The organism is Bacteroides sp. 2_2_4, from assembly GCF_000157055.1.
GTDB classification, from domain to species: Bacteria; Bacteroidota; Bacteroidia; order Bacteroidales; family Bacteroidaceae; genus Bacteroides; species Bacteroides ovatus.
The window spans coordinates 381,018-437,055 of sequence record NZ_EQ973362.1 but is presented as its reverse complement, the minus strand read 5'-3'; the positions used below and the strand labels follow the sequence as shown (position 1 = coordinate 437,055).

36 protein-coding genes are annotated in these 56,038 nt (G+C 41.7%); 15 read left to right on the top strand and 21 right to left on the bottom strand.

Features of this window, described 5'->3' with window-relative positions; all coding sequences use genetic code 11:
• Positions 1-23: 23 nt before the first annotated feature.
• The 8 genes from BSCG_RS09520 to BSCG_RS09555 all read right to left on the bottom strand — a co-directional run bounded on the left by BSCG_RS09520 (position 24) and on the right by BSCG_RS09555 (position 14,863).
• On the bottom strand, positions 24-2,699 hold the full coding sequence (locus tag BSCG_RS09520) for a family 78 glycoside hydrolase catalytic domain (RefSeq protein ID WP_032849603.1): 2,676 nt from the start codon (positions 2,697-2,699) through the stop codon (positions 24-26).
• A gap of 9 nt (positions 2,700-2,708) precedes the next feature.
• Positions 2,709-4,115, bottom strand: a complete 1,407-nt coding sequence (locus BSCG_RS09525; RefSeq protein WP_050428048.1) for an SGNH/GDSL hydrolase family protein — start codon at positions 4,113-4,115, stop codon at positions 2,709-2,711.
• Positions 4,116-4,160: 45 nt separating this feature from the next.
• Positions 4,161-7,250 carry a discoidin domain-containing protein gene (locus BSCG_RS09530; protein ID WP_032849602.1) on the bottom strand — a complete coding sequence of 1,030 codons (3,090 nt, stop codon included), beginning with the start codon at positions 7,248-7,250 and terminating at the stop codon, positions 4,161-4,163.
• A 48-nt stretch (positions 7,251-7,298) separates the two neighbouring features.
• Positions 7,299-9,638, bottom strand: coding sequence for a GH92 family glycosyl hydrolase (locus BSCG_RS09535; protein WP_008776537.1), 2,340 nt, complete (start codon positions 9,636-9,638; stop codon positions 7,299-7,301).
• 18 nt (positions 9,639-9,656) lie between these two features.
• Entirely contained in the window at positions 9,657-12,221 is a 2,565-nt protein-coding gene (locus tag BSCG_RS09540) for a glycoside hydrolase family 38 C-terminal domain-containing protein (protein ID WP_008642113.1), read from the bottom strand.
• Between the two features lie 12 nt (positions 12,222-12,233).
• Positions 12,234-12,464, bottom strand: a complete 231-nt coding sequence (locus BSCG_RS09545; RefSeq protein WP_004305330.1) for a hypothetical protein — start codon at positions 12,462-12,464, stop codon at positions 12,234-12,236.
• A gap of 77 nt (positions 12,465-12,541) precedes the next feature.
• Positions 12,542-13,066 (bottom strand): RNA polymerase sigma-70 factor, encoded by a 525-nt coding sequence (locus BSCG_RS09550; RefSeq protein ID WP_008642111.1) that lies wholly within the window; start codon positions 13,064-13,066, stop codon positions 12,542-12,544.
• A gap of 192 nt (positions 13,067-13,258) precedes the next feature.
• Complete coding sequence (locus BSCG_RS09555; RefSeq protein ID WP_008020697.1) at positions 13,259-14,863, bottom strand: DUF6377 domain-containing protein; 1,605 nt, start codon at positions 14,861-14,863, stop codon at positions 13,259-13,261.
• Between the two features lie 260 nt (positions 14,864-15,123).
• On the opposite strand from BSCG_RS09555, the gene BSCG_RS09560 reads away from it, so the two are divergent.
• From BSCG_RS09560 to BSCG_RS09610, 11 genes are all read left to right on the top strand, one after another.
• Positions 15,124-15,501, top strand: a complete 378-nt coding sequence (locus BSCG_RS09560; RefSeq protein ID WP_004312115.1) for a hypothetical protein — start codon at positions 15,124-15,126, stop codon at positions 15,499-15,501.
• 118 nt (positions 15,502-15,619) lie between these two features.
• Complete coding sequence (locus BSCG_RS09565) at positions 15,620-15,970, top strand: NADH-quinone oxidoreductase subunit A (protein WP_004312114.1); 351 nt, start codon at positions 15,620-15,622, stop codon at positions 15,968-15,970.
• Complete coding sequence (locus tag BSCG_RS09570; protein ID WP_004312113.1) at positions 15,961-16,563, top strand: NADH-quinone oxidoreductase subunit B; 603 nt, start codon at positions 15,961-15,963, stop codon at positions 16,561-16,563. Before BSCG_RS09565 ends, BSCG_RS09570 begins: the two co-directional genes overlap by 10 nt.
• A gap of 82 nt (positions 16,564-16,645) precedes the next feature.
• Positions 16,646-18,238 (top strand): NADH-quinone oxidoreductase subunit D, encoded by a 1,593-nt coding sequence (locus tag BSCG_RS09575; RefSeq protein WP_008642110.1) that lies wholly within the window; start codon positions 16,646-16,648, stop codon positions 18,236-18,238.
• Between the two features lie 20 nt (positions 18,239-18,258).
• Positions 18,259-19,335 (top strand): NADH-quinone oxidoreductase subunit NuoH, encoded by a 1,077-nt coding sequence (gene nuoH, locus BSCG_RS09580; RefSeq protein WP_004315645.1) that lies wholly within the window; start codon positions 18,259-18,261, stop codon positions 19,333-19,335.
• Between the two features lie 12 nt (positions 19,336-19,347).
• Positions 19,348-19,836 carry a 4Fe-4S binding protein gene (locus BSCG_RS09585; protein WP_004305338.1) on the top strand — a complete coding sequence of 163 codons (489 nt, stop codon included), beginning with the start codon at positions 19,348-19,350 and terminating at the stop codon, positions 19,834-19,836.
• Positions 19,837-19,838: 2 nt separating this feature from the next.
• A complete protein-coding gene (locus tag BSCG_RS09590; protein WP_004312110.1) occupies positions 19,839-20,351 on the top strand; it encodes an NADH-quinone oxidoreductase subunit J in 513 nt (170 codons plus the stop codon).
• A gap of 37 nt (positions 20,352-20,388) precedes the next feature.
• Positions 20,389-20,697, top strand: a complete 309-nt coding sequence (nuoK, locus tag BSCG_RS09595) for an NADH-quinone oxidoreductase subunit NuoK (RefSeq protein ID WP_004312109.1) — start codon at positions 20,389-20,391, stop codon at positions 20,695-20,697.
• A gap of 191 nt (positions 20,698-20,888) precedes the next feature.
• Entirely contained in the window at positions 20,889-22,820 is a 1,932-nt protein-coding gene (gene nuoL, locus BSCG_RS09600; protein ID WP_004312108.1) for an NADH-quinone oxidoreductase subunit L, read from the top strand.
• A gap of 38 nt (positions 22,821-22,858) precedes the next feature.
• Positions 22,859-24,343 carry a NuoM family protein gene (locus tag BSCG_RS09605; RefSeq protein WP_004312107.1) on the top strand — a complete coding sequence of 495 codons (1,485 nt, stop codon included), beginning with the start codon at positions 22,859-22,861 and terminating at the stop codon, positions 24,341-24,343.
• Between the two features lie 37 nt (positions 24,344-24,380).
• Complete coding sequence (locus BSCG_RS09610) at positions 24,381-25,820, top strand: NADH-quinone oxidoreductase subunit N (protein WP_004312106.1); 1,440 nt, start codon at positions 24,381-24,383, stop codon at positions 25,818-25,820.
• 140 nt (positions 25,821-25,960) lie between these two features.
• Here BSCG_RS09610 and BSCG_RS09615 read toward each other — a convergent pair whose 3' ends face one another.
• From BSCG_RS09615 to BSCG_RS09645, 7 genes are all read right to left on the bottom strand, one after another.
• Entirely contained in the window at positions 25,961-28,771 is a 2,811-nt protein-coding gene (locus BSCG_RS09615) for an ATP-binding protein (protein ID WP_032849601.1), read from the bottom strand.
• 192 nt (positions 28,772-28,963) lie between these two features.
• On the bottom strand, positions 28,964-30,172 hold the full coding sequence (locus tag BSCG_RS09620) for a hypothetical protein (protein WP_008776532.1): 1,209 nt from the start codon (positions 30,170-30,172) through the stop codon (positions 28,964-28,966).
• Positions 30,173-30,215: 43 nt separating this feature from the next.
• Positions 30,216-32,930, bottom strand: a complete 2,715-nt coding sequence (locus tag BSCG_RS09625) for a TonB-dependent receptor (protein ID WP_008776531.1) — start codon at positions 32,928-32,930, stop codon at positions 30,216-30,218.
• Positions 32,931-33,303: 373 nt separating this feature from the next.
• Positions 33,304-34,200: an AraC family transcriptional regulator gene (locus tag BSCG_RS09630; protein ID WP_004301439.1), complete on the bottom strand. Its 897-nt coding sequence runs from the start codon at positions 34,198-34,200 to the stop codon at positions 33,304-33,306.
• Positions 34,201-34,234: 34 nt separating this feature from the next.
• Positions 34,235-35,575, bottom strand: coding sequence for a mechanosensitive ion channel family protein (locus BSCG_RS09635; RefSeq protein WP_008776530.1), 1,341 nt, complete (start codon positions 35,573-35,575; stop codon positions 34,235-34,237).
• A 37-nt stretch (positions 35,576-35,612) separates the two neighbouring features.
• Positions 35,613-36,641: a DUF4435 domain-containing protein gene (locus tag BSCG_RS09640; RefSeq protein WP_004312100.1), complete on the bottom strand. Its 1,029-nt coding sequence runs from the start codon at positions 36,639-36,641 to the stop codon at positions 35,613-35,615.
• Positions 36,642-36,663: 22 nt separating this feature from the next.
• Positions 36,664-37,527 carry an AAA family ATPase gene (locus BSCG_RS09645; RefSeq protein WP_004312099.1) on the bottom strand — a complete coding sequence of 288 codons (864 nt, stop codon included), beginning with the start codon at positions 37,525-37,527 and terminating at the stop codon, positions 36,664-36,666.
• Between the two features lie 122 nt (positions 37,528-37,649).
• Between BSCG_RS09645 and BSCG_RS09650 the strand changes: the two genes are divergently transcribed.
• Complete coding sequence (locus BSCG_RS09650) at positions 37,650-38,567, top strand: DMT family transporter (RefSeq protein WP_004312098.1); 918 nt, start codon at positions 37,650-37,652, stop codon at positions 38,565-38,567.
• 91 nt (positions 38,568-38,658) lie between these two features.
• Here the strand turns inward: BSCG_RS09650 and meaB are convergent, their stop codons facing one another.
• From meaB to BSCG_RS09680, 6 genes are all read right to left on the bottom strand, one after another.
• On the bottom strand, positions 38,659-39,750 hold the full coding sequence (gene meaB / locus BSCG_RS09655; protein ID WP_004305376.1) for a methylmalonyl Co-A mutase-associated GTPase MeaB: 1,092 nt from the start codon (positions 39,748-39,750) through the stop codon (positions 38,659-38,661).
• A gap of 11 nt (positions 39,751-39,761) precedes the next feature.
• The gene (locus tag BSCG_RS09660; RefSeq protein ID WP_004301426.1) at positions 39,762-40,829 is read right to left on the bottom strand and encodes a DUF1573 domain-containing protein; all 1,068 of its coding nucleotides are present in this window, start codon (positions 40,827-40,829) and stop codon (positions 39,762-39,764) included.
• A 236-nt stretch (positions 40,830-41,065) separates the two neighbouring features.
• Entirely contained in the window at positions 41,066-46,801 is a 5,736-nt protein-coding gene (locus BSCG_RS09665) for an alpha-2-macroglobulin family protein (protein WP_008776529.1), read from the bottom strand.
• Positions 46,802-47,367: 566 nt separating this feature from the next.
• Entirely contained in the window at positions 47,368-47,538 is a 171-nt protein-coding gene (locus BSCG_RS30030; RefSeq protein ID WP_004301421.1) for a hypothetical protein, read from the bottom strand.
• Positions 47,539-48,421: 883 nt separating this feature from the next.
• Entirely contained in the window at positions 48,422-49,879 is a 1,458-nt protein-coding gene (locus tag BSCG_RS09675; RefSeq protein WP_008776528.1) for an aminoacyl-histidine dipeptidase, read from the bottom strand.
• A gap of 121 nt (positions 49,880-50,000) precedes the next feature.
• A complete protein-coding gene (locus BSCG_RS09680) occupies positions 50,001-50,987 on the bottom strand; it encodes a lysylphosphatidylglycerol synthase transmembrane domain-containing protein (protein ID WP_008776527.1) in 987 nt (328 codons plus the stop codon).
• 116 nt (positions 50,988-51,103) lie between these two features.
• Here BSCG_RS09680 and rsmA point away from each other — a divergent pair, with 116 nt between their 5' ends.
• The 3 genes from rsmA (at position 51,104) to BSCG_RS09695 (ending at position 55,245) form a co-directional block, all read left to right on the top strand.
• A complete protein-coding gene (gene rsmA / locus BSCG_RS09685) occupies positions 51,104-51,904 on the top strand; it encodes a 16S rRNA (adenine(1518)-N(6)/adenine(1519)-N(6))-dimethyltransferase RsmA (RefSeq protein WP_008776526.1) in 801 nt (266 codons plus the stop codon).
• A 61-nt stretch (positions 51,905-51,965) separates the two neighbouring features.
• Entirely contained in the window at positions 51,966-53,306 is a 1,341-nt protein-coding gene (gene mgtE / locus BSCG_RS09690; RefSeq protein ID WP_004312092.1) for a magnesium transporter, read from the top strand.
• 85 nt (positions 53,307-53,391) lie between these two features.
• Entirely contained in the window at positions 53,392-55,245 is a 1,854-nt protein-coding gene (locus BSCG_RS09695; RefSeq protein WP_008776525.1) for a DUF349 domain-containing protein, read from the top strand.
• The last annotated feature ends 793 nt before the right edge of the window (positions 55,246-56,038 follow it).

The following is a 56,038-nucleotide window of genomic DNA, read 5'->3' as shown; positions in this document are numbered from 1 at the left end:
ATAAATACACTCTAGTAGGGTATCTATTTCAAATTAAATAGAAAATCATAATGCCCTGCTTCTACATCAACAGTCTGCTCCTTAACGCTCACTTTTTTCTTATTCTTTTTACATGAGACAGCATTATTAGGGATGCAAACTGTAGCCGTTGTTCCGGCAGGAACTGTCAATTGAAGATTCAACTGATTATCATCTTTCAACTTCCAATTAACAGCAATTGTGCCATAAGGTGATTCTTTCGTTACTTTTACCCAGGTCACACCGTTTGGAATTTGAGGATCGACATAGAAGTGACGATATCCAGGTTTAGCCTCGTCAAGACGTATTCCTCCTACAGCCTGATAAAACCAAGTACCAATTCCATTGTAACAATTGTGCACACGACTTCGTTCTCCGCTCCAATATTCCCAAGTCGCTGTCGCACCATGGTCAATCATATACAGATAACCGGGATAATCACGTTTCTTCATCATTTGATAGAAGAAATCCACTTGTTTATTCCGAACAGCCCATTCTGTCAAAATAGGCACTCCAACCAAACCAACAGCAATATGTCCTTTATATTTTTCTTCGGTCATGGCAACGACATTCTCTTTCACTTTATTGTACAAAGAATCAGGTACAACACCTACCAACATAGGATAGCACATATCCAACTGTGAACCGGTAGAATAGATCCCTTCATCCGCACGATAGAACGTCTGATGAATCAACTTGTTAAGTTTTTCTCTACGAATAGCAAACTCTTCCGCCTCTTCTCTTTTTCCTAATGTTATGGCTGTCTTATACATAGTGCTCAAGCATTCGCTGATAAAACAGTTACTTACCAAATCCACTGAAGCCTGATTACCTGCATCTACTCCCATAGGTGCCAGCCAATCACCCAAATACCAGTCACGGTATTTGGTATCGGGCCAACGTTTCAGCAAACCATCTACTGTATATTTATCAACATACTTAAACCACTCTTTCATTTGAGAATAATACTTCTCAATCAAGCGGGGATCATTATAGTTGACATACGTTCTCCAGGGAGCCTGTACAAAGAATCCGCACCAATACGGACCGCCGCCACCGGCACCCGGATTAGGACCAACATGCGGTAAACTTCCTCCTTCACGCATGGAGTCTCCCCATGTTTGCACCCAGTTTTCAAATGTTGGAGCTACATCGTACATCGTTTGCAAAGACATCGTTGAGGAGTTTCCATCACCACCATATCCTGCACGTTCCAAATGCGGACAGTCTACCATATATCCACTAAAAGTCAGACATTTCATCGTATACTGAATCATTTGGTGAATAGCATTCAAGTCGGCATCCGAACATTCAAAAGTTGCGGTCTGTTTATAATCTCCATAAATCTGCAGAGATTTCATAGCACCTGTTTCCGGTTTTTGAGGAAGATTGGAAATGCGCACATATCGAAAAGCGTGATGATTGAATTTATTTCTGAAGTATTCTCCTTGCTTACCACCAGATATATAAATATCACTTTCACCTTGCTTGTCAAATTCACCGTCTTTCGTCAAATTATCACTATATTCCATAATAACTTCATGACCTGCCGGCAATATAGGCATTTGCATCTCAAACCATCCGGTCTGAACCTTCCCCATATCTACCAGCCAGAGACTTTCACCCAGCTTCTTTACAGAAACAGCCTGCAAAATCTGATGTATCTTGTTTATCTCACACATTTGAGGGGAAGCGATATGATCGGGAACATTCACTTTCACAACAGGAGTCCATTTCATTTTGTCTAAAGCCTGTGTTGAAAGATCTCGCGGAAGAATCCTTCCATCCACCCTCTCACCTCCAAACTGCAAAGCACGCCAAGTACCTGTATCAGAATAGCCACTTTCACGTCCGTACCATGATCCGTCTGTCTTCGTTACGACTTCCCATTTACCATTTCTCAACACATCCAATTCTGCTTTTACCAGCGGACCTTCATAAGCTGCTCCGAAAGTCGTCGTTTTATACCAACCTTGTCCCAGCCAAATAAGCAGATCATTTTCTCCTTCTCTCAAATAAGGAGTAATATCATAAGTAACAATTAGTGAACGTTTAGATAAATGTGATACAGCAGGGGTCAGAACATCCTCCCCAACCTTTTTCCCATTAACATAAATTTCGTGATAGCCTAGCGTATTTACATGCAGGAAAGAAGTCTCGCCCTGAGTCAGTTTCACTTTTTTGCGAAGAATAGGAGCACAAATCTTACCACCTTCAACAGAAGCCCCTATATATTCTCCTTTCATCTGTGACTGATCCAAGATGCCAACTCCAAAACGGGCAACAGGACTCCATGATGAAGCTTGTTTTTTAGCATCCCAAACGCGTACCCGCCAATAACACAAAGAACGAGAAGTTAAAGCCTTTCCCTGATAAGGTACCATAACCGAAGTTTTGGATTTCAATTTTCCGGTATTCCATAAATCAGCTTTATCCTGCACCAACAGAATACTATCCGAAGCTACCTGTATTTCATAATAAGTTTGCCCGCCTTTCCAGCCGTCCCCCTTTAACTTCCAACTGAAGTGAGGAGTCACATTATCAATCCCCAAAGGATTAATAAGATTTTCACATTTCAACTCTGACAAATAAAAAGTAGATATTTTCTTACTTCCATACACTATCACAGACAGCCAACAGAAACAACAAACTAAACATAACAATCGTTTCATTCTATTCATCTTCTATTATTATTCAACTCTTGCCAGCCTCACTTTATGAGTGACAGGTTTATTGATTTTATAAATTGTTTCAACAATAGTCTTCATATAATTGCTCCAAACCTCCCGTATTTCGGGATTCATCGCTTTTATATACCAGTCGTAGCTCATCCTGAGAAACCCATCTTTAGGTAAATATTCTTTTAGTTTATCGATAGCTTTCTGATCATCAGCAAACAGTAATCCTTCTTTTTTCAGGAATGAATATTCGGTCCACAAGTATTCTCTGAAACGTTTCTCCACTTCAAATCGTTCTTCATTCAGATACATGATTTTCGCAGCTTGTTGATATTGGGGAGTATTCGGGTAATCTGCCAAATTCACTCCATTCGCCAACTTTTCGGATGAGAGATTGTCAATAAACTGATTGTCTATAGTTAACCGATACATTCCTTTCTCTAAGTTTGTTACCTGAAAACGTTCCTGATTAAACTCTTCCATAAATGGAACCAACTGCATTGCATCGCGTTGTGACCTTTTATTTCCCCAGCCACTTCTAGAAATAGAATCCAGCGGATAAGGAAGAGCATACGCCAGATAATCAAAAGTCAGATCAGCTCCGCTCTTTTTTAGTTTTGAAATCTTACAGTTCTTATGGGTTATTACGGATGAATGATATGCATCAATAGATACTGATGACACTTCATCCCCAGCCAATCCCTGTGCTTTCAGAAACAAATAGGCCATGACCATCTGTCCGTCATTATCCGGATGAATTCTATCTATCCTGCAGAATGTAAATGTAGAATCTGCCTCCTGCTCCTTTCTGCTTATCTCACGCATCGGTTGGTTAAAATCAACAAAACCCCAGCCATTCTTTTTAGTCGATGTACGTTGGGCATCTATGATTTTTAAAATGGCGTTATTCTTATTATGCAATATAAAATTATTAAACCGGGAAGTCTCATCATAAGGAGAACCACCAATCAAAACTTTCTTTATTTTATTTTTAGCCAGTAAGCGTTCTTCTATTTCCCGATAGCTTTCCAATGACTTTGCAATCCGTTGTTCCGACAGTTCTTTTGCATCGTCTTTCATGTAAATATCATAACCGGTATCATTCATACCGAAAGTTAGAGTCACATAAGTTGGTTTCCTGTTGAAAACATCATAGTCCAAACGATCCTTCATATCCCACGCACTCTCTCCACCAATTCCGGCATTCATGATAGTAATCGGTTTATCCGGGAAACGAGTCATGTAATACAACCAGATAAATGAATGATAATGTCCGCCGTGAGTAATGCTGTTTCCTACAAATACGACACGTTCCCCTTCTTCAAACCGGGGTATTGTTGTTTGTGCCTGTAAGTAATCGCAATTTATATAAACTAAAGATAACAACAAAAGTATCCTCATTTTTAGTCTATTAGCCATTTTCTTTATTCTTTTAATCAAACCATAAAGATAACCGTACAACAATCAATCTGCTATATCCAGCTTATTCTTCTCTGCTTTCCCATACTGTTTCACCAATATACTTACGCCTCCTTTCAACAGTTCGGGAGTTGCCTCCATAGTGATAACCTTTTCTTCGCCCGGCATCAACGTCACATAATTATCGGACATAATAATTGGAAGTATTCTTTTCTGCGTAGCCTTATTAACAAGCCTCACCCGATTAGCAAAAGCCACAGTCCCGGAATTGTTCTTTACAGCGATCTTCATCTTTCCGTCAGACATCGATTTATCCACCAATCGGCAAGACAAATCGGCCTCTGGGAGTGTATTCAGCAATGTATAATCAAGATCATTCACACCATTCCGCCAATAGAAGTTTTCAGAGATTAGATTACCTTTGACATCTGTCAGTTCCAACTTGATAAAATGAAGCGGAGTCAGTTCTTTTATCTCTTTTGGTTTCTCACCGTAGATTTCGAATTCGAACAATGAATATCCAAACTGTGTGGCACGGCTGATGCCTGCCAGTTTCACATAACGTGCTGTAACTGGTTCCAATTCAATCTGTTCAGTACCACCTCTTCCATCTTTGTTGGCATAAACGGTTTTCCATTCTTGCGCATCATTCGATACTTGCAGTTCGTATTTCTTAGCACAAGCTGCCTCCCATTTCAAAATAACCTTTTCTATCTTTTCTTTTTTACCAAGATCAATGTATATCCATTGAGGATCACTGTATGCACTTTCCCAACGACTTCCCGCTCCTCCGTCAGTAACCATTGAAGCACTTTTAGAGGCACCTGCTGAAGAAGAAGCTACAGCCTTCTTTCCATAAGCCAGATTGAAAGGATTAAAGTTCAAAGAAAATGCTTCTGCAATGTTGCTGGCTGCCACATCGACCTGTTTTGTCTGTCCGTATACAGGCACTTCTTTTCCATTCAGGTCATAAATTGTAGCTTTAGCTATTGCACCTTTCAAGTCCTCTGCTGTAGTATTTATTACTTTTATATTGTTATTGGAAGCATTCCATTGGATATGTAAAGGTTCACAAGCCTTTTTTGCTCCCCAATAAGCACCTGTAGGATCATAATAATAGTCATAAGTCTGCCATACAAACGAGGGATAAGCCGGATGGCTCATCCAGATCAGAAGTCCGGCTGCATCATTCCACATTTTATCGTTCCAAGCCTCATACATACCTTTCATCACTTCAAGATTCAGCATTTGCGCTTTCTCGCAGAATTCTTCCAGTCCGGATGATTCTCCGTACTGTGTGTTTACTGAATTCTTATAATTAACCGGGTTGGCATTAGACGCTTCCTTACCGAAGAAATGTTTGTTCCATACATTGTCATCATCATTCTTCAACTGCTCATCAGTAGGTAGAGGCCACCAGTCTTTTTGCGGGATAAACTCTTTGATGCTTTCAAATGTGGGGAAAGTGGCCGTTCCTATTTCTGTACGCATACCGTAACCGTGATCAATACCGTATGGATAAGCCGGTGTATTAAATGCCAGATTACTGCCTGAAGTTTCAAAATGGTGTCTTGGAGGTTGATTTCCCCACCAACCACTTCCGGACAATCCATCCTGATTGGAGCAAGACTTATACATACGGTCATTATTGTCCTCCTTCGCAATCATTTCACGCAGGTAATTATCCAAATCAGGTGCCGGATACGTTTCATTTGCTCCACACCAAATAGCAATAGAAGGATGGTTTCTAAGACGTCTGACTTTATCAAGGGCATTCGCTTTAAATGCTTCCGGTTGCGCCACGTCATTGTATGCTACATATAACCAAAAATCATTCCATACCATAATCCCATATTTATCACAATAATCATAAAACTCATCATCAGTAACACACCCTGTCCATAGACGGATCATATTGTAATTCATTTCCTTATGAAGTCTGATTTTCGTTTCATACTCTTTACCCTGACATCGAAGCAGATATTCGCTCATTCCCCAGTTTCCACCTTTCAGATAGATCTTCTGTCCGTTGATAAAGAATGTAAGAACAGGATATCCCACTACATTATCGACCATTTTATACTCATACTTCTTGATACCGAATGTCATTTCTTTTACATCCGACACTTTTCCATCTACAGAACAAGTCAGCTTACAAGTATAAAGATTGGGATCACCATAGCCATTCGGCCACCAAAGCCTCGGATGATCAACAACCAATTGCGCTATATCATCTTTGTTAATAGATAGTCTGGCTGTTGTTCCTCCTTCTACCCGAATGTCTTTAGAGAAAGAAATATTCCCCGGCTGAATCACTCCGGATACAACGACTTCTTTAGGGGAAGAAGAAGCATTTCTAATATCTGTTGAGACAGAAAGCTCTGCTTTCTGCAAGGTCGGTAACTCTGAACGTACCCAAGGATCTTCCATCACTACATCTCCTGTTACCACAAGATAAGCATTGCCTGTGATACCAGCCAGACGTCCCGGAACGTATGGCATCCAGTCCCAACCGGCACCAGCCAGATAACTGGGGCTACACGCAACTCCATACGGGTCTTTAGCCTTACGCGTCTTTTTCTGATCGGCATCGGTAATCAGAACAGCTATCACATTCTTACCGGATTTCTTTATCAAATTAGTTACATCAAACTTCGAACGTAACATGTGACCGCTTACATCTTTAGTAGATGCTTTTGTTCCTGATATCTTCTCACCATTAAAATAGAAATCGGCAAAGCGGTTCGTATTGTCGAAATGAAGCCATACCCGCTTCCCCTCCGAATAAGAAGACGGGAGTTCGAATTCCGTACGATACCAGAAAGGACGGTTATAAAACGTTTCGTCTACTTTATAAATATTATCGGCATAATTAGGATCTGGAACGATTCCTGCTTCAACATAAGCAGTAAAAACAGTTCCGGGAACCACACCTTTAACGTAATCGGACATTTTAAATTCCGGAGTAGAAATCTGCTCTCCGGTTATGTTCTCTAAATCTGCCTGGGGTTTCACTTCCCAGATAATCCGAGGATTAGAGCTGTTCAAAGACATCCATGTACTCTGCTCTGCACACCCTGTCTGGATTAGAGCACATATAACCGATATAATGATAAGCCCAAGTTTATTCATCATACTATCAAGATTTTAAAGTAACAATTTGTTTTAGAGTATGTTATTCAATCAAAGTCCCCACTCAACATTAGGTTTATCACCCATAAACAGCTCCAATGTACCTCCGGCTGCAATGTCCGCAAAATCAAGATAACATTTATTGTATTCCTGACCGTTCAACAAGGCCTTTTGTATATAGACGTTATTTATGCTGTTATTATGAGCTATCACCGTGAATTTCTTACCAGTATAATAGCTGGGATCAAGATTGAACTCTACTTTATCAAAAACCGGACTTGTAATCTCCATACGTGTATTTCCCGGACAGGAAGGATGAATACCGGAAGCAGCCAACACATACCACGCTGACATCTGACCTACATCTTCATTGCCAACAATTCCTTCAACTTTGTTTGCATAAGCCTTTTCACATGTATAGCGTGTCCATTTTTGAGTATACCAGGGAACTTCAAGCTGATTGAACAAAAAAGGAACGAAGTGCACAGGTTCATTCGCATGATTATAATATTCATTCCACAGCATATTAGAAGGAGTTTTATTAAAGAAATCTGTTAAATCCGCAATAACTTTCTCCTTACCACCCATCAAATTCACCATTCCCGTAACATCGTGAGGTACAAACCAACCTTGCTGATAAGAGTTTGCTTCTATACACCCATACCATTCTTTAAGACGTGCATTCTCCGGCCATTCTACCCATGTTCCATCTGCTTTACGGGGACGGAACCACCCCTTTTCTTTATCAAAAATATGATGATATGCCTGTCCCTTTTCATAGAAACATTTGGCATCATCTTCTTTCCCCATAGCTTTCGCTAATTGAGATATACACCAATCAGTATAAGCATACTCCAAAGTGGTTGAAATACTCAATGGTTCCGGAGCATACCCCAATGAATCATTACCAAAACGACGGGATGTGTTAATGGCATAACGATACGCTTTCTCTGCATCATACGTACGAATCCCTTTGATATAAGCATCCGCCAAAACAGACAAAGCAGGATTTCCCAACATACAGCCGGAATAGGAATTCAGCAATTCCCAACGTTCATAGTATTCGCGCCCACTCTGATCTGCCATAGTAATCAATGAGTTCAGTTCATCACTTACTAAACGCGGATTAATTATAGTCTGCAAAGGAAACTGACTACGAAATACATCCCATCCACTGAATATAGTACGTTTTGTAAAAGTGCTGTCAGCCGTATGTATTTTATAATCACCGCCTACATAACGTCCGTCTACATCTGTATAGATACGAGGATCAATCATCGTATGATACATGGCAGTATAGAATATCGTTTTTTCATCATCCGTACCACCGGATATCCGGACACGATTAAGTTCTTTATTCCACAATTCAGTAGCTTCCTGCTTTACTTGTCCAAAATTTTTAGAGGCTATTTCTTGTTCAAAGTTATTTGCAGCACCCTCCATATCAACAAAAGAGATACCAACTTTCATCTCTACAGTCTCTCCCTCCTTCGTTGGAAATTCAGTAAAAAAGCCCAGATGTTTACCCGTCAGTTCTTTCTTGTCTTTTATAACCGGAGCTTGTGATACACGAGTCAAATAAGGAATACTCACTACTTCATCACGTTTCCGAACCCAATGTTCGGGAATATCTGCACTCCAAAAGCCATAATTAGTCAAAGGTTTACTAAATTGTGCATAATAATAAACGGTATAATCGGCTTTTCCTTCACCATTACCCCATCCACCACCATCAGGTGTGCACTTCATCCATCCTTGAATGGTGTAATCATCTACAACTTTAATATACTGCGAAGTAGATGTTCCCCCTACTCTACGAGCTAAATCAATCTGAATACGCGATTGGTCACTAGAAGGATAAGTAAAATGTAAAATTCCACAGTGCGGTGTCGCACTACTTTCTACTTTGATATGATAATCAGTCAATTCTACCGAATAATATCCGGCCTTAGCCGTTTCAGTGGCTTTGTTATAAGCCGAACGATATCCTTTTATACTATCATTATTCTCTTTACCTGCCACTTTATATAATTCACCAGTTGTAGGCATCACAAGAAAATTGCCCAAATCACCAAACCATCCCACACCACTCATCTGGGTAAAAGCAAATCCTTCGATTGTCTTATGTTCATCACTGTATCCGGAACCGTTATCACCTCCCGTTATTGTATTAGGACTAACCTGTACCATACCATACGGAGTCGTAGCTCCGGGAAAAGTTTTACCTAATCCGTGATAAACACCGGCAGCCCCTACACTAGTACTGGCACCAATAAACGGGTTTACATAATCAGTCGGAACCAAATCTTCCGATGCGGTATGGGTTGATGAGCAACCCGTCATCCAACACAAAAAGCAAACAATTAAAAGATTAGCAGTCGCTTTATACATAACAATAATCTAATTATTTTAAGTCAAACTAAGAACGAAAGTCTTAATACCAAAACGAGGCATTGAAATCGTCATTTCCGATTTACCTGCACGTGTTTTTATCTTCTTTCTTTCGATACATTGTCCATTCAAATCAACTTCCTCCACTCCGGATAATGGCATGTCAATGGTAACCTTTTGTAATCTTTCGTCTCCTTCAGAATTGAACAGGCGCAATAGTACCTTTCCATCTTTCATTTGAAGAGCACTCACTTGATAACCAGTATTCTGTAAATCAATAAATGATTTCGATTCCGGTTTTGCCATTGGATAGCAAGAATACAGCAATGGTTCATTCCAACAATCGCTATCATCTGCGATTGATGCTTTGTCCCATTTGCCACGATGAGGTATAATTGCATACTTCATCCTCAAAGGGTGTGTTATTTTATAATCAGGTCCCCAAAGTCCTCCACCCGAATATTGAGCAGTCAGTCCTAGCGGATAGTCCTCTCCATAAGAATAAGAAGTAGTATGGTCTGATAATAAAGCCAAAGCATAGTCGCCTTCCTGTTCAGCCAAGTCAACCCAATGAAGTATAATATTATGTTTGATTTGATCCCAAGAACCAAAGAAAGTATCAGTCAGTTTGCTTTCGCATACGTCAAACGGTGCATTTTTATAGATACGGGGAGCATGTAAATCAGTCGGGAATAATACACTTAGTTTAAACCGATCGTCACAATAAGCTCGACGATTATCACGCCAACGTTCCTCTTTATATTCACCAATACCTACATTATTTTTCCAGTCAACCGTCAAATCAAAATCGATTCGTCTCGTACCTTTAGTGAGAGTGATTACCTGTGTAAACGGATGGGAAGCAATCTCACCCTCTATCTTAATTTTTTGCTCATATACATTATCCCTTACTACTGTCAGCTTGGCCGGAGTCTCTATAGAAGAACGAAATTTGCCTTCTTCATAAAAAAAGCCTCGTAACTCCCCTAAAGCATATTTCTCCGTTTTACCTGCAAAATCCTTATTCCCTTCTTTTTTAGCTATCAGGCTTTTTATGGTTCCTCCCTTTGATAAGTCAAAAACAATTTTATACATATCATTTTCAACCACGTATTCCTGTTTATTCACCTTATTACCTTCCAAAACGAATCTACTCTCCGAAGCCTCTTTCTTACCGGCTTCTTTCTTTTTTATACAATACGTGGAATAACCAAAGGGAGGAATCTCTGCCTCAAAAAATAATCTTATCTCTTTACCTTCATTTTCTACCAAATAACCTATATCTTTACCTTTCCAGTCATAGACACTTAAATCCGCATTTTCAGATTCCGTAGGCAGAAGAACACTTACGACTTCCTTTCTTCTCATTCCTAATGTATTAAAAACACGTATATATTGCTGTTGAGCATTATTTTGCGGAATAAACTTTTCATTAAAGCTCTGCATAGATGCCTCAATAATTCCATCTGCAAGATGATTGGTACTGTCTGTCCATCGCTTAATCTGATCAGCCCATGTTCCTTTCCTATTCAGTCCATTATAAGGCACAATCCACGAATCATGATGTTGTGCCAACATCAGTGTACGCCAAGCCTCATCCATATCTGCCTGTCGACAAATATATTTATTTTCCAGATAAGCCATTACAGACATTTTCTCTGCCATGACAATTCTATTTTCTGAAACGCGTACTTCTTGCGCTATTTTTTGCAAAACCTGACTTCCCCACATAAGATTCACATGTATATCTTCCTGTGAAAAAGACCAATTATCATCCGTTTTTCCGATGGAGACATTTTCAATATAATCTCTCCATGTCATATATATAGAGTTATTTTTTGTGTTCTTTCCACTTCCCAGCCATGGACCGTTTTTCCATCCCGCATCCTGAAAACACATACCAACAGGATGCTTGATACCTGCGTTACGGCAATCTTTTAAATAAGCATCCGAATTTCCCCACGCAGTTGTCTGCCAGGTTGATCCCGGCTCCAGTTTTTCACAAGCATACCTGGGAACAGTCAATATTGCAGTCCCGTCCGGTCCTACCCAATTAACCAATTCTCCGCCATAAGCAGCAGTATACCCTCCCCAACAGGTATTGGGACATTTTAATACAGCATATTTAAAGCCGAATTGTTTAAGGATTTGTGGCAAGCAACTTGTGAAGCAAGGTTCTTCTACCGAATAGGTTACAAAATCCACCCCCGGAAAATGTTTGTTTATTTTAGCAATACCATATTGAAACTGTCTTATTATACTCTCTCCCGAGATATTATAGCAATAAGGCTGTGCATAAGTAGGATTCGTAAACTCTACCTGATTACTAGTAGCCATCTCTTTAAAACGCAAATAAGCCTCCGGAGTCTGTACTCTGACTGTATCCCATGTTTCAGGCTCTATCTCCATACAAATCCGCCAGTCCGGATGCATAGCCAGCTGATCCACAATAAATTGAGTTTTCCACTTTACCGGATAATGTCCATATATCCCGCCATGATACCCATCAACAAAATAAGCTTGTTGAGAATAAACATTTGCATAAAAGAAAACAGTCAGTAATATGATATAAATTTTACTCATAGTATCCTAAAGCTATTTATCTTTGTGTTGCTCCATTCTACGCATAAATTCATATAATTTATGTTGGACAACTTCTTTATTATTTTCATATTCCGGAGATATCCAATCAACGAGTGCCAGCAAATTCTGATTTTCTATAAATTCTTCCTTCAGCCTTTCGTTGTTTTCCACTTCTATGAGAAACTCTGTTTTTTCATCAGAAGTAAATTCATCCGCAAAATATTTATTCAGACAATTCTCCATATACACAGTCCTTTTTTATCAAAGAACGATTATCTCAATAAATACCCCTAAAAAATACCGATAAATTCATTAAAAAGTTATGCAGCCAATGTCACATTGAGTTTTGCTCTCAACTTTTTTAGTGCTATTCCCATCTGACATTCCACTGTATTTACCGAAATGCCCAAACGTTCGGATATTTCCCTATACTTCAATCCTTCCATGCGACTTAACAAAAATATGTCACGACATCTTTTAGGCAAACTATTGATAGCATCCCGTATCAGGTTCTCCATCTGATTTCTTTCTGATATATCATATACATCAAAACGATCCAAAGATTGCAATTTCAGATTCAACTCAATCTCAAAAGAAGCCTTCACATTCTCGACATACTTTTGCTCGAATACTTTATGCTTTAAATAATCCAAACATTTGTTTCTTACAAGCCTGAAAAGATAAGCATTCATATTCTCAATATGATTCATTGACTCTCTCTTTTCCCATAAGTCTGTAAACACATCTTGTGTTATGTTCTCAGCCTCCTCTTCCGACATCACAAATTCTTTTGCAAACCGAACTAGTTTGGGATAATAAATAAGATACAATTCTGAAAAACTCATAGTTGTGTGTTTCTTTAGATTAGTATTCAGTTATCAAAAATCTTGTGATGCAAATATAGAGATGAAAAAAGCCTACTTCTTAATGGAAGTAGGCGGGAAAGTAAACGTTTTAGAGATTAATATGTGTATATAAATCTAATAATCAACACTTTAAAAAGATTTCATTTTTTAGTTTTGGTAAACCGGATAGAATCATTTTTGAGACAAAGAACCAAGCTTTTTTACCTCCTCCTCAAAGATATTACTATCAAGAGTCGACATTCTCTTCACTTTACTCTTATAATTATAGATTGTCTGCACAGAATAATGCAAAAATACAGCAATCTGTCCAACATCGGTAATTCCTAACCGTATCAATGCAAATATGCGTAATTCTGTATTCAGTTGGTCCTTTTCCAGTTTATAACGCTCCTCCGGTTTCAACAAAGAATTGAACTTTTCCACAAAGTTAGGATACAAATTAAGGAACGCTTTATCAAAGTTATGATAAAGTTCTTCAAGTTCCTTTTCAAAAGGTCGGGAGGATGACTTATATAAATCATCAATCTGTCCGGTCTTGATTTTCCTGTTCACATTCTTCCTGTACTCATCGAGTTTATTAATATAAACGGCACATTGATTCATAAAATACCCCACATATTTTTCCTTGATCAGATTAGCTTCGTCGAGATTCTTATTCAGCCCGACCAGTTCCTCATTCATAGCTTTAAGATGCCGTTTAGCCCGGGATACAATTTTTGTTTGTTTATATGTAAAATACAGGGTGATAGCAAGAGCTACCACAAACAAGCTAGTCAGAAATATATAGAAACGGAGGTTCTGCTTTTGTTTTTCCAACCGGATCAAGTATGTATTTTCAATAATCGGATGGATGCGGGCAATTACTGTATTCTTAAAACGAGAATTATAAAAGATGGCATCATCCAACGCTACTTTAATATAGTTATAAGCCCTATCTATATCTCCTTTATGATATAAATTAACTGCCAATGTCAATAATGCCTCATTCTCTTTGACAGCCAGTTTTGTATCTGTCATAGCAGCCAGCATTAGAAACTTTTCTTCCAGTGCATAATTCCCAATCAACCGATAAGCCCTGGCAAGCCCCATAGCCATCATAGCATATCCATGAGATGCCGGCTCTTGTTTATCATATATCTCTGTCAAAATCAGAAGAGCCTCTTTGGTACTTCCCTTATCTTGAAGCTTCACAGCTTTTTCTTTTCTATATTCATCCGACTGGTCAAATAAGATGCTCATCACAGTATCCCGATAAGCCTCTTTTTCCGATATATACTCGTTTGAAAACCGTACATCGTCCGTGTATTTAATGAGATTTTCATAATAACGTATACGATTCCAGCAATACAAAGCTTTCAAATGATCGGGTAAATCCGCACATTTTATCGACTTAAAAATATCATTTGCTTGAATAAACAAACCGGATAAGGAATAGACAAAAGCCAACCGGAGCTGCTCTTCCAAAAGATATTCTTTATTACCGATCGTTTTTGCTATATCAATATTTTCATGAATGTATTGTTCTGCCGAGTCACAGACAAAAGTCTCATATTGATGGATAATCTCTTTATTTAAATTATATATATCCTCCAACGAATTAAGGCCAACCTTCTTTTTCTTTAATTCTTTTATGGTAGCTTCTTTTTTCTGGGTATATATCAAACGTTCAGAAATCACTTTGTCTAACACCTTCAACAAAGAATCATTCTCACTATCTGCATAGAGGTAAAACAAGGAGTTTAGAAGGAAAAATATAAACCAAAGTGTGCGTTTCATAATCATGTATTCTTTCTTAATCTGCAAAAAAATGTATTTTCTTTGTGTAATTCGCAAAAAAGAGCGTAAATCATTCTTTTTATTGCATCTTTTAACAAATGAAGATGGAGAAATTACCCCATTCTAAATGATATTTGTGAAACCATGCTGACTAAAAAATGAATCTAAAAGATATGGAGTTAAAAAAAGCTTTTTTGCCATACGGACTTTGCAAAAAGTATAAATATTAGTTCTATATTTGCAGCCGTTAAAGGAGAAAGATGAAACAAAGCTTAAAATTCGGACTACTTTTAGTGTTGGCTTTGCTCATCCATTGCGCAACTAACGGAGCAATGGAAGATATGTGCAAAGTTTCCTCCCCGACTTATCGGCAGGAGAAATGCTATGTATCACAAGATCGTCCGATTCAGGATGCTTTGGAACGTCTTTATAATCTTTATACGACTCAAACCTGTGATATGAGTCATACAGACGTCGCACATGTTCCGACAGATAAAAGCATGTTTTTGTTAATCGCTTATTTCTGTGACCATTACAAACATCAAAGTCCACCTTACCCTGTCTCATCCCATTCTCCTACATACTATTACGATCCTATCTCCTATTATATATATGGGTTGAGAAAGATTGTCATTTAGCCTACAGTACAGTAGACTCTTTTGCTCGTCATTTATTACAGTTGGTTTTATTCTCCATAGGGCGAATAGACTAATTGCTTATTTCTATATAATATTCAATCTAAACAGCTATTGAATTATGAATTTTACATTTTTAGTTGTTGTTTTACTGACAGCGCTTGCTTTTGTCGGTGTAGTAATAGCCCTCTCGCGTGCTATCTCTCCCCGTTCATACAACCTGCAAAAGTTTGAGGCTTATGAATGTGGTATACCGACACGTGGTAAATCATGGATGCAGTTCCGTGTAGGCTACTACTTGTTTGCCATCTTATTCCTTATGTTCGATGTCGAAACAGCTTTTCTGTTTCCGTGGGCGGTAGTTATGCGTGACATGGGACCACAGGGACTTATTAGTGTTCTCTTCTTCTTTATCATTTTAGTTCTAGGTCTTGCTTATGCCTGGAGGAAAGGAGCTTTGGAATGGAAATAACCAAAAAGCCAAAAATAAAATCTATTCCGTATGATGAGTTTATCGACAATGAATCATTGGAAAAGTTGGTCAAAGAACTTAATGCTGGAGGAGCCAATGTTGCCCTCGGAGTACTTGACGACTTTATCAACTGGGGGCGCAGCAATTCACTGTGGCCGCTTACCTTTGCAACCAGTTGTTGTGGTATCGAATTTATGGCACTGGGTGCCGCGCGTTATGACATGGCCCGCTTTGGGTTTGAGGTAGCACGTGCCAGCCCGCGTCAGGCTGATATGATTATGGTATGCGGAACAATCACCAATAAAATGGCTCCGGTACTGAAACGACTTTACGACCAGATGCCCGATCCGAAGTATGTGGTTGCCGTAGGCGGATGCGCTGTCAGCGGAGGTCCTTTCAAGAAGTCCTATCACGTAGTAAACGGGGTGGACAAGATTCTTCCGGTAGATGTATATATTCCCGGATGCCCGCCACGTCCTGAAGCATTCTATTATGGCATGATGCAATTGCAACGCAAAGTGAAAATAGAAAAGTTCTTTGGTGGAGTAAACAGAAAAGAGAAGAAACCGGATTATTTAAGAAATGAAGAATGATGAATGATGAATGAAGAATTCGCATGCAACATCCCGGCAGATTTTTCATTCTTAATTTTTCATTCTTAATTTAATTTGATTTATGCAAGAAATACAATTTATAGCTCCTGCAGCGTTACACGACGAGATGCTGCGCTTGCGAAATGAAAAACAGATGGACTTTCTCGAAAGCCTCACCGGTATGGACTGGGGAGTAGCCGATGAGAAAGACGCTCCGGAAAAACTCCGCGGCTTAGGCGTAGTCTACCATCTGGAATCTACCATTACAGGCGAACGGATAGCACTAAAAACAGCGACAACCAACCGCGAGCTACCGGAAATTCCGTCTGTCAGCGACATCTGGAAGATAGCCGACTTCTACGAACGTGAAGTTTTTGATTTTTATGGCATCACCTTTGTCGGTCATCCTGATATGCGCCGGCTCTACCTGCGCAACGATTGGATCGGTTATCCGATGCGTAAAGATAACGATCCGGAAAAGGATAACCCACTGTGCATGACCAATGAAAAGACGTTTGATACGACTCAAGAAATAGAACTGAACCCGGACGGAACCATCAAGAACAAAGAGACGAAACTGTTCGGCGAAGAAGAATATGTAGTCAACATCGGTCCGCAACACCCTGCTACCCATGGTGTAATGCGCTTCCGTGTTTCTCTGGAAGGTGAAATTATTCGTAAGATTGATGCGAACTGCGGGTATATCCACCGAGGCATCGAGAAAATGAATGAAAGCCTCACTTACCCTCAAACATTGGCTTTGACAGACCGTCTGGACTATTTGGGCGCGCATCAGAACCGCCATGCATTGTGTATGTGCATTGAAAAAGCCATGGGCATTGAGGTCAGTGAACGCGTACAGTACATCCGTACCATAATGGACGAGTTGCAACGTATCGATTCTCACTTGCTGTTCTACTCTTGTCTTGCTATGGACTTAGGAGCGTTGACAGCATTCTTTTATGGATTCCGTGACCGCGAGAAAATTCTCGATATCTTTGAAGAAACTTGCGGCGGACGTCTGATTATGAACTACAATACGATTGGCGGTGTACAGGCTGATCTTCATCCTAACTTCGTCAAACGAGTAAAAGAGTTCATTCCATATATGAGAGGAATTATCCACGAATATCACGATATATTCACGGGTAACATCATCGCACAGAGCCGTATGAAAGGCGTCGGTGTGTTAAGCCGTGAAGATGCCATCTCTTTCGGTTGTACCGGAGGTACAGGCCGTGCATCAGGATGGGCGTGTGACGTACGTAAACGAATGCCATACGGTGTATATGACAAAGTCGATTTCAAAGAAATCGTTTATACGGAAGGTGACTGCTTTGCCCGTTACCTGGTGCGTATGGATGAGATCATGGAAAGTCTGAACATCATTGAGCAATTAATAGACAATATTCCCGAGGGACCTTATCAGGAGAAGATGAAACCTATCATCCGTGTTCCGGAAGGCAGTTACTATGCAGCAGTAGAAGGAAGTCGTGGTGAATTTGGTGTCTTCCTGGAAAGTCAGGGTGACAAAACGCCTTACCGCCTGCACTACCGTGCTACGGGATTGCCGCTTGTTGCTGCAATTGACACCATTTGCCGGGGAACAAAGATTGCAGACTTAATTGCTATTGGCGGAACAATAGATTATGTCGTTCCGGATATTGACAGATAATACTTAATTATTAAAAATATATGTTCGACTTTAGTATAGTAACAAACTGGATACATGAGCTACTGCTCTCCATTATGCCGGAGGGATTAGCCATCTTTATAGAATGTGTAGCTGTCGGCGTGTGCCTCGTAGCACTGTATGCCATCCTGGCTATCATATTGATCTACATGGAGCGTAAGGTCTGCGGTTTCTTCCAGTGTCGTCTTGGACCGAACCGTGTTGGTAAATGGGGTTCTATCCAAGTGGTCTGCGACGTGCTCAAAATGCTGACCAAAGAAATCTTCATGCCGAAGGGTGCCGACCATTTCCTTTACAATCTTGCTCCATTCATGGTGATTATCGCTTCATTCCTGACTTTCGCTTGTATTCCTTTTAATAAAGGTGCGGCGATTCTGGACTTTAATGTGGGCGTGTTCTTCCTGTTGGCAGCTTCCAGCATTGGAGTTGTCGGTATCTTGCTGGCCGGTTGGGGTAGTAACAACAAATTCTCTTTGATCGGTGCCATGCGAAGCGGTGCACAGATTATCAGTTATGAACTTTCGGTTGGTATGAGTATCATGACAATGGTAGTGCTGACGGGAACCATGCAATTTTCTGAAATCGTAGAAGGACAAGCTGATGGTTGGTTCATCTTCAAGGGACATATTCCTGCGGTCATTGCTTTCATCATCTATCTGATTGCCGGAAATGCAGAATGTAACCGTGGCCCGTTCGACCTTCCCGAAGCGGAAAGTGAGCTGACAGCCGGATATCATACTGAATACTCCGGTATGGGTTTCGGTTTCTTCTATCTGGCAGAATACTTGAATCTGTTTATCGTAGCCAGTGTTGCCGCCACCATCTTCCTGGGAGGATGGATGCCGCTGCACATTGTTGGTTTGGATGGATTTAACACTGTAATGGATTATATTCCGGGCTTTATCTGGTTCTTCGCCAAAGCATTCTTTGTGGTATTCCTTCTGATGTGGATCAAATGGACTTTCCCACGCTTGCGTATCGACCAGATCTTGAATCTGGAATGGAAATACCTGGTTCCAATTTCTATGGTAAATCTATTATTAATGGCATGCTGCGTAGCTTTCGGCTTCCACTTTTGATAAATGAAAATTATGGAATATAAAGATAAAAAATATACGTACTTAGGTGGTCTGGTGCATGGCATCAGTACACTGGCAACGGGTATGAAAACCAGCATCAAGGTATACTTCCGTAAGAAAGTGACCGAGCAATATCCCGAAAACCGGAAAGAGCTGAAAATGTTCGACCGTTTTCGTGGTACGCTGAATATGCCCCACAATGAGAATAATGAACATCGCTGTGTAGCTTGCGGATTGTGTCAAATGGCCTGTCCGAACGATACAATCAAAGTGACCAGCGAAACCGTCGAAACAGAAGATGGAAAGAAGAAGAAAATTCTGGCAACCTATGAATATGATTTGGGTGCCTGTATGTTCTGCCAGCTCTGTGTCAATGCTTGTCCGCACGATGCCATCACGTTCGACCAGAACTTCGAACATGCAGTCTTCGACCGGACGAAACTTGTCCTGAAGTTGAACCACGACGGTAGTAAAGTAATAGAAAAGAAAAAAGAAGTTTAGATATGGGATCAACACTTGAAACAGTAGTATTCTACTTTTTGGCAGCATTTATTATTGCTATGTCCATCATGACGGTGACTACCCAACGTATCGTACGCTCGGCCACCTACCTGCTCTTCGTGCTCTTCGGCACGGCCGGCATCTATTTTTTGCTGGGTTACACCTTTCTGGGTTCCGTTCAGATTATGGTTTATGCCGGTGGTATCGTCGTTCTTTATGTATTCTCCATCCTATTGACCAGTGGAGAAGGCGACCGGGCCGAGAAAGCAAAACGAAGTAAAGTCTTAGCCGGACTCTTCACTATGATTGCCGGTTTGGCCATTATCCTGTTTATCACACTGAAGCACGATTTCATGCAGACAGCTAATTTGGCCCCGCAAGAAATTAGCATTCATGCTATCGGGAACGCTTTATTAAGTAGTGACAAATACGGTTATGTATTGCCTTTCGAAGCTGTCAGCATATTATTGCTGGCGTGTATCATCGGTGGCATCATGATTGCACGTAAGAGATAGGAATTTTAAGTATTAACTATCAAAATAGAGTTCGAATATGATACACATGGAATATTACCTGGTAGTTTCTACCATCATGATGTTTGCAGGAATCTATGGATTCTTTACCCGCCGAAATACACTGGCTATCCTGATTTCTGTAGAGTTAATGCTGAATGCTACGGACATCAACTTCGCCGTATTCAATCGTTTCCTTTTTCCGGGGGGAATGGAGGGTTATTTCTTTGCACTCTTTTCCATCGCCATCTCGGCTGCGGAAACTGCAATAGCTATCGCCATCATGATTAACATTTATCGTAATCTTCGAAGCATTCAGGTGCGCAACCTGGACGAGTTGAAGTGGTGATTTGTTTCATTCCCAGGAACAAGGTGTTTCATCCCTTGAAACACTTCGTTTCACACCGAGAAACAAAGTGTTTCTCACCGAGGAACAACTAGTTTCACACCGGGAAACCAAACAGAAGGTCCGAGTATAGTGATTATCAGCTATAAGACCAAAAATTAATAATAATAACTCAAGTAATTAAATAAAACTGTATGGAACTAACAATTCTAATACTCCTTCTTCCTTTCTTCTCCTTTCTCATATTGGGAATCGGAGGTAAATGGATGTCCCACCGGACAGCGGGTACAATCGGTACGCTGATACTGGGAGCAGTAGCAGTACTATCCTACGTTACAGCTATCCAATATTTCTCCGCTCCACGACTGGAAGACGGAACATTCGCCACACTGATGCCTTACAACTTCACGTGGCTTCCTTTTACAGAGACTTTACACTTCGATTTGGGCATCTTGCTCGATCCTATATCGGTAATGATGTTGATCGTCATCTCTACAGTGTCACTGATGGTACATATCTACTCTTTCGGTTACATGAAAGGAGAAGTCGGTTTTCAACGCTATTACGCTTTCCTATCCCTGTTTACCATGTCTATGCTGGGATTGGTCGTTGCAACCAACATCTTCCAGATGTACCTTTTTTGGGAGCTGGTGGGGGTAAGTTCTTACCTGCTAATCGGTTTTTATTATACAAAACCGGCTGCCATTGCTGCTTCCAAGAAAGCGTTTATTGTTACTCGCTTTGCTGACTTGGGCTTCCTGATCGGTATCCTGATTTACGGATATTACGGTGGTACATTCGGCTTCACTCCGGATACAGTATCCTTGATAAGCGGTGGAGCTTCTATGCTTCCGTTGGCTCTCGGACTGATGTTTGTCGGTGGTGCCGGTAAAAGTGCCATGTTCCCGTTGCATATCTGGTTGCCGGATGCAATGGAAGGTCCTACTCCGGTCAGCGCATTGATTCATGCGGCTACCATGGTAGTTGCCGGTGTATATCTGGTGGCACGTATGTTCCCACTTTTCATTACATACGCACCGAATACGCTGCACATGGTTGCTTGGGTAGGTGCATTTACAGCATTCTACGCGGCAAGTGTGGCTTGCGTACAATCAGACATCAAACGTGTACTGGCTTTCTCTACCATTTCACAGATTGGCTTCATGATGGTAGCTCTGGGTGTTTGTACTTCCATGAATCCGCACGAAGGAGGTTTGGGCTACATGGCTTCCATGTTCCACCTTTTCACACATGCCATGTTTAAGGCATTACTCTTCCTCGGTGCAGGTAGCATTATCCATGCCGTACATTCTAATGAAATGTCCGCTATGGGAGGTTTACGCAAATATATGCCGATCACTCACTGGACATTCCTGATTGCTTGTCTGGCTATTGCCGGTATTCCTCCGTTCTCGGGCTTCTTCTCGAAGGATGAAATTCTGGCTGCTTGTTTCCAATACAGCCCTGTAATGGGATGGGTGATGACAGTCATCGCTGCAATGACAGCTTTCTATATGTTCCGCCTTTACTACGGTATTTTTTGGGGGAGCGAGCCGCCCCGGGCAGGTTCCCATTCGGAACATAACACGCCGCACGGAAACTTGGAAGCGGCACCTTGCCGCCCACATGAGAGTCCGTTGGCTATGACTTTCCCGCTGATGTTCCTGGCAGTTGTAACTTGTGGAGCAGGATTTATTCCTTTCGGACACTTCATCAGTTCGAATGGTGAATCTTATTCTATCCATCTCGATCCGTCAGTAGCTATTACGAGCGTTGTTATTGCGATTATTTCGATTGCAATCGCTACATGGATGTACAAGAATGCCAAACAGCCTGTTGCTGATTCGTTGGCAAAACGATTCAAAGGTCTGCACAAGGCAGCCTATAATCGCTTCTATATTGATGATATCTACCAGTTTATTACGCATAAGATTATCTTCCGCTGCATCTCTACTCCTATCGCATGGTTCGACCGTCATGTAGTGGATGGATTCTTTGACTTCCTGGCATGGGCCACCAATACAACAAGCGACGAGATTCGTGGTTTGCAGAGCGGTCAGGTACAACAATATGCGTATGTGTTCCTTTGCGGTGCATTGGCACTTATCCTACTGCTGATTCTCTAAATAGTAAATAGTAAATCTTTAAATAGTAAATCATAAAGATGAATTTCTTATCCATATTCGTACTTATCCCCTTATTGATGCTGGCCGGACTTTGGGCAGCACGAGGAATCAAAGCCATCCGGGGGGTTATGGTTACTGGCGCATCGGCACTTCTGATTGCCTCCGTCGTACTTACATTCCTGTATCTGGGAGAGCGTAGCGCCGGAAATACGGCAGAAATGCTTTTCCGTGCAGATACGCTTTGGTATGCCCCGCTTCACATATCTTATTCAGTAGGTGTTGACGGAATTTCGGTAGCCATGTTGTTATTGTCTGCTGTCATCGTATTCACCGGTACATTCGCTTCCTGGCGCCTGCAACCGCTGACGAAAGAATATTTCCTCTGGTTCACCCTGTTGTCTATGGGAGTATTCGGATTCTTTATATCCGTCGATTTGTTCACCATGTTCATGTTCTATGAAATTGCGTTGATACCGATGTACCTGCTGATTGGTGTATGGGGATCAGGACGTAAAGAATATGCAGCCATGAAACTGACCCTTATGTTGATGGGCGGTTCCGCTTTCCTATTGATCGGTATTCTCGGAATCTATTTCGGCTCGGGAGCAACCACCATGAACCTTCTCGAAATTGCACAGTTGCACAACATACCTTTTGCACAGCAATGCATCTGGTTCCCGCTGACTTTCCTCGGCTTCGGTGTATTGGGCGCCCTTTTCCCGTTCCACACATGGAGTCCTGACGGTCACGCTTCTGCCCCGACTGCCGTATCCATGCTTCATGCCGGAGTATTGATGAAACTGGGAGGTTACGGATGTTTCCGTATCGCCATGTATCTGATGCCGGAAGCAGCCAACGAACTTTCCTGGATATTCCTGATACTGACAGGTATCTCTGTAGTCTACGGAGCCTTCTCCGCTTGCGTACAGACCGACTTGAAATATATCAATGCTTATTCATCCGTATCTCACTGCGGACTGGTTCTTTTCGCCATTCTGATGCTAAACCAGACAGCAGCAACAGGAGCAATCCTTCAAATGCTTTCACACGGATTAATGACAGCCTTGTTCTTTGCTCTGATCGGTATGATATATGGACGTACACACACACGTGACGTTCGCGAACTTGCCGGTTTAATGAAAATTATGCCGTTCCTTAGTGTATGTTATGTGATTGCCGGTCTTGCCAACCTCGGTCTGCCGGGATTAAGCGGTTTCATTGCTGAAATGACCATCTTCGTCGGCTCTTTCCAGAACAACGACGTATTTCACCGCACACTGACCATCATCGCCTGCTCTTCGATTGTGATTACCGCAGTCTACATCCTGCGCCTGGTAGGTAAGATTCTATACGGAACCTGCACCAACAAACATCACCTCGAACTGACCGACGCAACTTGGGACGAACGTGTAGCCGTTATCTGCCTCATCGTTTGCGTTGCCGGACTAGGTATGGCTCCTTTCTGGGTTAGCCACATGATTGGTGAAAGCGTATTACCGGTTGTCTCACAACTAATCCCCTAACTCATAAATCATAATTCTTAATTCATAAATAAACAAGATGGATTATTCACAATTTCTAAATATGCGAGAAGAGCTGTCGCTCATAGCTGTCTTACTGCTGCTATTTCTAGCTGACCTCTTCATGAGTCCGGATGCACACAAAAATAGTGGGAAAGCACGCCTGAACACTATGTTGCCCGTTATTCTGATGGCTATCCATACGGCTATCAACTTGATTCCGGGAACTGCTACCGATGCATTCGGTGGTATGTATCACTATGTACCGATGCACACAGTTGTTAAATCGATCCTGAATGTCGGTACACTGATTGTTTTCCTGATGGCACACGAGTGGATGAAAAGAGAAGACACTTCATTCAAACAAGGAGAATTCTATGTGCTTACACTCTCTACCTTGTTTGGTATGTATCTCATGATTTCCGCCGGACATTTCCTGATGTTCTTCATCGGTCTTGAAACAGCTTCTATTCCGATGGCAGCATTGATTGCCTTCGATAAATACCGTCACAACTCTGCCGAAGCAGGTGCCAAATACATTCTGACAGCTCTTTTCTCCAGTGCATTGCTGTTGTTTGGTCTGTCCATGATCTATGGTTCTGCCGGGACTCTTTATTTCGATGACCTCCCTGCCCATATCGACGGAAATCCGTTACAGATCATGGCATTTATATTCTTCTTCACAGGAATGGCATTCAAGTTGTCACTGGTTCCGTTCCACTTATGGACAGCAGACGTTTACGAAGGTGCTCCGAGTACAGTTACCGCTTATTTGAGTGTTATATCAAAAGGATCGGCAGCATTTGTTTTATTGGCTGTCCTTATCAAAGTATTCGCTCCAATGATTAATGACTGGCAGGAAGTACTTTATTGGGTAACCATCGCTTCTATCACTATTGCAAATATATTTGCTGTCCGTCAGCAAAACCTGAAACGTTTGATGGCGTTCTCCAGTATTTCGCAAGCGGGATATATTATGTTAGGCGTTATCGGAGGCACAGCACAAGGCATGACAGCATTGGTATATTATGTATTAGTGTATGCTGCCGCCAACCTCGGAGTATTTGCCGTTATCACTATCGTGGCATTACGCAGTCAGAAATTCACGCTCGAAGATTACGCAGGACTTTATAAAACGAATCCCAAAATCGCTCTTTTGATGACTCTGTCTCTGTTCTCATTGGCAGGCATCCCTCCGTTTGCCGGATTCTTCTCTAAGTTCTTTATCTTCATGGCTGCTTTCGATGCAGGTTTCCACTTGCTGGTATTCATCGCATTGGTAAATACAGTGATTTCGTTGTATTACTATCTATTGATTGTAAAAGCAATGTATATCACTCCTTCCGACAACCCGATTCCTACTTTCCGCAGCGACCGTTGTACAAAATGGGGACTGGCACTTTGCACATTGGGTATCATCGGACTGGGTATTGCAAGTATCGTATATCAATCCATCGATAAACTGTCGTTCGGAATTTAAACGGACTACACCTTTTCACCAAAGAAACGGTCTTGGTTTCATGTCAGTATCAATCGACATCAAAACCAAGACCATTTCTTCTATATAAAAGCCGCTTTTATTAATGAGGAAGGAAGATATTCACCTGCCTTATTACCACTCTACCGGGCACAGTTCATCTCTTCCGTCACGATCACTCCGGGAATAGTAAACCAAAACCTTGATCCTTTTCCTTTTTCAGAATCAACGCCAATCCGCCCACCTAATTGTTCAACGATGCTCTGACAGATAGAAAGTCCCAATCCTGTACCGTGTACAAAAGAATTAAGCTTCACAAAACGCTCAAAGATATGTGGCAACTGCTCTTTTTCAATACCGATGCCTGTATCTTCAACATAGAATTCCAATTCGCCATCTTTTAGTTTATATCCCACATGAATACTACCTTCAGAGGTAAACTTCATTGCATTGTTAACAAAGTTAGAGATCACCTGATGTATACGGTTACGGTCACTAATGACATGACAAACCGGAAGATGACCATCAAACACCAGTTCCACCTCTTCTTTCGCTTTCATCCCCATAGAGCGGACAATATCCTCACATAACAGATTTACATCTACATCTCCGTTAGTAAACTCAAATGTACCCGCTTCAATCTTTGACAAATCGAGTATATCTGAAATTAATTGCAACAAAAGTTCATTATTCTCACGTACAATCTTAATATACTCCTGACGTTCTGCCAGCTCTTCAGTTTCTACCAGCAAATCGGAGAAACCGACAATGGCATTCAGCGGCGTACGGATTTCATGACTCATATTGGCAAGGAAAGCACTTTTCAAACGATCCATCATCTCTGCTTTATCACGTGCCTGAATCAATTCGGCTTCAGTCTCCTTCAATTCTGTAATGTCATAATTAATACCGATAATTTCTATTTCATTTTCTTCCGGTTTATAATTGGTGACCATTACATTACTGCTGACCCAATTCCATTCGTTCTTCGTTCCGGGACGACGAATACGCATCTCCCCTTGGAAATGCCTCCTTTTTCCGTCTCTGACTCCATCATAAAAATCGAGGAAACGCTTGCGGTCTTCGGGATGCATTTGGCTATAAACTGCTACCACCTCACTCAAAGGAATATCTTCCTCCTCACCTAAATTCTTATACCACTGTTTTATAGCATAACCTTTGCGGTTCAAGAGATTCAATTTGGCATATCCTACTTTTGCATAATCGGATATCATCAAGAAGAAATTCTCAAAATCACGAATACGGTTCATTGCATCAATACGCTCCGTATTGTCAATGCTTATTAAAATATATCCGCTGAAGTTGCCCTCATTATCATATAGTTTACTAACCTTCGAATATAGTTCTATCACATTAGAACGGCTTGTCTCATAATATCCTCCTGCTTGCTCAAAAGAATAATTAAGTCTGAAATCCACCAGATCTTCATTCCGCACACGATCACGAATCCCCTGCGGCACATTCGGATTCTCAAAGAAATTAACCCCTATCACATCCGATTTATTCACTACACCGAATATTTCTAAATCCTTATTATTCAAATCTATCAAATAGCCGTCCTTATCGTAGATCTCTACTCCTGCCGGAATATTAGCAAAGATATTCTTAAAGAGTTTTTCACTACGATCCAATGCCCGGTTAGCTTGTACCGATCCCGTAGAATCGAGGAATAGACCGACTATTTCGTCCTTTCCGGGAGAATAAATAACCCAATGCGTATACCGTTCCGTTCGAGGGAAATATTCATCTTTCTCTCTATAAGAATTACTATCCAGTATTTCTTCCAGAAAATTAAGTTTTTGGAGATAGTCAGGATGCTTTTCAGATGCCAAAGAACCAATATACGACTCCAAAGGAAGCCCGAAGAAGGTTGAACTGACCTCATTCGCATCCGTCACCCGATAATCGCAAGGTTTATTATTCTCGTCACGGATAATGGACATACGTATATATCCCATCGGCATAAAATGAAACAGATTATTTAGGAAAGTCTGTTCACGGATTACCTTGTCCTTAGTTTTACGCAACTCGATACAGATATTTATAATATTTCCCAATGAGGAGAACCATTGAAAATCTTCATTACTCCAGTCATGGTAAGTCTCAACCAAATCAATCCCCATATATCCCCAAACGCGGTCGCCTGTCATCAAAGGAGTCACCATTAACGATTTGATTCCCTGAACTACAAGAATCTGATATTCATCAGGAGCCTCTTCTAATAACTGCTCCAGTGTATTTAAAATAATCGGCTTGCCCGATAATATCTGTTCACTCCACCATTTTGACTCACTGGCAGGCATGTCCTGCAGATTGTCTATCTCTGCCGATACCCCTTCAGAAACAACTTCGTAGATACAACTATGATGGGCATAAATTTCGTCGTATTCAAAAATATAAACACGTCCTTTTCCATTATAAAGATTCAGAATATCTCTCAAAATATCTGCGATACAAGATTCTACTGCCTCATCACGTAGGAAACGAAGCAACGATTGCGAAACAAAATTCTGACGACAAAGCAAATCATTCACACGCCTTAATGCATCCCTTTGATCTTCTTCCTTGGGAGCCTCAACGCGCTGGATTATTCCGAAAGCCTTATCACCTCCATCAACACCTGTACCCTTCTCACGAAAAGCCAGACGGGTATGCAACCAGACCTCGCCATATTTTGAATGAATAGGGAAAGTTTGTTCATAAAAGTCCTTATGGATAGAAGAATTTGCCCGGAACTCCTGGGCAATCTGCTTGCGATAATCTTCACGTATCAGGTTTAGAAAATCCGAAGTAGAGATGGTGTCGCCGTCCAATCCCAAAAGATCAGAAAGATAATCGGAACATAAATAACATCCTGCCGTTAAATCTACTTCCCACCATCCGATTTGTGCAAGAGAAGCCATTTTTTTGTATCGCTCGTTGTCTGTTTGCATATTTTGTATCGTTGTAAAATAATAGGTTGACAAATATACGAAAAAGGTAATCACTGATACCATAAAGGAGCAAATAAAAAAGCTAAAAGAAGATTACGAAAACAAATAAATAGAATATGGGAGAATCTGTTTGTTACAAATTCTCCCATACCTCCTATTAAAAAAGATACACTTTGCTACTCTATATCTTATTTATAAGGAAGAGAAATTATATCCGCTCCAAGTGAACAGGGATGCATCTGCACCAGTATTCGTAGTCGGCTCGGTAAATGTATTCAATGTACCGTTCAGCTTATTCTTAAAGTTCAATGTATAGGTGATGCTGATGCTGGAAGCTGCACTTCCTGCCCCTTTACTGTCATTCATATCAATCAAATCGATTGTACCGCCGGAACCTTTGACAAGGGCATTGGTGATCGTAGCTTTTGCTCCACGACGGATTTTAATCACGTCTTGCATGCGGTCTGCATTATCCGTTGTATTGGCAGCATTATTTACGATTGTCATATTTTCAACCGCAAAGTCTGACTGACGTAAATGATCCGGATAAATGCCATCCAAGTTACCATCTGCTTCAATGCCGCGCGGATCTGCTTCCGTACTGGTATAACCGCTTTCCCAAACGCCATAGCAGTTTTTCAATTTACCGGAATATCCTTGAGTGAAGTCGAACATATCATCATCCGGGTTCACAGCCAACAAGTTGGTTACATTCACCGTACCGCCAAAGAATTCGACGGCATCATCCGCGCTCTCAAGAATGTAGATATTCTCAATCTTGGTAGCGTTTCCAACACCGTTCAGTGTCAATCCGTTGTGCTCGATATCGGCAGTAGAGCGGGCACCGGCATAGCAGATTTTCACATAAGTCAGTGAACCGGAATTGTCATTATCGACATTACCACCGTATTTATAGTTGTTGTCGATTTCCGTCAGACCTGTATCACTCTTATTGGCGTTCGAACCGGAAATCGGAGCTTTACCATTGATAATGATTCCTCCCCAATAGCCGGATGTAGGGGTTGTTGAATTGGCAGTGAAAACAATCGGTTTATCAGCTGTACCGTCAGCATAAAGTTTACCGCCCTGTGCTACCAGCAGATAACTGCTGAAACCTTCGCGAGCCTTAATCGTTGTTCCGGCAGGGATATTCAGACGGCCTCCATTTTCAATGACTACCGTTCCGTTCAGAATATATTCCTTAGCTTCCAGTGTCTGTTCTCCGGTCAGCGTGCCGGACAGGATATTTTCGCCCACAACAATAGAGCTACCGGTCCCACCGTTGTTTCCACCATCTCCGTTACCATCACCGTCTCCATCACTATCACTGCTACATGCAGTCAATGTAAGTGCTGTTGCCATAACGGCAAACGTCATAAAGTTCACAAACAATCTTTTCATTTTGCTTTCATTATTAGTTAATAATCTTATTTCATCACCCGGCTTAGAATGTACACGACACTCCCAGGCTTATATTTATTCCTTTCTTATAATCATTCAATATCACCTTTTCCCCGTTTTCGTTCGCTTTGCGGCTTAACTTATAAGAGGGATTCAGCAGGTTGCGGGCTTTCAGGTTAAGGGAAAGATGCTTGTTCAGTTTGGCTTGGGACACAAAATCCAGTGTCAGTACTCCCTGCTCCATCATATCCTGATACCCCTGCGTGCCAATGGTATATATCTTATCACTCACATAATTAAGTACCAATGTATTGACAAAACTGCGTTCTCCTTTCGTGAAGTTATGCGAGAGGTCGAAATTGACAATCCACGGTGCGGCTCCTTCCAGTTGCGAACCGGTGGTAACCGTTGCCAAAGGCATTTTTGCATTCGTGTAGATATAAGAGCCATTCAATCCCAAAGAGAGTTTATTCATTCCGTGCGCAGCATTACTCACCGGACGGACAAACAGATTCTTACGTATTTCTATCTCCACTCCTGCCACGGTTGCCTTATCCGCTATATTCTCATAAGAAAGATAACCTCCGGCGCTTGCCACTTCGATGCGGGATATCGGATTCTTAATCAATTTATAGAAAGCTGTGAGAGAAATCAACTCGGTCGGAGTGGGATTAAAGTCCCACTTCAGATCAAGGTTATAATGATCCGAAGGTTTCAGATTGGGATTCCCCTGACTGTTGAAGTTCACGCCGACATAACGGTAAGGAGATATTTCCTTTGCCTGCGGAAGCGTATATGTTTTACTAGCTCCCAGACGAAGCGAGTTTTTATCATTCAGATTGTATTTGAGATTCAAGCTGGGCAGGAAATAATCTTTTTGGATGGTATTGTTTCCTTTAGAACCTCCACGATTCACATTGTAATCCACTTCAATATCTACCTTGTCGTATTTCATTCCCAGATTCACAATCCAACGGGGAGTAAACTGGTAGGTAGCCTCGGCATAAGCGGAATGGATATTCTTTTTCACGGTATATTCATCTAAGTTCTTTTGTATCTTGAACCAGTCGGAAGCAAAGTTTTCCTGATTATAATAATCGTCAAGCGAGAAGTCGTCCAAAGAAGGGATGGTAGAAACATGTCCTACGGTCAGGTTATACTCCGTAGCTTTGAAGTTATCATCTACGAATCGGCCTGTATATCCGAAACGGATATTCGAAATTTCGTCTATATTATCTTTCAGACGATAGACCAAGCCTGCTTTTACATTCAAGTCGTCTTCATCTAAAGTTGAGAAATAGCGCTGTTGTGAGTTGCCCCTTAGCAACGTATAGCCGTCTTCCGCTTTAGTCAGGTTATTGATACGACGATCCGGTTCATACCCTTTCACCATATTATAGGAAGCACCTGCATCGAGACTTAATGATTTGGTCAATCCCCAGTTAGTCATCAGTTGATTAACGATCAGCATATTATCATTCGTTTGTTGGCGACGGGTGAATCCGAGGTTTTCATAGTCGTCACTAAAAATCGAGTTCTTACCGTTGTAATCGCCCACCGACTGGGTATTGGCATGAATCATCATCAAATTATAACTGATGTGATGACGATTCTGCATATCGAAATCCACATTGGCAAGTGCCAGCTGACTGATATTCTCCGCATACTTCTTTCCATTCATATCTTTGTAGACCGTACCGCCGGTAGTTGTATTACGTATGATTTCATCCGTATACTGATAGTCCGTCGTATGTCCGGCAGTCAGGAAGAAAGAAAGTGGATTTTTGTCTTTTCCGACATAGAATCGTTTACCTCCGGAAATACTGTAACTCCGGTTGATTTGCAAATGTTGAGCGGAAGGGTCTAACTTATTTCTGAAGTTCCATGAGTTTTCATCGGCAGGTTCGGTGCGATTAGCAAAGCCCATGAAGTTCACTCCATCCTGTTTCAGAAAATCGGCTGCTACCGTTTGTGTATTCAAGCCACCGGAAATGCCGAATCCCAGATTACCGCTACCAATGAGTTCTTTGGATACGATATCAATGGTTGCCCCTCCGACATCGCTGCTGCCTCCCGCGTTGAATGCTTTATTTACGCCTACGGACTGAATAATGTCCGTACCGAAGAAATCAAGAGAGATATTCTTATATTCCGGGTCTTCGGAAGGAAGAGCAAATCCATTAAAAGTAGTTGCATTGTACCGGTCTCCCAATCCACGGACAAAGACATTTTTCACTCCGTCTTGTTTAGACACTCCGGCAACTTTCGTCACAGCACCTTCTGCATCCGAAACACCCTTGCGGGAAAGCTCCCTGACACCAACAGATTGTACGGCAATGACTGCTTTTTGCTGTTCGAGCAACAGCATATTCTCATTTTCCCTATTCTTCTTAGCTACAACCACCACATCGGCAAGTTCCTGTGCATCGGTTTCCAACTCCAGATTCAGTATCACCTGTTTTCCATTCTCCACACGCACTTTATGGCGCACTTCTGTTTTGTAGCCTACATATTTAATCTCAATATCATACATACCTTCCAGAATGCCCATACTGTTCAATTCGAAATTGCCCTCCATATCGGTCACTGCTCCGGCTTGAGTTCCGAGCAAACGTATCGTAGCTCCTATCAAAGGTTCCTTGGATAGTTTGTCTTTCACAGCTCCTTTAATCTTGATATTGGCAGCCAATGCAGGAAGTACACACAACAGGCAAAAGAAGGCCGCCACTGAAAATCGGATAAGAAATAGTTTTTTCATCTAACTTTGCTCTACGTTTTAATTACGTCGGCAAAGATAGAGGGTGAGCATTACAACTATAAGACGAAATAAATACAATCTATTGAAAGAGTCGTTGCAAGATGATGACAAGATGTTACAAACGTATTATCAATCACTTACGCTATTAGTTTAACTTGTTTATAAGCAAATTTAAGACCGGAACTTCACTCTTTTATCTCTCATTATGCATAAAATTAATCGTCTGACTACTGTTGAACTTTCGTCTGACAATTGTCAGACGAAAGTTCAACAGTAGTCAGACGAAAAGATAACAACCGTCAGACGATTAATTTTATGCATATCGAAACCTAATTCTCCGTATTCGGCGAATTAGTTCATAAGGATGAATACACTAAATCAGTTTCTTTTTCTTCCGGTAGTTCTCGCGAAACTCTTTAGGCGAACAACTCTTTTTCTTCTTGAAGATCCGGTTGAAATTGGAAAGGTTATTAAAACCGCACTCATAACAAATCTCGGCAATAGACATTGTAGAATCTACCAACAACCGGGAAGCAAAGCCCAGCCGAATATCAATGATATAATCGGAAAGATTCTTGCCTGTACGCAGCTTGAAGAAGCGGCTGAATGACACATCCGTCATCCCCACCATATCGGCCAACTGCCCCAGACGTATTTCTTCCTGATAATGTGTATTGATGTACTCCTGCACTTTCTGCACACGCCGGCTGTCCGAATGAATATCTATCTTGGCAAAAGACGAACTGGACAAGGTACGTGCCTCTTCCTCAAAGAGAGAAAGTTCATACAAGATCGTCATAAATTTAATGACCGCATAAAATCCTTGCTTCTCTGAAGCAAGCGTATCCAGCAACGGATATATTTTGAGTATGGCGGACATCGGGAAACAAAGCCCTTTTTGTGCTTTATCCAGCATCCGGCGGATAGAGTCGAACTGATTCTTATTGATAAAGCTCTTGAAGAAAAGATCGGAAGAAAACTGAATCGTAATCTCCCGTATCTCTTTCGAACGGCACTCGTTCTGTTCCCAGACGTGCTCCAAGTCTTTTCCTGTTATCAACACCAAATCATAATCACCTATCACTTCGGAAGAGTCTCCTACAATCCGCCTTACTCCGGCAGCCTTTTCGGTGAAGTTCAATTCAAACTCGGAGTGGTTGTGTATAGGATAAGTGAATTCCGTTTTATAACGTTCCGCAATGTAAAAGCAATCCTTATCTGACAAAGGAGTGATTTCACGGATAATCTGGTTGGATAACGGTGTAGTCATAGTAATTACAATTTATAAACGTTTTATCGTTTGATTAGTTTTCTATCTTTACCCCTATCCGATGCAGGTCTGCCCCCGACGGGTTTTGGAAGACACGCAAGTCGAATTCGGGAATAATGGCAAGCACATGATCGAAAACATCTGCCTGTATACCTTCGTAGGCAACCCATACTTTATTGGCAGAAAAGAAATAAAGTTCCAATGGGATACCGGTTTCAGTAGGCTGAAGCTGACGTACCATACAGGTCAGGTCTTGGTTGACGGTAGGCAGACTCTTCAGATAGTTAGTCAGATAGGCCCGGAAAACTCCCAAGTTTGTTTGCCGACGTCCATTCACTAACACAGAGTTGTCGATATGATGTTCCTTATTATATTCTTCCACTACCTTTTCCGTTTCATCCACATAGTCTTTCAACAGTTGTATCTTCCGGTATTTTGCCAACATCTCCGGTGTACAGAAATGCACACTGGTCATGTCTATATTGATGGAACGTTTCACACGACGTCCGCCGGATTCCTGCATTCCCTGCCAGTTTTGGAAAGAATCACTAATCAATAGATAAGGAGGAATGGTGGTGATGGTATTATCGAAGTTACGTATTTTTACGGTATTCAATGTTACTTCTATCACCGTACCGTCCGCACCGTATTTCGGCATCGTGATCCAATCGCCCACCTTCAGCATATTATTGGCGGAAAGCTGGATGCCGGAGACAAATCCCATGATACTGTCCTTGAAAACCAACATCAGAACCGCAGCGGAAGCTCCCAATCCGGTCAGCAACACCACCGGACTTTGCTTTATCAGAATACTGATAATGATGATAGCTCCTATAAAGAAGAGAATGACTTGCGCTGTCTGCAAAAGCCCCTTCAAAGGTTTGTCTTTATATTGTTCACGCGCGCTATATACCAGATACACAGCCGTAAACAAAGCACTGACGAAGCGAAGAAAGACTGCAAGGATATAAATCATGCAAAGTCTTCGAAGAAAATCAAGCAAAGCAGAGTCTGCGTGTTCGGGAAAAGCAATAGGAATAGATATATAAATCAATATAGGCGCCACCATCCTGCTGATGTTCACCATTACTTTATCATTAAATACAATATCATCCCAAGTAGCTTTTGTCTGTCTCACCAATTTAGCCACGGTACGCAGAATAATCTTGCGGCAAATCAGATTAGCCAATAATGCTATTCCAATAATAAACAATAAAATGATAAAGTTATCAATCTTATCAGCCATAGCTTCATCCACTCCCATCGAGAGCAAAGCATGATTCACCTCTTGCATCACTACATTACCTGCTTCTTCCGGTTGCCCGTTTGCTAATGCCACACTCACTGTATCAACCACTTCTTTTACTTCTTTCATAAGCAATCGTCTCTCTCTTTTTTAGTTTTTCTTTTATTTATGATCTCTGTTTCTTTTCTTCTTTATTCTTTCCTTCTTCCAAATATTCACTGATATCCTGCCGTAGCCAATCATAATGGAAGAGTCTTTTGTAGGCTACATTCTTCTTGAGCATGATTTCTACGTTCACCTGGCTGTTCTGATAACAAGTCAGTTCGTTTCTGAACTGTTCATTGTGTTCGGCCAACCGCTTGATTTCCTGTTCCCGTTCACGGCGCAATACGGTGCAGACCGGAATCAGTAGTTTCATTACCACATTATCCATCACATGGTGTCCCTGCATATACAAGTAAGTAGTTTCCGGCACCAAGCCCAGCTCTTTAAATTCAGTCCGCAATCCATTCACCTGATTGATGTTATGGGGGAATTTCCTTTTCAACTCTGCCAACTTCTGATTAACCCGTTGTTGAAGGGATTCCAAGCTCTTTTCCGGATGCCGGAGATTAATCTCGCGCAAAGAAGTATAAGTATGGAAATCGTACATGGGGAAAGTGTAAGTATCCCGTTGGCGATAAAACCATACGTTCCAGAGGAAAAGCGGATATACTATTTCAGAATACTTCTTCAGGTAGAAGTTGAAATCTAAAATGGAACGGTCATTCAACGTAGCCTGCACACATACTTCGTGAAGGCTTTCGGCAAAACAATGATAGTTTTCAATAGCATAGGTATAAGTCTGAAAAATATACCTGCTCCGGTTGATTTTACGGGAGGTATTGGTAGCTCCCTGCAACAGGAAATCATAGTCACTATCCACACAGGCAATCAGACTTCTCCCCAACTCGGCTGTATTCAGCGTGTTCATGAGTACCATCTTTTTTCCTTTTGCCAGGGAGGTGGCTGAAGGAAGCATCACTTGGAAATAGTGTTCGTCGTCTTCAAACTCTTCAAGCAATGTGCGCCAGAAAGCGATGTCGTCATAGCTTTCTACGTAAGCGATGATACGTCGGCGGGCTTTCTTCGGATAAAGCTTATGGGCGGCATTGAAATAAGAAGAAGTCAGATTATCTCGTAGTGAAGTTGCCATTTGTTCTATTACAGGTTACGAATTACAAATTACAGTTGGGAGAATCCTTGTCGAGCTTGTGCCCTACGGTGGTAGATATATCACTTACTTCTGTCACGGCATCCAACCAGCCTTCCATAATGACGGCAGGCGAATGGGTAGTCAGGATAATCTGCACATTCGGATTCAGTTCACGTATCATAGCAATCAGTTTCTGCTGCCATTCTATATGAAGGGAGGCTTCCGGCTCATCCATAAACAATACACAATGGCTGTTGTCCTGCACGAGTACGGTCAGCAGGATAACCAGCATTTGCTTTTCACCGGACGACAGTTTATAAGGGAATAATAGTTCGCCATCCTGATAGAAAGCGATATCGTTCCGTTTCCTGTCTATCTTTTTGCGTGTATAGCTGAACAGTTCGTCAATCATATCCTGAAAACGACGTTTGGCTACAGATAATGTAGCTGCTTTACGACGCTCTTCTTCATCAATGCTGGAAAGCATTTCAATCATCTTATTACCAATGTTGACTTGATAATCGAGGTAACGGCGTTGCAAGAGATAGAGTTGCCAGTCCAGTTCGGACTTTACATTCTTGTCGGCCATGCGGGCTGTGAAGTCACCCATAATCAGGGGACGGTCGTAGCTTCGGATGACGTCATAAGGAATATAGGTTGCCTGGGGATTGTCGAAAAAGAGACGCACACCGTTCTTCTCGTCACTTTTCATTTCACCGGAAAGTTCTTCGAGGTATCCCACCGAACGGTTCAGAATGGTAGTCTTCCCCACTCCGTTGATGCCGGAGAGGATGTTCACATCGGGACGCAAATCCCATCCTATATTAAAGCGTTCCCATAGTCCGTGTATCTCGATACGACGGATATAATTGGCTTGTTGTTCCATAATATTCAAGTTTAATCAAGGCAAATATAAACAAATCATACGATAAAAGACTACCTTTGCAACCGTTTTCTCTATTTGATTGTTAATGATATCAGAGATATGGTAAAATAAATAGTATCAACATGGACAAAAGTAAGAACCTGTATGGTCATTTGTTTGCGCTTACAGCAAACGTTATGTGGGGATTAATGTCTCCCATCGGTAAGTCGGCTCTTCAAGAGTTTTCTCCAATTTCTGTCACTACATTCCGCATGGTGGGGGCAGCAGCCGCTTTCTGGATCCTTTCCATGTTTTGCAAACAGGAACATGTGAATCATCAAGATATGCTGAAAATCTTCTTTGCTTCACTGTTTGCGCTAGTATTCAATCAAGGAGTGTTCATCTTCGGGCTTTCTATGACTTCTCCTATTGATGCTTCTATCGTAACTACCACTCTACCGATTGTAACAATGGTTGTAGCGGCCATTTACTTGAAAGAACCTATTACCAATAAGAAAGTACTGGGAATTTTTATAGGTGCTATGGGAGCGCTCATTCTCATTATGAGCAGCCAGGCAGGAAGCAACGGAAATGGAAGCCTGATTGGTGACTTGCTTTGTCTCGTTGCGCAAATCAGTTTTTCCATATACCTGACTGTATTCAAGGGATTGTCTCAACGATATTCGGCAGTAACGATTAATAAATGGATGTTCATATATGCTTCAATGTGTTACATTCCGTTCTCCTATTATGATATTTCTACGATTCAATGGACTTCTATTTCCACTGTCGCCATTCTACAGGTACTTTATGTCGTATTAGGAGGTAGTTTCCTCGCGTATCTCTGCATTATGACTGCACAGAGGCTGCTCAGTCCTACGGTAGTCAGTATGTACAATTATATGCAACCCATCGTGGCTACGATTGCGGCAATCGCGATGGGCATCGGAAGTTTCGGCTGGGAGAAAGGGATTGCTATCGCACTTGTATTCCTGGGAGTATATATTGTGACTCAAAGTAAATCGAGAGCTGATCTTGAAAAAGCAGAAAAGCCTCATTAATAGTACAAGCGGGTAGAAAGACTGAACGTTTCCTACCCGCTTATGCCAAATGTATTCTTTAAGAATCAGAATCTTATTATCATTTAAAGTCTCATTTCAAATCCTCAAAATAAGTATCGAGCAGACTTCTTGCAGCTATAAACGAAGTCAGGTTGCCTTTCAATACCTGCTGTTCTTTTTCTAAGAGCATTGTTTCAATCTTCGGATTATGATAAAAGCTGTCACGAAGTTGTTCATTGATGCTTTCATACATCCAATATTTACTTTGCTCGTTGCGACGATATTCAAAATAGCCGTTTTCTTTTACGAAGTCAATGTATTCGTAAATCATATCCCAGACCTCCTTTACTCCCAGGTTATAAAAACCGGAGTAAGTCAATACTTTGGGAATCCATCCGGATTCAGGTGCAGGAAACAGATGCAATGCATTACGGAATTGAGTGGCAGCCAACTTGGCACGTTCCAGATTATCTCCATCGGCCTTATTGATAACGATACCATCCGCCATCTCCATAATACCACGCTTAATCCCTTGCAGTTCATCGCCCGTACCGGACAACTGAATCAACAGGAAAAAATCAACCATCGAGTGAACAGCCGTTTCGCTCTGTCCCACTCCTACTGTTTCCACAAAAATTTTATCAAATCCGGCAGCCTCACAAAGAATAATCGTTTCACGTGTTTTGCGTGCCACTCCTCCCAAAGAACCGGCTGACGGGCTAGGGCGGATGAACGATTTAGGATGTACGGAAAGCTGCTCCATACGGGTTTTATCTCCCAAGATACTGCCTTTACTACGCTCACTGCTAGGGTCGATGGCCAATACCGCCAGTTTACCCCCCTTTTCGAGCACGTGCAGACCGAATACATCTATGGATGTACTCTTTCCCGCACCGGGAACGCCGCTGATACCAATCCGTATCGAATTACCGGAAAATGGCAGACACTTCTCAATGATTTCCTGTGAGACAGCCTGATGTTCAGGCTTTACGCTTTCCACCAATGTCACAGCCTGACTCAATATAGTGACATCACCTTTTACGATACCTTCTACAAACTCTGCTACTGAAAGTTGGCGTTTCTTAGGTTTCCGCTTTAAGTAGGGATTCACAGATGAGGGTTGCTCAATGCCTTTATTGACAACAAGCCCCTTATATTCTTCACTATTTTCAGGATGTTCCATAATCATAGGATTTAGCGTTTGATATTGATTTCGACTTTCGGGCGTAACGGATCATTTGTTATCATCAGGATACGTAAATGATGCTTCTTATTACCTACGTCACGCTTACGAATAGTTACTTTGAGCTTCGTCATTCCATCCGGAGGAAGGACTGTCTTCTTCAGGCTCACTCCTACCGATGAATTGAATACCTGCAACTTACTGATGACTAACGGAGTCTTTCCGGAATTAGCTATCAATATATCATGGCTTACCTTATTCTTCTTTATCAACGGGATACTAAGATCAATATCCGTTTCCGAAATGTGCATGGCAGGAGCGTTCAAAGAATCTTTTTCCGTCATACGTGAGAAGTCGGGAAGAAGAATGGCCGAAACCGGTATTTCATTATCTTCGCTCACCTTATCACCGGAGAAACGGGAAAGGTAGACAGAAGTCTGTGTCAATCCGTAATCTTTTAGCTGGCTTGCATCCAGCGTCAGTTTGATAGTTCCTTTCTTGCCTTTCAACAAGACTTTGGGTTCCGCTTCCATTTTCAGATAAGGAGGCAGATGCATCAATACCGGTTCGTAAGGACGATCCGAAAGATTGGCGATATCAAAGGTCAATGAAGGCTGCTGTCCGCGATAGACATCGGGGAAAGCAAACTCATCACGATCTAAACGAATATTTCCGATTGTATAAGGAAGTAGCTTTGTATAATCTTTTATTTCCTGCACTACTTCACCGGTAAACTTCAGATAGACCAAGCTCGGACTGGCATTGCTATATATTCCTATCGACTTTTCAAAATGTCCTAACGCTTTTGCGTCAAAAGAAGCTTTTACGACTCCTTTTCCTCCCGGAGCAATCGGTTCTTTGGTCCAGTCGGCCACGGCACAGGCACAAGAGGTTGTGACGTTGGTCAGTACCAATGGCTGGTTTCCCGTGTTAGTGATGGTATATTCCACTGTCACCGGACGTTTCCACTCAATTTGTCCGAAGTTATGTGTCTCTTTATTTGAAGAGATACGAGGTTGGGCAACGGCTGCCAAAGCGACAGTAAGTAAAGATAATATAGATAGTAAACTACGTTTCATGCGATATTTTTTATTTTGGTGCACAAATGTAGGGGTTTTAGATGAGTTTTTCACCACAGATTACACAGATTAACACAGATTGGGAAAAGACTTTACTTAATAGCAGTCCTTGTAAGCCCCTGTTTATAAGAAAAAAGTTCCTCACCGACGAAGGATGCCTTCCTCGGTGAGGAACACCCTCTTCATCGGTGAGGAACGCCTCGCTCGTCGGTGAGAATAAAAATCCCCTGCCGGAACTATTTAATAATAATTGTCATCGAAGCAGAATGCGAAGCGTATTCCGGTGCATAAGCACACTGCATAGTTGCCAAACCTGTTTCGTAAGTTCCTGCACGACTGACACGGTAACTATATTCCAACACGTATACACCCTTTCCTAAATGATCGAAGAAGAAATTAGTCGATGCATCTTTGATGTCTACGTAATAGCCAAGCCCGTTGTTCCAACGATAACCGGAGATACTGCCGATCGGTTCGAAACAAGCGCCCCGCTGATCTTTCAACTGTACAAAGTCCATCGGACGGTCTACGCGGATGCTCAAACGGGAAACGACTTTATCACCTACCTGAAGAACCGTTTTGGCAGTAATAGGCTGTAATTGAGGCACGTTATTCATCGTACGCTCCACATACAACTGTTTCTCAACATTCAGGTCGCCGCCCTGTTGTTTCACATCACTGACAGGAGATTCAAATTCTGCATACACAGCTCCCCAAGCAATACCCGGATTTCTCTTTTCCACTTCAATCTTGCGGGCATCCACCACATTCTTCTGTGTGAAAGAACGTTTGATATATCCCAATCCAGGAACAGTCGTTTTACTTGGACTAACAGTTTCCAGCACTTCATTAGCAATCACAATCCGTACATCTCCCTGATTGTCGAGTAAATTAGCGCCCTTCATCAGCAATGCAAATACCGCATCGGCAGTAGCTACCGGAGAATTCCACTGTTGTGTCTGCTTTTGCTTCAACAACCAAAGTTTCATTTCTTCCACTGTATCGGTATTGCCACCTGTCTGTTCCAGCGCTTCCATCACATCTACATGAGCCTGCATCTGCATTCCGCCCCATGTATATGGATTCTCGTTGAAAGCAAAGAACATTCCCTGTTCATCTGTCTTCGTCAGATGTTCTTTCAGAGAAGCGACAAATTCCTGCGCTTCCTTCTTGCGTCCGGCTTTATCAAGCACAATGGCGGCAATCGCTTTTGTATCCATCGAAGGAGAAGTCAGCAATTCTCCTACCTTAGAAAGATAATAGGTATAAGCCGCTTTATTGGCTGCGGGTACCTGCTCTCCCGAAATAGCGATGAGATACAAATATTGCAGAATACTGCCCGAAACGCCAGTAAACTTCACACCGTCTTTCTGTGCTTTCAGGATTTCCTTATACTCGTCCAAAGCTGATTGATGAAGGTAAGCGAAAGCCTTCTGTTGCAAGGAAAGAGCCGATCCGCTTAATTTCTCACCTGTCAGCATAGCCAGACGGGCATTCAGTTCGGCGATATAGGTAGTTACAGATCGACTCCCGTTCATTCCTTTATACCAGGACCATGCCCCATTTGAGTTCTGTAACTCCTGCAATCGAGTCAAAGCTGCGATATTATTACTACGGATGTTATTCAAATCAAACAAGGTGGCGATGCGCTCTTTCTGTTGCTCTTCCGTCTGTGCTTCGAGTACCCAGGGAGACTCGGACAAAATGATATTCTTCACTTCCTGATTCTTTTGCAGATTGCTCAAGAACGTTTCTTTCGTACCTCCTTGCAGTTTCCAACTTTCAAATACCGCTTTGATCTTCGGCTGACTGTTCATGATAAACGAAGCCAATGTATTGGCATAGTAGGCAGTAGCCCAGGAAATAGCGTTATTACTTGTCGGAAGACTCAATGAAGGCAATGCCTGAACGGCATACCAAGCCGGGTTTCCTGTAAATTCAACAGTTAGTTTACGATCTGTGGCTGTTTTACTTTGTTGATTGAACAGATGATCGAGTGAGAAAGTACGGGTTTCTTCTCCACGCACTGGCATTGGAAGTGTCTCCACCAAATGCTCTTTATTGCTAAGAACCGGAAGCAACTGTTGTTCTCCATCGCTGAAAGTACCACTGTCGGCAATCATCCGGCATCCCACTATTTCGTATTTATCACTAACGATAAACTGGAAGTCCACACCCATTGTCTTTCCGGCAGCAAGGCTGAATTTCTGTTTTTGTGTACTGATAACCTTCTCTGTCATCGGGTCAAAAAGGACCAGACTGACCGTTCCGGCTTGCGGCTTACCAGTCATATTAGAGATAGAAGCTGCCAGAGAAGTCTTATCACCCACACGCACAAAACGAGGGAGATTAGGAGTCAGCATAAATTCTTTGCTTGTGGTAGCTTCGCCATCCAATGTTCCCGTCAACATTCCCTTTGTATGAGAATATCCACGGAAGTTCCAACGCGTCAGACTTTCAGGCATCGTGAATGAGAAAGAGATCTCTCCCTGTTCATTGGTGCGAAGTTGAGGATAGAAGAATGCTGTTTCTGCTAAATTGGTACGCAAGTCAGCAGATGCTTCGGGAAGCATTTCGTTGTCAGATGCCTCATCCGCTTTTTCTCCCGTGGGTATCATTTCCGATTGAAATTCAACATTAGTCATGGCATCAGCAGCCATAGCCGATTTCATCTTTGGCGCATTACTCCTTAAAGTTGCAACGTCCAATGTCGAAACGCTACCTGTCACCGTCAACTTTCTCGTCAAGCCATATCCTCTCACTATTACTTCACCCAAATCTCTTCCATTATTATAATAGTCCGATAGCATCACAAAATGGTCATACTCCAGTGATGGCACTTTGAGACTCTTCGTATTCCACCAGTAGTTGAATGAATTATTGCCGGAATATCCACTCATCCAGTTAGAATATGGGACAATCTGGTTATAATAGATTTGGAAATTCTGTTGCCGATTCCATATTTTATCCAAGGAAGCATCATACATCGTTGCCAGCATTTCCGCGTTAGCAGCTTGTCCTTGCGGCGTTTTAATCGTCAGCTTCCATTCTTCCTTTTGTCCCGGACGCAATTTATCACGGAACACTTCCCACTTCATAGTCAGTGTCTTATCAGGAATCCGTTTGGTCAGCCGCACCTGTTCCTGATAAACCTGTCTGTCCCTCACCATACAGAGATTCACAAAGACACCATCCCCATAACTTTCCCGATATGGATACTCGAAACGTACAATCGTATCTGACAAATTCAACGTCTTGCTCTCCAGCAATTTATCACCGGAAAATACATTCATCATCACATAAGCATCTTTTTTCGACGTACCGAAACAGAACACGGCCGGATGGGCAGCATCAAATTCCGTATTTGCACCATAGAACCACATCGTCGTTTCTACAGGCGGACGTTTGTCCTCAACAGAGAAAAGAATCGTGTTGGTGTCAGCAGTCACTTCCTTGCCCTGATTATCTTTCACTGATGCTTTCAGCACATAAGGTCCCGATGGAAGATTCTTCCAGTCAAGCGTCATGTCTTCATTAGAAGTAAAGGTTCCCGTTGCAACCGGTTTCTCTTCCAACTGCTTAAAGTCCTTGTCTTTGGCAGGGTACAAGTAATAATTCCCCTTCACCTCCACAGGTTGTCCATTCAGGTTCTGCACTTTAAACATTGTTTCGAAGGGTTGATCCTTGCAAGTCTTATCTTGCAATTCCACCTGCAAAATCAACGAACGGTTTCCTGCCGAAATCACGTCCGTAGAAGATTGTGTTTCACCTGCCACATTGGTAACAGTGGCCTCAATGGAATAACGATAATATACCTTATCATTATTCTTATAAGAGTCACTTTCCTGCAAACGAACCGGTATCGTGAATTCTCCATTCTCATTGGCCATCACTTCACCGGAAGCAATCTGCACAGATTCCGCAAACCGCCAAAGGCTGTATGCAGAACGCTTTACCGTATATTTCACCGGAAGATCCTGAAGCAGCACACCACTATAAGATTGTACCTTACCCTTCACCTGTACCTCATCACCCAGTTTGTAACTTCCTTGTTGCTTTTCAAAAGTGATATCAAATGTCGGACGTTTATAATCTTCTACCCGAATGCCTGTATGGCCTCTTCCCGCTTTCAAAGAAAACATTCCGTTCAGACAGGCCGAAGGCAATGCGAAATCGGTGGTAAACGAACCGAACTCATTGGTACGTACCGACTTCTGCCCTACTTCCTGATTGTTTACATCCAATAAAGTCACCGTATATTCCTTGTTCGGAAGTACATTCGCCGTATCCGATTGTTGAGAATAAGCAATTCCCTTCACATACACAGTCTGTCCGGGACGATACAAAGAACGGTCGGTCAATAAAGTCATATTTTCAGTCACTTTATCTTCGTCGCCGTAATATCCGTAACTTCCTGCATAAATGCCTTGTTTCGGCATTGCCGTATCCGTCCCCTTGGAAGCTTTCAGATAGCGGTATTCGGATTTCCAGGGAAATACGACCTTACCCTCTTCGTTTGTCGTAAACTCCTGCAACACTTTTTCGTCATTACTGTACATCGTCACTTTTGCATGGGGAATAGGATGCCCTGTCTGTCCATCCAGCGTCACCACTTGATACTGTTTGTCCGGCAAACGGCATGTCAGCACTTTGAAACGTGTTACATCAAACTTGCTTTCACTATCTCTCTTCGCACGAATATCCGGTATGATACGCATCACGTAAGATCCAAGTTCAGGAGCTTTGAATGTAAACACAGTGTCCTGCGTCTGATAATCTTTCGGACGAAGCACAGCGTAATGTTGTTCCTTTATCAGTTTCTTCGCCTGATAAAGACGGACAGTGAAACCATCCAGATTTTTGTGTGAGACCCTTAATTCTATCTCTTCGTTCGGAAAAGCCAAATCGGATGCATTAACATTCAAATAAGGAGCCAATATCTCTTCCCGAAGATTCTTCAAAGCATTGATTCTGCGATAGCCTGGATAAAGGCGGATTGCCTCATCGCAAAGCTGCAATGCATTGAGCTGCTGTTGTTTTCCAATAGTATACCGGGCTTCTGCCAAATAGACTTCGGCACAGATCGGTTCGGAAGCATACTTGCTTTTCAATGTGTTCAAAGCTTTCAGATAAGTATCTTCCGTCAGTACCGGAAGTTCGCCCTTAGCCTGCAGAGGTCGAATATTCCGATCAGCATTCCATCTCCATTCCAGGTAGTTAAGTGCTGTCAACACATAACCTTCTTTTAATCCGGTTGCTTTATAAGCGGAAATCATATTCCCATAAATAGCTATTATATCTTGTTTGACCGGATTCACAGTACCGTCATTAGTAATCCTGTTACCCAATTCTTCCACCCGTTGCAGTGCTTCAATGCTACGGGAAGCCAATAAATGATACATATCATGGTGATAGTATTCGCTCGTTTCCCCCAGTTCTACAAAAGGAATATAGCCGCGTGAGGACGTTTTGAGCAGCAATACAGAATCGGCCAATGCCTCCTTTATATTTGTCCGCACTTTTTCGATGAACATATTGGCTGTCCATTCACGCATATCGGTAGCAGGTGTCTGGTCTACGATTTCTGTCCGTTGGCGGAGTTGCCACTGATTGCTGGCTGCATAATCTGCATAGATTCCCGCTATCAAAGAGTGTAGGATGGCGCGATCCATTGGTTGGTCAGTCTGTTTCACCCATTGTTCCAGTCCTTTCAAATCAGCGTAAAGACTGTCGGGATTCAACATTTCCCGATATTTCATCCGCCACGTATATGCTTTGAGCATTTGTGGAGAGTTTTTCTCTTTTTCCCCTTTCTGATAAATCTCATCAGTCAGTTTTATCACAGTCTTAGGCAAGCTCTTTTTCTCCGCTTGCTCCACTTCTTTCCATAATTTGTCGAAAGTTTGTGCCTGTACCGCCGGAATCACTCCCAACCATAGCAGCACCATCATACAAATTTGCTTTACTTTCATAATCTTTCTAGTTTAAGTTTGCTATAAGTCTCACTCTTATAAATAACAAAGTAAGGAAATAAAGTTTAAAGATTTGTACTTTTTAGCTTAAAAAAAGCTTTTATCAAGCTATCAGCCCCATACCATATTGTATAAACATTAGCCTATTAATCAACTCGCTCTGGAATAAAATAAAAAGTCCAAAAACTGCCACTCGGTTTATTATTTAATTGAAAAGTTTATCTTCTGCAATAAGATTCACCTATCTCTTACAAGTTCATAAATGCAAAAGTATCTTGCACCTTACACTAAACCAGCGATAGTCAACTGATATACAAGTATTTGAAGCAGTGCAAGATACCGTTGCAGATGCGTGCAAGATAGAGGTATCTTACACACTGTCTCGTTTATAAGAATCCGGGCATATTCATAGAAGACACTCAATAATTTGCAGCACCTCTACATAAAATGGCTTGTTCATGCCGGTGAACAAGCTGTTTTATGCCTTGAGACCAACAGTTTCAAGTAATGAAACTACCAGTTTCACACCGGAAAACTAAGTGTTTAATACCTTGAAACTAAGTGTTTCAAGCGTATGAAACAAACTGTTCACAAGCTTGAAACTGATTTTCCCCTATGGAGAAGCCAATCGAAACCTTACGGAATACAATTAATTCATCCGTATCTATTATCTCGTTCAGCCTGTTATTCCAGATAATATTACGCCAGTTATCAGACACAAATACATCATCTTTCATGTATTAGTACCAGACAAATCAGCATACAACTTACTATAAATCAACTATTAAGCACTTATTACAGGTATAATTGTAGGGTGAGAGTAAAAATTACCCTCACCCTACAATCACAGTTACCCTCACCCTTTGTAACATCGATGAACAAAGGCTTTCAAGTGATTCGGTGAGGGTGTGATAGTAAAATCAGCCAAACTCGCATGTGATACATTCCAGCCCAAGTGGCAAAAGACAGTGTACCCAAACACAGAAATTAAAGGAGGAACTGACACTGAAACAGATCCCCCGCCACAGTTGTTAGCTAAAACAACTCTATATAAAATTTTAGATATAAAAAATGGGGATATCGTATTTAATAACGTATCCCCACTCTAAACTTAGTTAATGTACTTGTTCTCATTTCTCAATTCTGTACCCCCATGAAAGCATTTCATTACGACCTACTTCACTAAGGATTTTTCTAACTAAAGAACCCATTTTCTTTGCCATAATCTTTAAACCTTTTAAATTACTAATTCCTGAAAACTAAAAAATAAAACTTACTTGTTTGGTTTGGTATTAATTGTTGAATATCCCCAAACATGTACATCGGCTTCGCCGATCTTTCTAAACAATCTTTTTAAACTTTTCATTTTGTTATCCTCCTAATTACATGTTTTACAACACAAAAATACAACCTTTGTTTATACATTGATCTAAAAAAGAGAGAAATTTATGTTTTATAGCATATTTCTTGATTTGCATCAATTAATTTATTTGTTATAAAGCAGAATTGTAATATACGCTGCAATAAATATGAAAAAAAGGCACAGATGAAATATCATCCGTGCCTTCACTATGGTCACCTATTATATAATAGGAGAATATTTATATAAAGAGAAATACGTTATTTCATTGGAGTTTGCTCCAAAGTTGCCACCAGGAAGTCATAGAACTTCTGTACGGTAGGAATCAACGCTCTTTCGTCCGGTGAATGCGGTGAACGCAAAGTCGGACCAAAAGAAATCATGTCCAATCCCGGAATAATAGCACCGATAATACCACATTCCAAGCCAGCGTGAATCACTTTCACTGCAGGTTCTACACCAAACTGTTGTTTATAGGATGACTTCATCGCATGCAAAATCGGAGAATTTACATCAGGTTGCCAACCGGAATATCCGCCTGTCATCTCTACCTTCATCCCTGCCATAGAGAAACAAGACTCCAGGCTGGTAGTCAGATATTCTTTCATGCTATCGCTTGAACTGCGAGCCAGAATCTTAATGGCTGCCTTTCCTTCACCAATCGTTATAATAGCAAGGTTGGAAGAAGTTTCTACCGTATCTGGAACAGTAGGGATCATACGTGTCACACCGTTCTGACAAGCAAAGATTGCATCAATCAGATTGTCCTGAATTTCTTCAGGTACTTCACCGGCAGGAAGTTCTACACGTTCAGCCGTAAAGCTGATCGGTGTTTCAATTGCCGAATATTCTTCATTGAACAGGTCTTCGCAGTATTTCACCAAGCCCAATAGTTCTTCTTCATTTTCAGCCGGAATGGTAATAACCGCATGTGCTTCACGTGGGATAGCATTACGCATATTACCACCTTCCCAGCTAGCCAAACGGGCTTCATAGCTGGCAACCGCCTCACGAACGAAACGAACCAGCAACTTATTAGCATTGGCACGTCCTTCATTGATTTCCAATCCCGAATGTCCGCCACGTAATCCTTTCAATGTAACTTTCACTGCGATATCTCCTTCTTCGGGAGCTACTTCCTTATATTCCAGGGTAGCAGTTACATCCATACCTCCAGCACAACCAATATACAACTCGCCTTCATCTTCCGAATCCAGATTCAAAAGAATCTCTCCGTTCAGTGTACCCGGTTTCAAGCCGAACGCACCGTACATGCCGGTTTCTTCGTCTTTCGTGATAAGAGCTTCCAAAGGACCGTGTTTCAGGTCTTTTGCTTCCAACACGGCCATAATAGCAGCTACACCCAGTCCGTTGTCTGCACCCAGAGTAGTGCCTTTTGCTTTTACCCAGTCACCGTCTATATAAGTTTCAATCGGATCTTTTTCAAAATCGTGTACAGTATCGTTGTTCTTCTGCGGAACCATATCCATGTGCGCCTGAAGAATCACACCTTTCCGGTTTTCCATACCCGGAGTGGCGGGTTTACGGATAATCACATTACCTGCTTCGTCTACAAAAGACTCCAGCCCCAGCTCTTTTCCGAAACCTAAAAGAAATGCTGTAATCTTTTCCATGTGTCCTGACGGACGGGGAATCTGTGTCAACGAATAAAAATGCTTCCACACGTTCTGTGGAGCTAAAGAAAGAATGGTACTCATAATAAATATTTTAAAACTATTTTAAATCTGATAATTAAACAGTGCCAAGTTATGGAAAAGTTTTCAGATGACAAAGGAGGTTGGCAAAAACATGTAAGAATATACACTTTTAGCCAAAAATTTACGCCCGATGTCTATTGGTGAACGGCAGAGCAGCCAAGCCGTACACACCCAATAAAACAACCAAAAAGGTTTGAATACCGTGTACAATCAGGGCAAATATTCCGGCATCCGTCACGTTTACTCCATAAAGCATCATCATAGAAATGATGGCAAAATGCCAGGGTCCCGCTCCGTTAGGAGTAGGCACAATCACGGCAAACGTGCCGCCGACAAACATGACCAATGCCGCAAGGATACCCAAATGTGCCGTAAAGGCAAAGCAATAGAATGTAAAATAGAAATGGAGAAAATAACAAGCCCAAATAGCCAGTGTATAAAAAATAAAGAGGGGAATGTTGCGCACGCCTTTTAAAGACATAATTCCTTCCCATATATTCAATACAAATCCCTTCACCCGTTCATAGAAGAACAACGTTTTTCTTAAATAATAAAGAAGTATCACCACACCAATAAAACAAAACAGAATGATATAAAACCATACTGAAGTCAGCAGGTGTACTAATGAAGGGATTTTCGTTCCGGTCTGCTGAAGAAAAGTGACGAATATCGGTAATTGGAGCAATACAGTGATGCCTGTGATGAGGAGAATAGTCAACGTATCGACCAACCGCTCCGTAACGACTGTTCCCAACGACTTGGCAAACGAGACATTATCATATTTCGCCAACACTCCGCAACGGCTCACCTCCCCGATCCGGGGAACCACCAGACTGGCAGCGTATGAAATGAAGATAGCATTCACGCAATCGCTCTTTTTCGGGAAAGCGTCCAACGGTTCCAATGTCTGTCTCCACCGCCAACCACGAAAGACTTGTGCAAACGCTCCGAACAATAACGAGAAGAGCATCCACCACCAATTTGTACCGTGTAACAACACATCGCCCGCTTTTGTAAAATCAAAGTCGCGATATACCCAGAATAAGATAAAGCCGCCTAAAACAACCGGTAATATCAGTTTCAGCGTCTTTTTTAATAGTTTCTTCATCCTTAATTCTTCATTAGCTTCGCTGACACATCATTTATTTTTTAATAAATAGTGGTACGTTCTTCATTTAAAAGAATTACCTTTGTCAGCTGCAAAAGTAATTATTTAGTTGGTAAATGAAATTAGTAAAGCCTAAAAAGTTTCTCGGACAACACTTTCTGAAAGATCTGAAAGTTGCGCAAGATATTGCCGATACGGTTGACACCTTCCCCGAACTGCCTATTTTAGAGGTGGGGCCAGGTATGGGAGTATTGACCCAGTTTCTAGTAAAGAAAGACCGATTGGTAAAGGTCGTAGAAGTTGACTATGAGTCGGTTGCTTATCTTCGCGAAGCCTATCCGTCACTGGAAGACCACATCATCGAGGATGACTTCTTGAAAATGAATCTTCACCGGTTGTTTGACGGGAAGCCTTTCGTACTGACTGGTAATTACCCCTATAATATTTCCAGCCAAATCTTTTTCAAGATGCTGGATAACAAAGATATCGTCCTCTGTTGCACGGGAATGATTCAAAAAGAGGTAGCCGAACGTATTGCAGCCGGACCGGGCAGCAAGACATACGGTATCCTTAGCGTATTGATACAGGCATGGTATAAAGTGGAATATTTGTTCACTGTCAGCGAACACGTGTTCAATCCGCCTCCCAAAGTGAAAAGTGCTGTTATCCGTATGACACGCAACGAGACTAAAGAGTTGGGATGCGACGAAAAACTGTTCAAGCAAGTAGTGAAAACGACCTTCAACCAGCGACGGAAAACATTGCGCAACTCCATCAAACCTATTTTAGGCAAAGATTGTCCGCTCACGGAGGACATCTTATTTAATAAACGCCCGGAACAACTATCGGTAGCCGAATTTATCGATCTGACCAATAAAGTGGAAGAAGCACTAAAGACAGTCGGCAACGCCCAATAATTGGCGGGCAACAGTGAGCAGAGAACTGGATTTTGTAATTCGTAATTTGTAATTGACAACGATGAACGAGGAATACATTGACAACGTTAAACACCTTATTGAGCAAAAAGACGCCGACAAGGTAAAAGGTCTTCTCATCGACCTCCACCCGGCCGACATTGCCGAATTGTGCAATGACCTGAATGCGGAAGAGGCTAAGTTCGTCTATCGCCTGCTCGATAACGAAATTGCCGCCGACGTGCTTGTCGAAATGGACGAAGATGCTCGTAAAGAGCTGCTCGAAATGCTTCCTTCGGAGACAATCGCCAAACGCTTCGTTGACTACATGGACACGGATGATGCCGTAGACCTGATGCGTGAACTCGATGAAGACAAGCAGGAAGAGGTTCTTTCGCACATCGAGGACATCGAACAGGCAGGAGACATCGTCGACTTGTTGAAATACGACGAAAATACCGCCGGTGGTTTGATGGGTACGGAAATGGTACTTGTCAACGAAAACTGGAGTATGCCCGAATGTCTGAAAGAGATGCGGCAACAGGCGGAAGAACTGGACGAAATCTATTATGTATATGTCATTGACGATGACGAACGTCTGCGAGGTATCTTCCCGCTCAAAAAGATGATTACTTCCCCTTCTGTATCCAAAGTGAAACACGTGATGCAGAAAGATCCGATTTCGGTACACGTAGATACTCCCATTGACGAGGTAGTACAGGCGATTGAGAAGTACGACTTGGTGGCTATCCCCGTTGTCGACAGCATCGGTCGGCTTGTGGGACAAATCACCGTCGACGACGTCATGGATGAAGTCCGTGAGCAGTCGGAACGTGACTATCAGTTGGCATCCGGTCTTTCGCAGGACGTAGAAACAGACGATAATGTATTGAGACAGACCACCGCCCGCCTCCCCTGGTTATTAATCGGTATGATCGGCGGAATCGGCAACTCTATGATATTGGGTAATTTCGACTCCACCTTTGCTGCCCATCCCGAAATGGCACTGTACATCCCGCTAATCGGTGGTACAGGAGGAAATGTCGGAACACAATCTTCGGCAATCATCGTACAGGGTTTGGCAAACAGCTCGCTGGACGCTAAAAACACGTTCAAGCAGATAACCAAGGAATCGGTAGTAGCTTTAATTAATGCCACTATTATCTCCTTATTAGTATACACCTACAACTTTATCAGGTTCGGCGCAACGGCTACGGTCACCTATTCCGTATCCATCAGCCTGTTTGCCGTGGTAATGTTCGCTTCTATTTTCGGAACACTGGTACCGATGACGCTGGAGAAGTTCAAAATCGATCCAGCCATTGCAACAGGTCCGTTTATAGCCATTACAAATGACATCATCGGAATGATGTTGTACATGGGAATAACCGTTTTATTGTCATAAAAACACGATAAACAAAAAAAAATAAGCAAAATAGTATGAAGTAATCGTTTTATTTCATTAATTTGTGACCCAAAACTAATATACAATGATGGACGCTCATGACACTAATCAACCCTTGAACCAAGGGGAATTAGAAGAAGAAAAGAAAACAGTCGAGGTTTCTGAAGCTATTACAGAGACTCCGGCTGAAGATGTTACTGCCGAAGTTCAACCTGAAGCAGCTCCTAAACCTGCCACTAAGGAAGATGTACTAAACCAGCTAAAAGAGCTTGCGCAAGATGCTGAAAATGCGAACAAGCAGGATATTGACAATCTGAAACAATCATTCTACAAGTTACATAATGCCGAGTTGGAAGCTGCTAAGGTACAGTTTACAGACAACGGTGGAAACATTGAAGATTTTGTTGCCGAAGAGGACCCGACGGAAGAAGAATTCAAACGCCTGATGGGGGTTATCAAGGAAAAACGCAGTAAACAGGTTGCCGAGTTGGAACGCCAGAAAGAAGAAAACCTGCAAGTGAAACTTTCCATTATTGAAGAACTGAAAGAATTGGTGGAATCCGGAGATGACGCCAACAAATCTTATACGGAGTTCAAGAAGCTGCAGCAGCAATGGAATGATACAAAACTGGTGCCGCAAGGTAAAGTGAATGAACTTTGGAAAAACTATCAATTATATGTAGAGAAGTTCTACGATTTATTGAAACTGAACAATGAGTTCCGCGAATATGACTTCAAAAAGAATCTGGAAATCAAAACGCATCTCTGCGAAGCTGCCGAAAAGTTGGCTGACGAGGAAGATGTTGTTTCCGCTTTCCACCAACTTCAGAAGTTGCATCAGGAGTTCCGCGATACAGGTCCGGTAGCCAAAGAACTGCGTGATGAAATCTGGAATCGGTTCAAAGCAGCTTCTACCGCTGTCAACCGCCGCCATCAGCAGCACTTCGAATCGTTGAAAGAAGCCGAACAGCATAATTTGGATCAAAAGACCGTCATCTGCGAAATCGTTGAAGCGATTGAGTATGATGAACTGAAAACATTCTCTGCCTGGGAAAACAAGACCCAGGAAGTGATTGCCTTGCAAAACAAATGGAAAACCATTGGTTTTGCTCCCCAGAAGATGAATGTGAAGATCTTCGAGCGTTTCCGCCATGCCTGCGATGATTTCTTCAAGAAGAAAGGAGAATTCTTCAAGAGCCTGAAAGAAGGAATGAACGAGAATCTGGAAAAGAAGAAAGCGCTCTGCGAAAAAGCGGAAGCCTTGAAAGACAGTACAGACTGGAAAGTAACTGCCGATGCACTGACCAAACTTCAAAAAGAATGGAAGACCATCGGACCGGTTGCCAAAAAACACTCGGATGCAATCTGGAAACGGTTTATCACAGCTTGCGACTACTTCTTTGAGCAAAAGAACAAGGCCACTTCTTCACAACGCTCTGTCGAAACAGAGAATATGGAAAAGAAGAAAGCATTGATCGAAAAGTTATCCGCTATCGATGAGAACATGGATACCGAAGAAGCAAGCAATCTGGTTCGGGATTTGATGAAGGAATGGAACTCTATCGGTCATGTGCCGTTCAAAGAAAAAGATAAGCTATACAAGCAATATCACGGATTGATCGATCAGTTATTCGACCGTTTCAACATCAATGCTTCCAACAAGAAGTTAAGCAACTTCCGTTCGAACATTAGCAATATCCAGGGGGGCGGCACTCAATCTTTATATAGAGAACGCGAGAAACTGGTACGTACTTATGAGAATATGAAGAATGAACTTCAGACTTATGAGAACAATCTGGGCTTCCTAACTTCTACTTCCAAGAAAGGCAGCAGCCTGTTGACCGAACTGAACCGCAAGGTAGACAAGTTGAAAGCAGACTTGGAACTGGTATTACAAAAAATTAAAGTAATCGACGAATCAATTAAAGCAGAAGAATAATCCTCTGCCCGATTTAGAGAAATAAAAGAAACAGGTTTTATGCTCGCTTGAGCAATAAAACCTGTTTCTCTTTTCTGCTAAACAAGCTTATACAGCTTGTTTAAAGATTTATTTCTTAAACATCAACTTCACAGCTTCTTTTCACAGCAAATTTGCGTTTCTCTTGACTATGAATGTCCGGAAACAATAAAACCCTGCAAAAACTAATTCTTAGCAGGGTTCTATCTAAATTGACGTTGATTTTGTTGGGCTACCTGCCCTCAAACTTTAATTCCTTTATAGTCTCATTCATAATGAATTAACAGCTTCCTATTTTCGTAGTGTCACCGAATTAGACACCGACTTTGGCAAAAACCCTCTTTTAATATCCCATTGAGGATTCAAGTTTTGTAATACAAAGGTATCGTTTTTAATCGGATAAACCTAATTAAAGTGACAAATAACGATAAATATCGCATTTAATTTATTAACTTCACAGCGTAAAAAATATAAATTATGCAAAATAACAGGTATCAGAATTCTTATATTAAAGGCTTAAAAAGAAATGTTATCAATAATACCATAGCAGGAATCGTTATAGCAGGAATAATATTCATTATACAACTGATAGGAGGCTGCGAACAACCGGAAATAACTCATCGAAAAAACTCTCATTGACAGCCTGCAAATAAACACGAATGATGAAATTAATGACTGGGACACAGACACCACCATCTACCATACAACCACTAAACCAACTAAATAAAACATTTTTCTTGCTAAATAATCAACCTATAAGTTTATTATCTCGTTA

Bases quoted from the DNA above. Each gene is read 5' to 3' on its own strand.
- BSCG_RS09520 (WP_032849603.1), bottom strand. From the start codon at position 2,699: ATGAATAGAATGAAACGATTGTTATGTTTAGTTTGTTGTTTCTGTTGG.
- BSCG_RS09525 (WP_050428048.1), bottom strand. From the start codon at position 4,115: ATGGCTAATAGACTAAAAATGAGGATACTTTTGTTGTTATCTTTAGTT.
- BSCG_RS09530 (WP_032849602.1), bottom strand. From the start codon at position 7,250: ATGATGAATAAACTTGGGCTTATCATTATATCGGTTATATGTGCTCTA.
- BSCG_RS09535 (WP_008776537.1), bottom strand. From the start codon at position 9,638: ATGTATAAAGCGACTGCTAATCTTTTAATTGTTTGCTTTTTGTGTTGG.
- BSCG_RS09540 (WP_008642113.1), bottom strand. From the start codon at position 12,221: ATGAGTAAAATTTATATCATATTACTGACTGTTTTCTTTTATGCAAAT.
- BSCG_RS09545 (WP_004305330.1), bottom strand. From the start codon at position 12,464: ATGGAGAATTGTCTGAATAAATATTTTGCGGATGAATTTACTTCTGAT.
- BSCG_RS09550 (WP_008642111.1), bottom strand. From the start codon at position 13,066: ATGAGTTTTTCAGAATTGTATCTTATTTATTATCCCAAACTAGTTCGG.
- BSCG_RS09555 (WP_008020697.1), bottom strand. From the start codon at position 14,863: ATGAAACGCACACTTTGGTTTATATTTTTCCTTCTAAACTCCTTGTTT.
- BSCG_RS09560 (WP_004312115.1), top strand. From the start codon at position 15,124: ATGAAACAAAGCTTAAAATTCGGACTACTTTTAGTGTTGGCTTTGCTC.
- BSCG_RS09565 (WP_004312114.1), top strand. From the start codon at position 15,620: ATGAATTTTACATTTTTAGTTGTTGTTTTACTGACAGCGCTTGCTTTT.
- BSCG_RS09570 (WP_004312113.1), top strand. From the start codon at position 15,961: ATGGAAATAACCAAAAAGCCAAAAATAAAATCTATTCCGTATGATGAG.
- BSCG_RS09575 (WP_008642110.1), top strand. From the start codon at position 16,646: ATGCAAGAAATACAATTTATAGCTCCTGCAGCGTTACACGACGAGATG.
- nuoH (WP_004315645.1), top strand. From the start codon at position 18,259: ATGTTCGACTTTAGTATAGTAACAAACTGGATACATGAGCTACTGCTC.
- BSCG_RS09585 (WP_004305338.1), top strand. From the start codon at position 19,348: ATGGAATATAAAGATAAAAAATATACGTACTTAGGTGGTCTGGTGCAT.
- BSCG_RS09590 (WP_004312110.1), top strand. From the start codon at position 19,839: ATGGGATCAACACTTGAAACAGTAGTATTCTACTTTTTGGCAGCATTT.
- nuoK (WP_004312109.1), top strand. From the start codon at position 20,389: ATGATACACATGGAATATTACCTGGTAGTTTCTACCATCATGATGTTT.
- nuoL (WP_004312108.1), top strand. From the start codon at position 20,889: ATGGAACTAACAATTCTAATACTCCTTCTTCCTTTCTTCTCCTTTCTC.
- BSCG_RS09605 (WP_004312107.1), top strand. From the start codon at position 22,859: ATGAATTTCTTATCCATATTCGTACTTATCCCCTTATTGATGCTGGCC.
- BSCG_RS09610 (WP_004312106.1), top strand. From the start codon at position 24,381: ATGGATTATTCACAATTTCTAAATATGCGAGAAGAGCTGTCGCTCATA.
- BSCG_RS09615 (WP_032849601.1), bottom strand. From the start codon at position 28,771: ATGCAAACAGACAACGAGCGATACAAAAAAATGGCTTCTCTTGCACAA.
- BSCG_RS09620 (WP_008776532.1), bottom strand. From the start codon at position 30,172: ATGAAAAGATTGTTTGTGAACTTTATGACGTTTGCCGTTATGGCAACA.
- BSCG_RS09625 (WP_008776531.1), bottom strand. From the start codon at position 32,930: ATGAAAAAACTATTTCTTATCCGATTTTCAGTGGCGGCCTTCTTTTGC.
- BSCG_RS09630 (WP_004301439.1), bottom strand. From the start codon at position 34,200: ATGACTACACCGTTATCCAACCAGATTATCCGTGAAATCACTCCTTTG.
- BSCG_RS09635 (WP_008776530.1), bottom strand. From the start codon at position 35,575: ATGAAAGAAGTAAAAGAAGTGGTTGATACAGTGAGTGTGGCATTAGCA.
- BSCG_RS09640 (WP_004312100.1), bottom strand. From the start codon at position 36,641: ATGGCAACTTCACTACGAGATAATCTGACTTCTTCTTATTTCAATGCC.
- BSCG_RS09645 (WP_004312099.1), bottom strand. From the start codon at position 37,527: ATGGAACAACAAGCCAATTATATCCGTCGTATCGAGATACACGGACTA.
- BSCG_RS09650 (WP_004312098.1), top strand. From the start codon at position 37,650: ATGGACAAAAGTAAGAACCTGTATGGTCATTTGTTTGCGCTTACAGCA.
- meaB (WP_004305376.1), bottom strand. From the start codon at position 39,750: ATGGAACATCCTGAAAATAGTGAAGAATATAAGGGGCTTGTTGTCAAT.
- BSCG_RS09660 (WP_004301426.1), bottom strand. From the start codon at position 40,829: ATGAAACGTAGTTTACTATCTATATTATCTTTACTTACTGTCGCTTTG.
- BSCG_RS09665 (WP_008776529.1), bottom strand. From the start codon at position 46,801: ATGAAAGTAAAGCAAATTTGTATGATGGTGCTGCTATGGTTGGGAGTG.
- BSCG_RS30030 (WP_004301421.1), bottom strand. From the start codon at position 47,538: ATGAAAGATGATGTATTTGTGTCTGATAACTGGCGTAATATTATCTGG.
- BSCG_RS09675 (WP_008776528.1), bottom strand. From the start codon at position 49,879: ATGAGTACCATTCTTTCTTTAGCTCCACAGAACGTGTGGAAGCATTTT.
- BSCG_RS09680 (WP_008776527.1), bottom strand. From the start codon at position 50,987: ATGAAGAAACTATTAAAAAAGACGCTGAAACTGATATTACCGGTTGTT.
- rsmA (WP_008776526.1), top strand. From the start codon at position 51,104: ATGAAATTAGTAAAGCCTAAAAAGTTTCTCGGACAACACTTTCTGAAA.
- mgtE (WP_004312092.1), top strand. From the start codon at position 51,966: ATGAACGAGGAATACATTGACAACGTTAAACACCTTATTGAGCAAAAA.
- BSCG_RS09695 (WP_008776525.1), top strand. From the start codon at position 53,392: ATGATGGACGCTCATGACACTAATCAACCCTTGAACCAAGGGGAATTA.